Origin of the sequence: Micromonospora sp. DT68, assembly GCF_049847245.1 — a bacterium.
Classification (GTDB): domain Bacteria; phylum Actinomycetota; class Actinomycetes; order Mycobacteriales; family Micromonosporaceae; genus Micromonospora; species Micromonospora profundi.
Map to the genome: position 1 here is coordinate 506,785 of NZ_JBNCNZ010000001.1, position 57,671 is coordinate 564,455.

The window sequence follows — 57,671 nt, forward strand, 5'->3', positions numbered from 1 at the left end:
CGGCCTCGCCGGGTTGGCGTACAACGGCAGCGTCACGAAGGAGCTGCGGACCGTCGACGAGCTGCTGACCCGGCCCGACCTCAAGGGCAAGGTGACGGCGCTCAGCGAGATGCGCGACACCATGGGCCTGCTGCTCGGCGCGGGCGGCCACGATCCGTCGAACTTCACGAGCGCCCAGTTCGACGACGCGCTCAACAAGCTCAAGAAGGCAGTCGACTCCGGACAGATCCGCAAGTTCACCGGCAACGACTACGCACCCGACCTGGCCAAGGGCGACATCGCTGCGTGCATCGGCTGGTCCGGCGACGTCATCCAGCTCGCCGGTGACAACCCGAAGGTGCAGTTCGTCGCCCCCGACTCCGGCGCGATGCTGTTCAGCGACAACATGATGGTTCCCAACAAGGCCACCCACAAGGGCAACGCCGAGGCCCTGATCAACTACTACTACGAGCCGGCCGTCGCCGCGAAGCTCGCCGCGTACGTCAACTACATCTGCCCGGTCAAGGGCGCCCAGGCCGAGATGGAGAAGATCGACCCCGAGCTCGCCGCCAACCCGCTGATCTTCCCCGACGAGGCGCTGCTGTCGAAGTCCAAGGTGTTCATGACCCTGGACGAGAAGCAGGAGAAAGAGTACGAAGGCAAGTTCCAGCAGGTCATCGGGGCGTGACGGGAATGGCGCGCGAGACACCGGCGGGCGACCTGCGCCTTGCCAACCTCACCAAGCGCTTCGGCATCTTCACCGCCGTCGACGATCTCAGCCTCAGCATCGAACAGGGGTCGTTCTTCGCGCTGCTCGGCGCGTCCGGCTGCGGCAAGACCACCACCCTGCGGATGATCGCCGGGCTGGAGGAGCCGACGAGCGGTCAGGTGCTGCTCGGCGACCGCGACATCGCCCGGCTGCGGCCGTACAAACGGCCAGTCAACACGGTGTTCCAGAGCTACGCGCTCTTTCCACACCTGAGCATCTTCGAGAACGTGGCCTTCGGGCTGCGTCGGCGCGGGATCCGCTCGGTAAACGACGAGGTCCTGCGGATGCTGTCACTGGTGCAGCTCGACGGCTTCGGCGATCGCCGCCCGGCCCAGCTCTCCGGCGGCCAGCAGCAGCGGGTCGCGCTGGCCCGTGCGCTGATCAACCAGCCGCAGGTGCTGCTGCTCGACGAGCCGCTGGGCGCACTCGACCTGAAGCTGCGCCGGCAGATGCAGATCGAGCTGAAGCGGATCCAGACCGAGGTGGGCATCACCTTCGTGCACGTGACGCACGACCAGGAGGAGGCCATGACGATGGCCGACACCGTAGCGGTGATGAACGCCGGCCGTATCGAACAGCTCGGCGCCCCGGCCGACATCTACGAGTTCCCGGCCACCGCGTTCGTGGCGAACTTCCTCGGCCAGTCCAACCTGCTCGCCGCCGAGGCCGCCGGGACCAGCGGCGAAGAGGTCGCGGTGACGGCGCACGGCGCGCGTTTCTCGGTGCCCGCCGGCCGGGTCCGGGCCGACCGAGGTCCGGTCCACCTTGGGGTACGCCCGGAGAAGCTCCACCTGGTCGGCTCCGCCGACCAGGTGCCCGCCGGCCATCAGCACGTCACAGGGGTCGTCACCGATGCCTCCTACGTGGGGGTCAGCACGCAGTACCTGCTGCGCACCGGCTGGGGCACCGAACTGTCGGTCTTCGCGGCGAACAGCGGAACCTCGGCTCAGGTGGCGGTCGGCAGCGAAGCGGTGGCGTACTGGGATCCGCGGCACGCTTTCCTGCTGCCCCGCGACGCCGCCGACACCGACCGGACCACGCCGGTTCTCGACGAGCCGGTCGGCGCGTCGTCATGACCCTTCTGGCGCCCACCAGATCGGGGAAGGCTCCGGCCCCACCACCGGCGCCTCGGCCCGGGCGGTACCGGCTGCTGCCGTACCTGTTGCTGCTGCCCGGTGCGGCCTGGCTGCTGGTGTTCTTCGGTGTGCCGCTGCTGCAACTCGCCGCCGCGAGCCTGTACGACCCCAACGGTTCGCTTTCCACCGGCTACGCGATGACGTGGGCGTTCGGCAACTACCCGGACGTGGTGCAGGCGTACTGGCCGCAGTTTTTGCGCTCGTTCGGCTACGCCTTCGTGGCCCTGGTGCTGGCGCTGCTGCTGGGCTACCCGCTGGCGTACGCCATCGCGCAGAAGGCCGGCCGGTGGAAGAACCTGCTGCTGGTGTGTGTGGTCGCGCCGATGTTCACAAGCTTCCTGGTCCGCACACTGGCCTGGAAGACGATCCTGTCGGACAACGGTGCGCTTGTCGGCCTGCTGCGGGACGTACACCTGCTCGGCCCGGACGGTCGACTGCTTGCCACCCCGTTCGCCGTGGTGCTCGGGCTGACGTACAACTTCCTGCCGTTTCTGGTGCTGCCGCTGTACGCGAGCCTGGAGCGGCTGGACCACCGGCTGCTGGAGGCGGCGAGTGACCTGTACGCGAGCCCGGTGCAGGCGTTCCGCCGGGTGACGCTGCCGCTGTCCATGCCCGGCCTCGTCGCCGGCACGTTGCTGTTCTTCATTCCGGCCAGCGGCGACTACATCAATGCCGAACTGCTCGGTACCCCCAACGAGTACATGATCGGCAACGTCATCGACTCGGCGTTCCTGGTGCGGCTGGACTACCCGCAGGGCGCCGCGCTGTCGTTCCTGCTGATGGCGGCGATCCTCGCTGTGGTCTTCGGGTATCTGCGCAGGGCCGGCACGGACGAGGTGTTGTGATGAGCGCGAGGAGTGCAGCGCAGCGGAGCCCCGCAGTCGCGAATCCAAGGAGGCTGTGATGAGCGCGAGGAGTGCAGCGCAGCGGAGCCCCGCAGTCGCGAATCCAAGGAGGCTGTGATGAGCGCGAGGAGTGCAGCGCAGCGGAGCCCCGCAGTCGCGAATGGAAGGCGGCTCTGGTGAGGGTGTCGCGCTGGCTTGCTGACCGCTGGGTGATGATCGTCGCGCTGCTGGTGCTCGGCTATCTGGCGCTGCCGATCCTCGTGGTGGCGGGGCTGTCGTTCAACCGTCCGTCGAGTCGCCTGTCGTACGACTTCAACGAGTTCACGCTGGACAACTGGCGGCAGCCGTGCGCCACCTCCGACATGTGCGACGCGGTGGTCCGCAGCGTGCAGATCGGCTTCATCTCCACAGTGGCCGCCACAGTGCTCGGCACCCTGATGGCGTTCGCGCTGGTCCGGCACCGATTCCGGGGTCGGTCCGGCGTCAACGTGCTGATCTTCCTGCCGATGGCCACCCCGGAACTGGTGATGGGCACGTCGCTGCTGGCGCTGTTCGTGTCGGCGGGCGTACCCCTGGGCTTCTGGACCGTCGTCATCGCGCACGTCATGTTCTGCGTGTCGTTCGTCGTGGTGACGGTGAAGGCGCGGCTTGCCGGGATGGACCGGCGGCTGGAGGAAGCCGCCATGGACCTGTACGCGAGCGAGTGGCAGACGTTCCGACGGATCACCCTGCCGCTGGTGCTGCCGGGCATCGTCGCCGCCGCGTTGCTGGCCTTCTCGTTGAGCTTCGACGACTTCATCATCACGAACTTCAACGCCGGCACCACAGTCACGTTCCCGATGTACGTCTGGGGTGCCGCCCAGCGGGGCATCCCACCGCAGGTGAACGTCATCGGCACCGCGATGTTCGTGATCGCCCTGCTGCTGGTCGGGCTCAGCTCGCTGCGGGGGCGACGGGCCCGCCGCGCCAACCTGCTGGCCCGTACGGCACCTCAACCGCGCCGGTCGTCATGAGCCCGGCGGTGGGTCGTCCGACAGGTCTTCGGTCATGACCCTTCCGCAGGTCGACAGGGCGCTCGCCGACGCGGCACCCGTGCCGTACTGGCTGGACCGTCCCGACCGCCCCGACCCGCTGCCGCCACTCGTCGGCCCGCAGACCGCCGACCTGCTCGTGATCGGCGGCGGGTACGGCGGGCTCTGGGCAGCACTGCTGGCCAAGCAGGCGAACCCCGACCGCGATGTCCTGCTTGTCGACGCCGGCACCTGCGGCTGGGCCGCGTCCGGGCGCAACGGCGGGTTCTGCGCGGCGTCGCTCACCCACGGGCTCGCCAACGGCGTCGAGCGTTTCCCCGACGAGGTCGGCGAGCTGGAACGCCTCGGCCGGGAAAACCTGGACGCCATCGCCGCCACAGTCGCCGACCACGACATCGACTGCGACTTCGAACGTACCGGCGAGCTTGCCGTCGCCGTCGAGCCGTACCAACTCGACGGGCTGGCCGCCGACGCGGAGCTGGCCCGCCGGTACGGCCACCGGGTACGGCTGCTCGACCGGGACGAGGTGCGCGCCGAGGTCGACTCACCGACGTACCTGGGTGGGATGTTCGACGCCGACCGGGTGGCAATGGTGGACCCGGCGAAGCTGGCGTGGGGTCTGCGCCGCGCCTGCCTCGACCTCGGCGTGCGGGTGCACGAGCACACCCGGGTCACCGGGCTGCGCGCCGACGGCGCTGCGCTGCGTGCCGCCACCCTCGGCGCAGACGCCGGCGATCCCGCCGCCGGTGGGCGGCCCGGATCGGTGCGGGCGCGGCGGGTCGTCCTGGCCACCAACGCGTTTCCGCCGCTGCTGCGCCGGCTGCGCGCGTACGTGGTGCCGGTCTACGACCACGTGTTGATGACCGAGCCACTCACTCCAGCCCAGCGGGACGCGATCGGCTGGCGCAACAGGCAGGGGCTGGCGGACACCGGCAACCAGTTCCACTACTACCGGATGACCACCGACGGGCGGATTCTCTTCGGCGGCTACGACGCGGTCTACCACTACGGCAACCGGGTCGCCCCCGAGCTGGAGCAGCGCCCGGCCACCTTCACCACCCTCGCCGAGCATTTCTTCACCACGTTCCCGCAGCTCGCCGACGTGCACTTCAGCCACCGCTGGGGCGGCGTCATCGACACCTGCACCCGGTTCTGCCCGTTCTACGGCACCGCCTTCGACGGCCGACTGGCGTACGCGGCCGGCTACACAGGGCTCGGTGTCGGCGCCACACGCTTCTCCGCCCGGGTGCTGCTCGACCTGCTCGACGGCGGGAACACCCCGCTGATCCGGCTCGACCTGGTACGCCGCAAGCCGTTGCCGTTCCCACCGGAACCCATCCGGGCGATCGGCATCAACCTCACCCGCCGGTCGATGGCCCGCGCCGACGCACGCGAGGGCCGGCGCGACCTGTGGCTGCGTACCCTCGATCGTCTTGGTTTGGGGTTCGATTCCTGATGCGTATCCTGCTCATCGGTGCCGGTGGCGTCGGGTCCGCAGCCGTCGCCATCGCCGCCCGCCGCAGCTTCTTCGAGACGATTGTGGTCGCCGACTACGACCGGGACCGGGCCAGCCGCGCGATCAGCGGGCACGGTGACCGCTTCGTCGCCGCCCGGTTGGACGCCTCCTCGGCAGACGCGGTCGCGGCGCTCTGCCGGGAGCACCGGATCACCCACGTGCTCAACGCTGTCGACCCGCGCTTCGTCATGCCGATCTTCGACGGCGCGTTCGCGGCCGGGGCCGACTACCTGGACATGGCGATGTCGTTGTCGCACCCGCACCCCGCCCTTCCGTACTCCGAGACCGGGGTAAAGCTCGGCGACGAACAGTTCGCCGTCGCGGACCGGTGGGTCGACGCCGGCCGGATGGCGCTGTGCGGCATCGGCGTCGAACCGGGCCTGTCCGACGTTTTCGCCCGCTATGCCGCCGACGAACTGTTCAGTGAGATCGACGAGATCGGCGTCCGCGACGGCGCGAACCTGACCGTCGACGGCTACGACTTCGCGCCCTCCTTCTCCATCTGGACCACCATCGAGGAGTGCCTCAACCCGCCAGTGATCTGGGAGAAGGGCCGGGGCTGGTACACCACGGAGCCGTTCAGCGAGCCGGAGGTGTTCCACTTCCCCGAGGGCATCGGACCGGTCGAGTGCGTAAACGTGGAACACGAAGAGGTGCTGCTCATCCCGCGCTGGGTCGACGCCCGGAAGGTCACCTTCAAGTACGGCCTCGGCGACGAGTTCATCGAGGTGCTCAAGACGCTGCACAAGCTCGGCCTGGACGCGACCACGCCCGTGCGGGTACGCGGCGTCGACGTGTCCCCGCGCGACGTGGTGGCCGCCAGCCTGCCCGACCCGGCAACGCTAGGCGACCGGATGCGCGGCAAGACCTGCGCCGGCACCTGGGTGCGCGGCCTCGGCCGCGACGGGCAGCCCCGCGAGGTCTACCTCTACCACGTGGTCGACAACGAGTGGTCGATGCGGGAGTACGGCCACCAGGCAGTGGTGTGGCAGACGGCGGTCAACCCGGTCGTGGCACTGGAACTGCTGGCCGACGGCGTCTGGTCCGGCGTCGGGGTGCTGGGCCCGGAGGCGCTACCCCCAGTGCCGTTCCTCGACCTGCTGACCGCGTACGGCTCGCCGTGGGGGTTGGAGGAGCGGAATCATGAATGGGCCGAACGCCACCCGTCCGCCGCGATCACCCGTCGTCCGGTTCAGGGCTGAACCCGCACAAGCCCACCCTGAACCCCGCTGACCGCCGCAGTGACGCCAACCCGACACGTCATCGGCGGCTCCCGGGCGACCTCGGCGTATCCGCCGTAGGTTCGCTTGATGCGTGACGATTTATGCCTTTGCTGCATGTACGGGTTGCCCGTTCGGCTTTCAGTCTTGGCCGTGGGGCGGCCCGGAATGCCGTGTTCGGCGCTGACCGTCACCGATGCGTGGCACTGGTGGTAGCCGATGAACGTCCGGTGTGGATCAGGCGGCACACATGACGAGCACGACGGTGGATATTGCACAAAGTATTTGCGACGACACTCATCGCCGTGACGATGCATCCACCGCCGTTTCCTGGCCCGCCGCACGCACCGTCGTCCGGGCCCCGACCGAACTGGTTCCGCCGGGCCAGTCCCGCGAGTCGAGTCGCCGTGATCCTCGGCTCGATCGCACTGTCGTTCCTACTGCTCTGCTGCGCCGGCAGCGCGATCGTCGGCGCGATGGTCGGCGAGCCGACGCCCGGCCGCACCAATACCGCGGCCGACGAAGCGCAGCAGCCCATCCTGGCGGCGCCGGCCGAGCCGACCGAGGCCCCCGCGCAGGCGGTGCCGCCGATTGCCGCACCCTCCATCGCACCCTCCGCCGCGGCCGAACCGTCGGCCCCGCCGTCCCCGTCCAGTGCTGCGCCCGCGCCGGTGGTGCAGGTCTCGACCGTGACGGAGCGGGCCACGATCCGACACGGCGAGCGGACCGTAAAGGATTCGTCCCTGGCCGAGGGCAAGCGGGTCGTACGGACCAAGGGCGCCAACGGCATCCGGACCCTGACCTACGAGGTGACCACCACCGACGGGGTGCAGACGGGCAAGAAGCTGGTCAAGTCCACGGTCACGAAGCAGCCGGTTACCCAGGTCGTCGCCATCGGTACCAAGAAGGCGCAGTCATCCAAGTGCGACCCGAACTACACCCCCTGCGTACCCATTGCCAGCGATGTCGACTGCGCAGGAGGCAGCGGCAACGGTCCTGCCTACGTCAGCGGAGTCGTCAAGGTCATCGGCATCGACATCTACGACCTGGACCGCGACAACGACGGCTACGGCTGCGACTAATCCCCAACCAACACCAGCCCAGCCCTGCCCCCGCCTCGCCCCGCCCCGCTTGCGTCGATCATGGAGTTGTGGTGGGCGGTCAGCACCGATTTGCGGCCTCTGTCCGGCACCACAACTCCATGATCGACGGGAACGGGGCTCGGGGCCATAGCACGGATGGCGTTTGATTGGGGGTTGTGCACAGGGGCGGTGGTTATCCACAAGGTGCCGAGTTGGGGGCGCCGGATCCCCAGGTTTGGCTGCAGATTCTCAGGCATGACGGAGGGCCTTTTTCGATACTCGGAGCTGCTCGCTGCGGGCCTCAGTCGGGAACAGGTGCGGAGGCTGGCAGAGCAGTCCAGGCTGCGCCGGTTGTCGCGGAGCGTCTACGCGCCCTCGGCGTACTCGCCGAAGCACCTGCCCGCGATCTTTCGGCGGCTGCCTGACAGTGCGGTCGTCGGCTTCCATACCGGCGCGCAGTTGCACGGCTTCGGCGACGCCCGCAGCGCCGACGTCCACATAATCGTGCCGGCCGGGGAGAGCGTTCCGCACATCCGGGGGGTCGTTGCCCACGAGGCGGTTCTGCCCGTGCGCGACCCGGTGCTACTGGGCGGAGTGCCTTGTGCTCCCGCCGCCCGGTGTGCGGTCGACCTGGCCCGATCAATGCGTCGGATGGACGCGATGCCGCTACTGGACCTGTGCCTTCGCGTCGGCGCCTGCCGACCTGAGGAACTTCGGATCGAAGTCGATCGGCACGAACGCCTGCGCGGCGTATGCCAGGCGCGCGAGCTCGTGCCACGTGCCGACCCTCGCGCGGAGTGTCGACAGGAAAGCCAGCTCAGGCTGGTGTTGATCGATGGAGGACTCCCGCCGCCGGAGCCGCAGCTCTGGGTCCCCGACGGCAACGGGATACCGCTGTACCGCCTTGACCTTGGCTACCGGCAACGCAGGGTCGGAGTCGAGTACGACGGCTCGTCCCACCTGGACCGTGACCGGCTCCGGCGTGATCGGTCCCGGATGAACTGGCTCGCCGCCAACGGTTGGCAAATGCGCCACTTCACCGACCTGGACCTCTACCGCCGCCCAGCACACATCATCGCCACCCTCGCTCCTCTCCTCCTCCACCCGTAACCCAACCCGCCCCCGCCCTCCCGACCCCCGACCCGACCCCGCCCTCCCGACCCCCGACCTCCGGGCTCCTGGCCTGACCAGCCGCCGCCCGTCGATCATGGAGTTGTGGTGCCTCACAAAAGGTGCAACTAGTCATCCAGCGCCCACCACAACTCCATGATCGACGCGGCAGGGCGGGGCGGACGGGGCCCGGAAAAGCGGGGGCGGGGGCGGGGCGGGGGCGAGGTGAGGTGAGGGGCGGGAGGGAGGGGTGGGGTGGGGTGGGTTAGGGGGCTAGGTGGGAGCGGATTAGGAAGCGGACGCCGTCTGGGGCTTCCAGGGAGAAGCCGCTGCCTCGGCCTGGGACCACGTCGACGGTGAGCCTCGTGTGTTTCCACAGTTCCCACTGGGACTTCGAGATCCAGAACTCGACTGGCTCGGGCACCTCGTCGACCGTGAGCGAGGCGAGTAGTACGTCGGACGAGCCGGTACGGAACTCGCCCGCCGGGTAGCACATCGGGGCGCTGCCGTCACAGCAGCCGCCGGACTGGTGGAACATCAGCGGCCCGTGCCGCCCCCGCAGTGACCGGATCAGCTCGGCCGCCGCAGGGGTCAGAGCGACTGGAGACGCCGCACCCGGCACCGCGGCACCAGGTGACCCTGGCACCGCGGCATCCGGTGACCGAGGCGCCGCGGCACCAGGTGACCCTGGCACCGCGCCGCCGACGGATGTGTCGCTCATCAGAAGAAGCCGAGCTTCTTGGTGGAGTAGCTGATCAGCAGGTTCTTGGTCTGCTGGTAGTGCTCCAGCATCATCTTGTGGTTCTCCCGCCCGATGCCGGACTGCTTGTACCCGCCGAACGCGGCGTGCGCCGGGTACGCGTGGTAGCAGTTCGTCCACACTCGACCGGCCTGGATGGCACGCCCGGCCCGGTACGCGGTGTTCATGTCCCGGCTCCACACGCCCGCGCCGAGCCCGTACAGGGTGTCGTTGGCAATTTTCACGGCGTCGTCGAGGTCGGCGAACGAGGTCACCGACACGACCGGCCCGAAGATCTCCTCCTGGAAGATGCGCATCGAGTTGTCGCCCTCGAAGATGGTGGGCTGCACGTAGTAGCCGCCGGACAGTTCGCCGCCGAGGTCGGCGCGCGCTCCTCCGGTCAGCACCTTGGCGCCTTCCTGCCGGCCGATGTCCAGGTAGGACAGGATTTTCTCCAACTGGTCGTTGGAGGCCTGCGCCCCGATCATCGTGTCGGTGTCCAGCGGGTGTCCGGCGACGATCGCCTTCGTGCGCGCCACTGCCGCGTCCAGGAAATCGCTGTAGTGGCCCTGCTGGATCAGCGCCCGGGACGGGCAGGTGCAGACCTCGCCCTGGTTGAGGGCGAACATGGTGAAGCCTTCGAGCGCCTTGTCCAGGAAGTCGTCGGAGGCGGCGCTGACGTCGTCGAAGAAGATGTTCGGGCTCTTGCCGCCCAGCTCAAGGGTGACGGGTTTGATGTTCTCACTGGCGTACTGCATGATCAGCCGCCCGGTGGTGGTCTCGCCGGTGAACGCGACCTTCGCGACCCGGGGCGAGGATGCCAGCGGCTTGCCGGCCTCCACGCCGAAGCCGTTGACGATGTTGAGCACGCCCGGCGGCAGCAGGTCCGCCACCAGCGACAGCCAGTAGTGGATGGACGCGGGCGTCTGCTCGGCCGGCTTGAGCACCACGGCGTTGCCGGCGGCGAGCGCGGGCGCCAGCTTCCAGGTTGCCATGAGGATCGGGAAGTTCCACGGGATGATCTGCCCGACCACGCCGAGCGGCTCGTGGAAGTGGTAGGCCACTGTGTCGTCGTCGAGTTCGCCGAGCGAGCCCTCCTGCGCACGGATCGCCCCGGCGAAGTAGCGGAAGTGGTCGATGGCGAGAGGGATGTCGGCGGCGAGGGTCTCCCGGACCGGCTTGCCGTTCTCCCAGCTCTCGGCGATGGCGAGCGATTCCAGGTTGTCCTGCATGCGGTCGGCGATCCGGTTGAGGATCAGCGCCCGCTCGGCCACCGAGGTCCGCCCCCACGCGTCGGCGGCGCCGTGCGCGGCGTCCAGGGCCTTCTCCACGTCGGGGGCGGTGCCCCGGGCGACCTCGGTGAAGGTCTGCCCGGTGACCGGGGTGGGGTTCTCGAAGTAGTCACCACCGTGCGGCTTGACGTACTCGCCGCCGATGAAGTGGTCGTAACGGGTCTGCCAGTGGGTGGGCGCGTCGTAGCGCGTCATGGTTACCTCCGCCGTCGTTGTGCGGGTGTGCCGACGGCGACGGTAGTTTCAGGAACGTTGCAGCCACGTTGCGCGCGGAAGGTCGTACTCACCGGAGAGCTGGTCGATGCGGGCCAGCGCGAGGGGCCGGCGCGGCGCGGCCACCGGCAACGCCCGCGCCAGGGCCTGCCACGCGGCCAGGTCGTCGACGCCGGCCGGCGTCGCGGTCCAGGCCGCGAGCAGCGCCGGGTCCGCGGCGGCCAGCACCGCCGCGCGGAGCTGGCCGTCGATCAGCCGGCGCAGTCGCGTCACTCCCGGCGCGTCCGAGCTGGGCAGCAGAGGCCCGGAGTACGCGTCGAGGGCTCCCACCGGATCGCCCAGGTCCAGCAATCGGGTGATGGTGGTGAAGTCGGCGTGGATGGTGCCGCGCAACCGGTACGGGCGGGAGTCGAGCAACTCGGCGCCGAGCACCCGGCGCAACCGGGACAGCTCGGCGCGCACTGTGACCGGGTGGAGCCGGTCGTCGCCGTACAGGTCGAGGCCGAGCTGTTCGCCGGTACGCCCCTCCGGGTGGTGCAGCAGCAGCACCAGTAGTTCGCTGTGTCGGCGGCCGAGCCGGATCACCCGGCCGTCGATTCGTAGCTCCGCCTCGTCGCGGCCGAGCGCGGTCACCGTGGCGACACCAGGCTGCGCCGGTCGGTCGACGGCGAGTTGCGCCTCGGCGGCTCGGGCGGTGGCACGGACCAGCGCCAGGCTGTGCGGGTTGGCCAGGTGGTCCCCGCCGGTGATGTCGATCGCGCCGAGCAGCCGTCCGGTGGTGGGGTCGTGGATCGGCGCGGCGGCGCAGGTCCAGCGCTGCACGGGGCGGCTGAAATGTTCGGTGGCGAAGATCTGCACGCTGTGGTCGACGGCCAGCGCGGTGCCGGGCGCGTTGGTGCCGGCGTGCGTCTCGTCCCAGCGGGCGCCGGGCACGAAGTTCATGCGCTCGGCATGCCGGAGCACACCCGGATGCCCCTCGACCCAGAGCAGCCGCCCGTACGCGTCGCAGACCGCCATCAGGTGCGCGCCGTCCTGGGCGGTGCCGCCGAGCAGGTCACGGAACAGCGGCAGCACCCGGGCCAACGGGTGGGCGGCCCGGTATGCGGCCAGGACGTCGTCGGCCAGGTCGACAGGCGGGGTGGCCTCGGGGTCGAGCCGTGCCGAGCGTTCCCAGGACCGGCGGACCACGTCCCGCACCCGATGCGGTGCGGCGCCGGTGAGGAATGCTTCGTGGGCGGCGCCGACCTGCGCGATCCGTTCCACCGGATCGACGCCGAATTCCAGGGCGAGCCACGGGTCAGCCATCGGCGACCTCCTCGGCCCCATCGTGACGCAGCTCACGTCTGATCGCCAACTGCCGAAAGCGTCCGGGACGCACGACGCACACCGCGTTTGACGGGGAGGAAGGCGGCAGCTCCTGGTAGCGGCGGTTTGTCGGCCGGATGACGGCGTGGAGGATGGCTCCGGCGGGTGCTTACAGAACCCTTAACCCGGGCCTGCGACGGTATGCGGGCAATGCGAACCACGGGGGAGCGGAATCGTGCGGGTGTTGGTGGCGGACGACGAGAGGTTGTTGGCGGACACCGTGGCCGAGGGGCTACGGCGGTTCTCGATGGCCGTCGACGTCTGTTACGACGGTGACGGTGCGCTGGAGCGGATCGGCGTGAACAGGTACGACGTGGCGGTGCTGGACCGGGACATGCCCGGCCACACCGGCGACGAGGTGTGCCGCAGTATCGCCGGCTCCGCCGTCGGCACCCGGGTGCTGCTGCTCACCGCGGCGGCTGGCATCCGGGACCGGGTGGAGGGTCTCGGCCTCGGCGCGGACGACTACCTCACCAAGCCGTTCGCCTTCGCCGAACTGGTCGCCCGGGTGCAGGCCCTCGGGCGGCGGTCCACCCCGGCGCTTCCGCCGGTGCTCGCCCGGGATGGCGTGGTGCTGGATGTGGCCCGGCACCACGCCACCCGGGACGGCCGCCCGTTGGCGCTCAGCCCGAAGGAGTTCGCCGTGCTGCATGTGCTGCTGCGTGCCGGCGGGCAGGTGGTGAGCGCGGAGGACCTGTTGGAGCAGGCTTGGGACGAGTTCGCCGACCCGTTCACGAACGCCGTACGGGTAACCGTCATGACGCTGCGCAAGAAGCTCGGTGACCCGCCGGTCATCCACACGGTGCCAAAGGCCGGTTATCGCCTCGGCGGGCCGGCGTGAGCTGGACTCCCCGCCGCCGGGTCCTGCTTGTGGGTCTGCTGGCGCTGCTCGCCGGGCCGGTGCTGCCGGCGGTCGGCAACCGGCTTACCGGACTGCTGTGGAATCGCGGCCTACAACTCTGCGGTCTGCCGTTGCCCGGTGTGTCGGAGTCCTGCGCGCAGGCGGGAAGGAGCGCGTTCGTGCTTCCCGTGCTGTCGGTGGTGGTCGTGACCGTGGCGGCCCTGCTGGCGCTCTGGTTCGGGGCGTCGTGGTGCCTGCGCCCGGTGCGTAACCTCGCCGAGCCGATCCGGCACCTCGGCCCGCAGAACCTGGGCCACCGCATCCGCCCTCGGGGCAACGACGAGCTGGCCCAGCTGGCGCGGGCCATCGACGAGATGATGGAACGCGTCTCCGCCGGGTACGAGGGGCAGCGGCGGTTCGCCGCGAACGCCTCCCACGAGCTGCGTACGCCGCTCGCCGTGCAGCGGACTCTTATCGAGGTGGGCATGGCCCGGTCGCTCACCCCCGAGCAGTTGGAGTTGCTCACCGGCCAACTGCTGGAGACCAACGAACGTAACGAGCGGCTGATCGAGGGCCTGCTGGCGCTCAGCGAAAGCGACCAGGGGCTGCGGGCGCGCATCCCGCAGCGGCTCGACCACCTCGTCGACGGGGTCCTCGCCGGCTACCAGGACCGGGCCCGGGAGGCAGGCGTGACAATCGAGAGTCACCTCGCGCCGAGGGTCGTCGTCGGTGAGCGGGTGCTTCTCGAACGCCTTGTCACAAACCTTGTGGAGAACGGGATCAAGTACAACCGGCGCGGCGGCTCGCTGACCGTCACAGTCGGTTCCGCGCCCGCGCTGACAGTCGTCAACACCGGTCAGCCCGTACCGGCTGAGGCTGTCGCGGGCCTCTTCGAACCGTTCCGTCGTCTCGCCCGGGACCGTACCTCGCACGGCGGTGGCGCTGGCCTCGGCCTGGCAATCGTCCGCTCGATCACCCAGGCGCACGACGGCACCATCGCCGCCCGACCCGCCGAGTACGGCGGGCTGCGGGTGGACGTCCACCTACCCGCAGCGACCTGACACCACCCACACCGTTCCGGGAGCCGAGCCCCTCGGCACCCCACCTCCGGCGTGCCCGAAAAACGACCGACGCGGTCCGGGCCGTGACAAAGGAGTTCGATGTCATCCACAGCTGGCCCCGTCCGGGCCGATGTCGAGGACGCCGCCCGCTGGCTCAGCGGCCGGGTGATCCGTACCCCGGTGCTGCGCTCCCCGGCGATCGACCTGCTGGCCGGTGGCCGGGTCCTGCTCAAGGCGGAGAACCTGCAAACCGGTGGCTCGTACAAGATGCGCGGTGCGCTGCGGGCCGTCGGCAGGCTCGCCGCCGCCGGCCACACCGGGGTGATCGCCCAGAGCACCGGCAACCACGCGATTGCTGTGGCGCTGGCGGCCCGCCAGCACGGCCTCGCGGCGACAGTGGTGCTGCCTGTCGACGCCGCGGCGACGAAGGTCGACCGGGCCGGTGCCGCGGGGGCGCGGGTCGTGTTCGCGGGCACCGGCGTCGACGAGCGGGCGGCGATGGCGTACGCGCTCCGCGACCAGACCGGCCACCCGGTCGTCGACGCGTACGACCACGCGGACGTGATCGCCGGGCAGGGCAGCGCCAGCCTTGAGCTGATCGAACAGGCCGAACGCGCCGGCACCCCGCTCGACGCGATAGTGGTGCCGGTCGGTGGCGGCGGCGGGGTGGCGGGTGCCTGCCTGGCCGCCGCCGGCACCGGCATCACTGTGTACGGCGTCGAGCCGGTCGGCTGTGACTCGCTGGCGCGCAGCCTGTCCGCGGGCGAGCGGATTCCGGTCGCGCCGGCGCCCACCATCGCCGACGGGCTGCGGCCGTCCTGCGTGGGTGAGCTGCCGTTCGCGATCCTGCGGAGCGCGCTGCACGGCGTCGTCCGTGTCGACGACGAGCAGATCGCCTCGGCGTTCCGGCTGCTGCTGATGGAGCTGAAGGTGCTCGTCGAGCCGTCCGGGGCGGCCGGCCTGGCCGGCGCGCTCCGGCTGCGGGAAGAGCGGGCCGGCGGTGCGCTCGGGGAGCGGACGGTAGGCGTGGTGCTGACCGGCGGAAACGTTGAGGCGGAGCTGGCAGCCCGGTTGACGGCGCCCCGGCTCGCGGAGTTGACGACTGTGGAAGGAGCGGCGGCATGAGTGCCCCGATTCGGATCGGAATCCTGTTCGGTGGGCCGTCGGCGGAGCACGAGGTCTCCTGCTCCTCGGCGCTTGGTGTGGTCCGGGCGCTGGCCGGTGGTGGGTACCGCACGGTCGCCATCGGCATCACCCGCAGCGGTGGATTCCGCCTGCTGCCCGACGCGCAGCTTGCCGAGTTGCGGGACCGGCCTGCCGCCGATCGGGCCATCGACGACCGGTTGACAGTGACCGGGCCGGCTGTCGAGCTGCGGTCCGGCCCCCGCCCGGGGACCGTGCAGGTGTGCGCCGGCAATGCCCCCGGGGCGGTGCACGCGGAACTCGACGTGGTCTTCCCCGTGCTGCACGGCCCGTTCGGCGAGGACGGCGTGGTGCAGGGGCTGCTGGAGCAACTGGACGTGCCGTACGTCGGGTGCGGCATCCTCGCTTCCGCCGTGGGCATGAACAAGGTGGCGATGAAGCGGGCTCTGCGGGCCGAGGAAATCCCTGTCACCCCGTACGTCGCCTTCGACGCGTACACCTGGCGGGAGACCGCGGACCCGGAGAAGCTTGTGCTCGGGCTGCGCCGACCCCTGTTCGTCAAGCCCGCCAGCATGGGCTCGTCGATCGGCATCTCCCGGGTCGGCGAGGGCGACGACCTGGCCGCCGCCGTGGAGGAGGCGCTGCGGCACGACAAGCACGTCATCGTCGAGCAGGGTGTCGCCGGCCGGGAGTTGGAGTGCGCGGTGCTCGGCGGCTGGCGGCCGGAGGCGTCGGCGGTGGGCGAGGTACGCGTCGCCGGCGGCTGGTTCGACTACCAGCAGAAGTACTTCGGCGACAGCGATCCGATGATCGTTCCGGCGGTGCTGCCCGACGAGGTGACCGAGCGGGTCCGCGAGTTGTCGCTGCGCGCGTTCGCGGCGATCGGCGGGTGGGGGCTTGCCCGGGTGGACTTCCTCTACGACGAGACGACCGGCGAGCTGTACGTCAACGAACTCAACACCATGCCCGGCTTCACCGCGCACTCCATGTACCCGAAGGTGTGGGCGGCGACCGGCGTCGGCTATCGCGAGGTCGTGGAGCGTCTGGTGGCGTTGGCGCGTACCCGACATGCGGAACGCGTCGCGACCAGCGGGAGCGTTCGATGATCCTGCTCTCCGACCCCCGGGTGGCGGCGGTGCCCAGCGCCGACGACGGCGATCCCCTGGTGGACCTGCGCGAGTTTCCCGAGCTGCGGCTGGACGGGCGTGCGGCCGACCGCGACGGGGCGTACGCCCGCCTGCGCGCGGGTGTCGCGGACCGGTTGCTGGCCGCGCAGCGCGCGCTGCCCGCAGGGGTACGCCTGCTCGTCATCGAGGGATACCGGCCGTACCGGGCGCAGTTGTCCATCTTCACCGGCTACCGCGACGAGCTGCGCCGACGGCACCCGGACTGGCCTGCGCAACGGCTGCACCGGGAGACGAGCAAGTTCGTCTCGCCGGTCGAGGTCGCCCCGCACACCACGGGCGGCGCTGTGGACCTGACCCTCTGCACCGTCGACGGCGTGGAGTTGGATCTCGGCACTGCCGTGGACGCCACCCCGGAGGACAGCGCCGACGCCTGCTTCACCGACGCACCCACAATCGGGGCCACCGCTCGCCGGCACCGGCAGCTCCTGGCGGACGCACTCGGTGGTGCCGGGCTGGTGAACTATCCGACCGAGTGGTGGCACTGGTCGTACGGGGACCGTTACTGGGCGCTGATGACCGGGGCCCCGCACACCCGGTACGGGCCGGTTGACCTTGCCGTCGCGGCGACGGCTGAACGGTAGGGCCCTCCCGTCCGTACCAGGCGGTGAAAGAACACCACCGAGGACGGGAGTGACGGCGATGAGGGTGCAGCGCAGGCACGTGCTGGCGGCGACCGTGGCGGTGCTCGCCGCGGCGGGTGTGGCGGTGGGAACCGGGTTCGGGTTCGCCGGCACGGCCCCGGCACGGCAGTCCGCCTGCTCCGGGTCGGTCACGTTCTCGGCGGAGGCCGGCGCGCCGGCGGCGACAAGTGACAGGTTCCCGGTGGGTACCCGGCTGCGGGTGACCAATCTCGACAACAACCGGACGGCCACCGTGACGGTGAGCGGTCCGTCGGGCAGTTGTGTGCTGCTCAACGCCGCCGCCATGGACCTCGTCCGCGAGCCGGGCAAGAACGTGATCCGCCGCAACGTCGTGGAACGGCTCGACGGCGCAGCCCCGCCCGCCGCAGCCCCGCCCGCCGCCGCGCCGCCCGCCGACACGGTACGCCCCGGAGCGGCGTCTCCCGCCGCGTCCGGACCGGCACCCGGCTCGGTGTGCTCGGGTGCGATCACCTTCTTCGAGGAGGCTGCCGCGCCGGCGGCGACAAGCGATCGGTTCCCGGTGGGTACGCGGCTGCGGGTGACGAACCTGGACAACAACCGTGCGACCACTGTGACGGTGACCGGCCCGTCGGGCAGTTGCGTGCTGCTCAACAGCGCCGCGATGGAGCAGATCCGCGAGTCGGGCAAGAACCTGGTGCGCCGGAATACGGTCACGGTGCTCCGCTGACGCGTTAGGAAGGGCCCCTTCTTATGCACCAGGCGTTAAGAAGGGGCCCTTCCTTCGGGTCAGGCGAAGGCGGCTTCGAGGATGTCGGCGCCCCGGGTGAGGTGGTCGTCGGAGATCACCAGTGGGGGCAGGAAGCGCAGCACGTTGCCGTACGTGCCGCAGGTCAGGGTGAGCAGGCCGGCGGCGTGGCAGGCGGCCGAGATCGCCGCCGTGGCGACCGGGTCGGGGGTGAGTGAGCCCGGCTGCACCAGCTCGACGGCGAGCATCGCGCCGCGCCCGCGTACCTCGGCGATGCGGGGATCCCGCTCGGCGATGGCCCGTAGCCGGGGGACCAGCACCGACTCGATCCGGCGGGCCGCGCCGGCCAGGTCCAGCTCGTGCAGGGTCTCGATGGTGGCAAGCGCGGCGGCGCAGGCGATCGGGTTGCCGCCGTACGTGCCGCCGAGCCCACCGACGTGCACCGCGTCCATCAGCTCCGCCCGACCGGTCACCGCGGCCAGCGGCAGGCCGCCGGCGATGCCCTTGGCCAGTGTGATCAGGTCGGGCTCGACGCCCTCGTGCTCGCAGGCGAACCAGTCGCCGGTACGGCAGAAGCCGGTCTGGATCTCGTCGGCGACGAACACCACTCCGGCCGCCGTCGCCCAGGCCCGTAGCGCCGGCAGGAAACCGGGCGCGGGCACCACGAATCCGCCCTCGCCCTGGATGGGCTCGATCAGCAGCGCGGCGACGTTCTCGGCCCCGACCTGCTTCTCGACCATCTCGATCGCCCGCGCCGCCGCCTCGGCCCCGGGAAGCCCGCCGTCGCGCAGCGGGTACGACATCGGCACCCGGTAGATCTCACCGGCGAACGGCCCGAAGCGGTGCTTGTAGGGCATGTTCTTCGCTGTCAACGCCATCGTGAGGTTGGTCCGGCCGTGGTACGCGTGGTCGAACACCACCACCGCTGGCCGCCCGGTGGCATGCCGGGCGATCTTGACGGCGTTCTCGACAGCCTCGGCACCGGAGTTGAACAGCGCCGAGCGTTTCTCGAACCCACCCGGCGTCAACGCGTTGAGCTGCTCGCACACCGCCACGTACGACTCGTACGGCGCGACCATGAAGCAGGTGTGGGTGAACCGCTCGACCTGCGCACGGACCGCCTCGACGACCTTCGGTGCGGCGTTGCCGACGCTCGTCACAGCGATGCCTGCGGCGAAGTCGATCCACTCCCGCCCGTCGACGTCGGTGATCGTCCCTCCGGCAGCCCTGTCCACATATGACGTGATGACGCTTCCGACGCCTCGCGCGACCGCAGCGCCACGCCGCTTGTGCAGGTCCTCCGAACCCGGCACGGCGCCGACCTTCGGTCGCGGCTGCGGGGCTCGCAAACCCGGCTCACTCCTCGCGCTCACGGTTCAGCCCTCGATGTTGTGCATGACGTGCTTGATCCGGGTGTAGTCCTCCAGGCTGTAGACCGAGAGGTCCTTTCCGTGCCCGGAGTGCTTGAAGCCGCCGTGCGGCATCTCCGAGACGAACGGGATGTGCGTGTTCACCCAGACGCAGCCGAAGTCCAGCCGTCGGGTCATCCGCATCGCCCGGCCGTGGTCGCGGGTCCACACCGACGCCGACAGGCCGTAGTCGACGCCGTTGGCCCAGCGCACCGCCTCGTCCTCGTCGGAGAAGCGCTGCACGGTGATGACCGGCCCGAACACCTCGTCCTGGATGATCTCGTCGGCCTGGCGCAACCCCGAGACGACTGTCGGCGCGTAGAAGTAGCCGCGCTCGCCCTGCTGGGACCCGCCGGTCTGGATCGCCGCGTGGTCCGGCAACCGGTCGACGAAGCCGCTGACCCGGGCGAGCTGGTTGGCGTTGTTCAGCGGGCCGTAGAGCACGTCGGCGTCGTCCGGGGCGCCGGTCCTGGTGTTGCGGGCCTGCTCGGTGAGCGCCGCCACGAAGTCGTCGTGGATGCCCGGCCCGGCCAGCACCCGGGTCGCGGCCGTGCAGTCCTGCCCGGCGTTGAAGTAGCCGCCCATCGCGATGGCCTCGGCCGCCGCCGCCACATCAGCGTCGTCGAAGATCACCACCGGGGCCTTGCCGCCCAGCTCCAGGTGGGTCCGCTTCAGGTCGGGCGCCGCCGCGGCGGCGACCTCCATGCCCGCGCGGGTCGAGCCGGTGATCGACACCAGCTGCGGGGTCGGGTGCGACACGAGAGTACGACCGGTGTCCCGGTCGCCGCAGACCACGTTGAACACCCCCGGCGGAAAGAACTCGGCGGCGATCTCGGCGAGCAGCAGCGTCGACACAGGCGTGGTGTCCGACGGCTTGAGGACCACCGTGTTGCCGGCGGCGAGCGCCGGGGCGATCTTCCAGACCGCCATCATCAGCGGGTAGTTCCAGGGCGTGACCTGGGCGCACACGCCGATCGGCTCGCGCCGCACGTACGAGGTGTGCCCCGCCATGTACTCGCCGGCGGACCGACCCTCCAGCAGCCGGGCCGCCCCGGCGAAGAAACGGAACTGGTCCACCGCGGGCGGCAATTCCTCGTCGGCGGTGAGCTGGCGCGGCTTGCCGGTGTTGCGGACCTCGGCGTTGACAAGTTCGGCCGCGCGGGCCTCCACGGCGTCGGCGAGCTTGAGCATCGCCCGCTGCCGCTCGGCCGGGGTGACCTCCCGCCAGCTTTCGAAGGCGGTGGCGGCGGCGGTCATCGCCGCGTCCACGTCGGCGGCACCGGAGACGGGTGCCTGGGCGAACACCTCACCGGTGCACGGGTCGATCAGGTCGGCGTACCCGCCATCGGCCGGTTCGACGTAGGAGCCGTTGACGAAGTTGCGCAGCTGCTGCTGGTCACTCATGGCGGGACTCTCCGAGGGGGCCGGGTGCGGTCTACGGCGGTTATCGCAATCTGCCTGCCATCTTCGCTACTGAATCCGCGGCAGACAAGGCCTGTTGCGACTGTTTCCGTCGACCACGGGTCACCTCGTGCGGCTGGCCGCCTCGCGCGTCAGTCGGCCTGCCAGGTGCCGTCGTCGCGGACCCGGGCGGGCGCACGGCCGAGCAGCAGTGTGGTGAACGCGGCGTCGATGGTGTCGCCGAGAAACCACTCGCCGGCCTGGTCCAGAGCGAAGACCCGGCCGCGCTCGTCGACCGCCAGGATGCTGTCCTGCTGCTCGGTGCCGAGCGGAAACAGGCGTACGCCGAGCACCCGACCGAAATCGGCGAGGGTGTCGGCGGTGTGCGCCATCGTGTGCGGACGGATGTCGAAGCGGGAGATCCACACCTGCTCGCCCCGGCCGCGTCGAGCACCGACCAGGCTGGGAAATGTGGTGATCGCCTCCACGGCGGCGGGAAAGACCTCGTGTCCCGGCACGGCGGTGATGTCCCGGACAGCGGCGGCGGCCATGATCTGGTCCCCGATGTGCGGGCCCCACCCGGCGGCGACGAGCGCGTTGGCGACCTCCGGCGGGAAGCGCCCCGGATCAGGGTCCGGTGCCGCCGGCGCCTGCCAGGCTTCGATGTAACCCCGTGCCGAATCCGGCAACACGTTCGCGCGTACCAGGAAGGCGAGGCACGAATCGCAGGGCCGGTCGGCGGGGCCACCCGCCGGGTCGCCCGGTTCACGGATCCGGAAGACCTCGAACCGCGCGCCGTCCAGCAGCGCCGCCGCCTCGCCACGACCCATCGGTGCGATGCCCTCGGCGGCTCGTCGGTGGTCGTACTCGTGCAGGACGTCGGAGACCACTATCAGCTCGGCATGTGCCTCGACGCCACGGACCAGCTCGCCGGGAGGCTGCGCGTCCAGGTACGAGCGGACCAGCGGGTGATGGTTCAGCGGTACGTCGCCCTTGACGCCCTGCGCCGTCCAGATGCGACCGTCGATGGTCAGATGCGCCACGGTGTTCGGGGTGGGGACCCGGTGGATCTCGCGGGGCAGCAGGCTCGACGGGTCAACAGTGCGCGGAGCGGCGGGGCCCGTGGGTTGGCTGCGGCGGTACATCTCCGCCACCACATCGCTCGGCACCCGGGGCCAGGTGGTGACCGTGCCGGTCTGCTTGTCGATGACTGTCGCAGGCAGGTCGCCGGGGATCGCCCGCACCTCGGTGGGCACGACTGACGTGATGACGTAGCCGAGGTCGAACTCGTCGACCATGGCCGTGCACTCGTGGCCGAGCCGCTGCGAGTCGCGGCGGGCCCAGGTGGCCGCGAGCTGCTCGGCCTGTTGTCGGTCGATCACGCATCGAAACTACCGGACCACACGGATCGATGGCAGCCGGTATCGTCTCGCTCTACCGACGGTGACGGGAGGGGCGGCGGTGAGCGAACGCGTGGACCGGGACGCCAATCGCGAGCTACGAGCCCGATTCGATGACGTGTACGGGCAGTACCAGCAGCTCCGCTCCAATCTGGACCATCTGGCTGCCCGGCTCGCCGAGCTGCGGGTGACCCGGCGGTCCAGCGACGGGATGGTGACCGCGACGGTCGGCGCGCGGGGCGAGTTGGTCTCGCTCGACCTGGCCCCGGCCATCTACCGCGACCGGGACGCCACAGCGCTGAGCCGAAAGATCACCGAGACGGTCAGTGCCGCCGCGTCCGCCGCCGCTGCCGCCACCCGTGACGTCGTCGCCGAGACCGTACCTGCCGGCTCCGGCTCGGTGGACTTCCTGCGTACCGGGGATTTCGGCGCATTGCTCGGCCGCGCCGACGCGGTGTTCGGCCGCGGTGAGGGGTCGGCATGACCGACGGGCAACTGTGGCTCGACCCGGCCCGCGCGCGACGAGGCGGGGCCGACCTGGCCTCGTCCGGCGCGGCGGTGACCGCCCGCCGGGCGGCGGAGGGCGGCGAGATCGAAACCGCCAGCGGCGACCGCCCATGGGGCCGCGACGACATCGGAGCCGCGTTCGAGCGGAACTACCGGGGGATCGAGCAGACCGTGCTGCGGGCCTGGGCGGGCGTCGGGCACCGGCTCACCGAGCTGGGCTCCGACGTGGTCCGCGCGGTCGACGCGAGCATGCGGACCGACCGCGCCAGCGCTACCCGGCTCGACCGGGCCGCCGACAAGCGCTGACTGTGGGTCGATCCGGATGAGCGTGCTGCCGAGCCCGATCCCGCACCCGCTCGACTACGCGCCCTGGGACGTTCCCGGCTGGATCTACGAGACCCTCGACTGGGTGATCGGCGTGCAGTGGCCGGAGGGCGACGAGCGGGCCGTCTGGGACGTCGCCGACAGGTGGTACGCGGTCGCGTCCGTCCTCGCCGGCCCGCGCACCGACGCCGCCGAGGCAGCCGCCGAGGTCCGCAGCGGGTACGGCGGTGTCGGTGCCGTCGATGCCGCTTTCCAGGCAGCCTGGCGAGGGCTCGCCGAGGGCGACAACGCGCCACTGCCCGTGCTGCTCGCGGTAAGCACCGACCTGGGCCGCCTCGTCGAGGAGTGCGGCTGCGACATCGAGGGCGCCAAACTCGAGGTCTGGATCGAACTGGGCATCCTCGTCGTCGAACTGCTCACAGTGGCCGTGGTGGCGGTGCTCACCGCCGGTGCCGCGTCCCCAGCCGCCGGAGCGGCTGTCACCGCCACCCGACTGCTGATCCAACAGATCTGCAAACGACTGTTGGGCCAGCTGGCCAGCAAATCCCTCAAACACGGGCTCAAGGAGGCCGGCGAGCGCGCGGCCAAGGAGGTCGCCAAGGGCGGCGTACGCGGGTTCGCCAAGCGCGCCACCCGGGAAGGGCTGGAGGAGGCGGCCGAGGAGGCCGGGATCAGCCTCGCCACCCAGGCGTACCAGAACTCGACAGGCCGGGCGCACGGCATCGACCTGGCCGACCTGAGCACATCGGCAGTCGGCGGTCTCGCCGGTGGCGTGGTGGCGCCAGTGGCCGGATTGGGTCGGCACGCGAACGGCCGCGTGGCGCGGGTCGGCGAGCACCTGGGTCGGGAGATGACCGGCGAGATGTTCGCCGAGACCGCCGCGAGCATCGCCACCGGGCAGGGCCCGATTTCGGCAGAGGACGCGGTACGGGCCGCCGCGTCCGGAGTCACCGGCTCGGTGACCGGGCAGGTCGACCACGCGTTGCAGGCGCGAGTCCAGGCACAGTCCGATGCCTTGGCCGGCGCGTCCTTCACCGGCCCCTCCCTGCCGCCCGACTTCCCGGTCACCGCTGCGGCGGGCGTTTCCGTGCAGGCGGGGGTGGGCGTTGCGGGCCCACCGGCGTCGGCGGCGCTCGATTATGCGACGCCGCTGCTTGCCGAGCCGTCGACGTACTCGACCGCCGACGGCGCCGACCTGCCGCAGCCCAGCTCGTCGGACCCCAGCCGGCCGTCAGCGTCCACAACGGGCGTTCCCTCTGTGGTGGAGGACGGGTCAGCGGTGCTGCCGTCCGAGGCGGTCGTGCCTGCCCAGGGCGGTCCGGCCGCTCCCGAGCGTCCGATCGCGGCCGACCCCACGCTCTCCTCGGCCGGCTCGGCCGCTCCGGTTGGCTCGGCCGGTCTGGTCGATTCAGCCGGTCCGGCTGGTTCGGCCGGTTTGGTTGGCTCGGATCCGCAGCTTTCGTCGGTGGCCGTGGACGCCACGCTTCAGGGCAGCCCGACCGGCCAGTCGCACACCGCTACCCAGGGAGCGCTCGCCTCGGGCGGCAACGCCCCGACCGTATTGCCCTCGTCGGCCGGCGCGCCCGCCGCGACGGGCACCCTGGGGCCGCCGTTCACCCAAGCTGCCGTCACCTCGCCGGCTCCTGCCGCGCCGGTTGTCCCCCCGTCGGTTGCCGCCCCGCAGCCCTTCGGCCCGGTGGTGTCGCCGTCCCCGGTCACCGGCCCGGCGGTCGGGGCGCCGAACGGTGCCTTCGCCCACGGCGTGGTTGCGGCGGGACGCAGCACGGTCACTGGCCCGGCGGCCCAGCCCGCCCCGGCAAATGCCCCGTGGGTCCTCGCGCCGGCCGCCCATCCGGCCCGTGGCCGGGCGTCGGTCCGCGCCGACGTGGCGGCGTTCGGCGATCCGCCGGTGCCCGCGCGGGAGAGCCACGACTGGTACGCCGCCCGATGGACAGCCGAGGCGGAAGCCGCCGAACGACGGCGCTACCAGAGGTACTACGAGTCACAGCGGGCCGCGTTCGAGAACACCCGTCGACAGGCCGAGGCCGGCCGACTTCGCCTCCGGGCCGCGGAACACGACCGCAGGGCCATCGAGTACGCCACCTACGCCCGACAGTTGCACCAGACCGGTCATCGGCAGTGGTCCGACGGCTGGCAGCGGGCCGCCAACGACGAGGCCCGCGCGTACGCCGAATGTCGTGACCTGGCCGAGGCGGTGCTGGCCGGCGCGCGGGCGCCCGAGGTCGTGGACCTCACCGACGGCGCGTTCCACCAGGCCAACAAGGATCTCGGCTCGCTCACCCTCGGCGCGGTGGAGACCACTGGCAGGTCCGCGCTCACCGGCGATGACGTGCCCCCGCCGATCGACGACTCCCGGCCGTACGGGCAGCCCGGAGGGCTACGTCCTCCACTGGCCCTGCACCAGGTCGACGTCGAACGGCAGATGCCCCGTGAGCGGGATGGCACCGTCATCCGTACCGCCGACCCCCGCCGGGGCGGCTGGTTCCGTCTGCTGAACGACGGCGGCCCCCGCGCCGACGCCACACGGGGCATCAACTGCCTGGACTGCACCCTTTCGCTGTTCGAGACGTGGGTGCACGGGCGGCCCCGGGTGTCGGCGCCACGGACCTTCGACGGCTACCTCGGCGGCGACATCCGACGCCCGATCCGCGGGGAGGCTGGCGGTCCTGGCCGGGTCGAAGACGTGACCGGTGGACGCTTCCAGCAGGTTCTCGCCCCGCCGCCCGGCCAGCGCTTGAACCCCGGGCAGGCGCGACAGGTCGCCGATCGGGCGTACGTCAATCTGCGTGACCAACTGCTGCTGGGCGGCCACGGTAGCTACGCGTTCCTGGTGACCGAATGGGCCAGCGGTGGCTCGCACGCCTGGGTGGCGCTCAACCAGAACGGCACGATCCTCTACCTCGACCCGCAGACCGGTGCCGTCCGGGACCGGCCGCTCTACCCAGACGTGATCGGCATCGACGCGCTCGTGCTGAGTGGGGACGGCCAGCCGATGCCGCTCGGCGGCCTGCCCCGGGGCCGGTTCAGCGAACGCCCCGACCTGCCGAACCACCCACCGGCGTACGACAACGGCAGCCACGGCGACCCCTACATCAACCGCATGTACCTGCTCCTGGACGGCCCCGGCTCAGGCCCGTTCCCGCAGGACGCCGTTGCCAGTTTTGGACGTGCCGGGGACGATCCTTCGACCGGCGGCCCGGCCCGGGCCATCGCCGCGGCGGGCAGCCTCGAAGACATCTTCGCGGCCGGAGTGAGTCCGCTCGAGTTCGCCACGGAGATCGACCCACCCACGCTGCGCCGGCTGGTACCGGAACTGGACGAGGCATCTGCCCGGGATGTGGTGCGACTGTTCGCCGACGACCGGGTCCGCGACATGCTCGACCAGGCGCGGAGAGAGCCGCCCGCGAACGAGCCGGATCTGGCCGAACACCTGGCCCGACAGCTGGTACGGCAACCGGACCTGGCGCGGATCATCCTGTCCACACCCGAACTCGCGAGCTCGCTGACCGCCCGCCCACTGACGCTCTATCACCTGGCCGGTCACCAGCAGGCCATCGACGTGCTCGCCGACGTGCTCGACGATGTCGCCCGGCAGGAGGCGGCAGGGCAGACCGCGTCCCGCCGCAAAGTGCCACAACCAGCGCCGACACCCCTCACGGACGAACAGTTGAGGATCAGCGCCAGCGTCGAGGTGCGTCGGGGACCGGTCGCGCAGGCAGCATTCGACGACGACCGACGCGGTGATGCGGCCTATCGGAGGCGCTACCTCGACGATCTTTATTCCGCGGCAGCCGAGGCGCAGGTCGATCTGAATCAGCTGGCGGTGTCCCTCGCCCATGTCGACGGCCGTCGCGTGGCGGAGCCGGGCTGGCGTTCGCAGCCCAAGGACCGGCGCAGGGCCGAAGACAAGGTGCACAGGCATCAGGGCGATGTGTCGAAGTTGCTCGACCTGGCGGCGGCGAAGGTCGAGTTCCGGTGTCTCGACGATCTCTACGCCGCGCTCGGCCGGATCCGCGACCACCCTGACGTCGAGATCGTCAGGTACAAGGACCGGTTCCTGTCTCCCGAGGACAGCGGCTACCGGGATGTGCAACTCGTACTCCGTACGCGGAACGGGCACCTCGCCGAGTTTCGCCTGCACCTGGCTGCGCTCGACGAGATTGCGGCCTGGGAGCATGCGCTCTATGAGGTCCGCCGTGATGTGGATGCCGTGGCCCGAGCCGAGGGTCGGGCTATGACGAGCCGTGAGGCAGCGATCGCAGACGGGATTCTCTGCCGTGAGCAACGGCTGTTCTGGGACGCTTTGCAATCGACCTACGAAGGAAACAATTGATGACCCAGATGCCAGGCTTGGTGCTCCCGTCCTACTACCTCTATCACCAGTCGCCGGTGAAGATCGTGGAGACGCCCGACGGTGGTGCCAGGGTGTGGCGGGTATCCATCGACACCGGTGGCTGGCAGGAGAAGAACGACCTCTTCACCGAGATAATTTTCGATATCGGAGGGGATGTCTTCCGCTGTAACGCGGAGGATTTCGTGCAGGAGGTCGAGGCTTTTCGAGCCCACTACCTCAAGGGGGAAGGCCCCATCTTCGCGCTCTACGAGACGGTGCGTTCGATCGAGAGCCTGGCAGACGCTGAGTCGCGTCGCGAGACGCCACGTGAGCAGGCGTTGATCCGGGGAATCCGGCAGCGGACGTTCGTGATGTTCGAGGAGCAGCTCCGCGCGGCCGGTGATCCCGGTGCGGACCCCTCCATAGCAGCTGCGGCGTAGCCCTCACACAGTGCCGAGGGCGAGCCGCAGAAATCCGCTGGCCCGGCTGGCCCGCCTGCTTGATCGACTCGGTTTCCTTGAAACCGGGGTATCCGAAGCCGCCGGACACCCCGATTTCCTGGAACCCGAGTGGATCAAGCCGCGCGCCGCGGACTCTGCGCGAGCCGCGAGCCGCGAGGCGCGAGGCGCGAGCCGCGAGGCGGGAGCCGTGCGCGCGCCCGCGCCGCGCTCTGCGCCCGGGCGCGTCGGTCAGCCTCGCGCCCGGGCCCACTCGGCGGCGTCGATGTCCGCAGGGTCGGAGCAGTGCCAAACCGGCAGCGTGGCACGTTGATGCTGCTGGTCGGTAAACCGTAACGCCGCACACATCTGGGCCGCTCTATGACCGGTGGTCAGGATGGCCCGGTAGTAGCCTGGCCGCGAACCCTACCCGGGGAGGAACGGTGAGGTGATCATGTCGGTGCGTCGACGCGCGGCACGGTTCGCGACGGTCTGTGGTCTGGTGGGCGGCCTGGTGATGCTCGGCGCGACGCCGGCGCTGGCTGCCGACGACTCGGTCCGCGTGGGGGCGGCCAGCAGCTTCGCCGCCGGGGGGTCGGCGCAGGGGGTGAACGTCGCGGTGCGCAAGCGCTCCGAGGGGTGCGTTCTGCTGCGTACCGCCCTGGGTCTGCGCCTTGAGGGTCTTGAGCCAGGCCAGGTGACCGTCCAGGTCAACGCGGGCGGGAGTTGGTTCCCGGTGCCTGTCTCCGGCGGTGGCGGCAGTGTGTCGACAGCGCAGACGTCGCCGGCGAAGCCGACCCTGTGCAAGGGCAAGGGCATCACCGTGCGGTACCGGGTTGCGTTCGCCGCCGGTGCTCCGGGCGGCCGGCTTGCTGTGACCGGTGTGGGTGTCAGCGCGGCGGGCCAGGAGCTGGGTCGGGGGTCCGACACGGCGAAGGTGGCAGGCGCGCGCGTTTCCGCGTCGCCCGCCCCGTCGAAGAAGCCGTCGCCCACCCCGAGCCCCACCGAGGCGACGACGCCCGCCGATCCGGTGACGCCGGCGGCGCTGGCCGCCGAGTCGGGTACCCCGAGCACGGTGGCGGCCGCTGCCGAGTCGTCAGGTGGCGGTTCGCTCGTGATGTTCTTCGGTATCGCGATGGTGGCGGTCGGGTTGCTGCTCATCGGACTGCTGTTCCGTCGCTCGCGGCAGGACCGGGCGCCGGCCGACGAGCCGGTTCCGCTGCCGGGCAACCCCGGCGGCACCACCTACCGGTCCGGGGGCGGCGCGCCGCCCACGCCGGGTCACCCAGGCGCTGTGTACGGGCAGCAGCAGCCGTCCGGCGGCTATGGCGCGGTGCCGTCGCCGCGGCCCGCCACAGGTGGGGTCTACGGTGCCCGACCTGCCGCGCCGACGCCGGATGCGACGCCGCCGATGCCGGGTGCCGGAGGCGCTCCGGGTGTTGGGCCGCGCCCCGGCGACAGGCCTCCACCTGAGGACGGGGGCGATCACACCGTGTTCATGCCTCGGCTCCCCGGCTGAGCGGGGCTGAACCGGCCCGCTCCGATACGCTCAGGTTTCGTTGGAAACCTGCGGCCAAGGAGCGGAACTCGTGTCGGATCTGTCCCAGATCGTGAAGGCGTACGACGTCCGAGGGACGGTGCCGGACCAGTGGGACGAAAGGGTCGCCGAGGCGCTCGGTGCCGCGTTCACCCAGCTGCTCAACACCACTGACGAGCCGGGCGACGCCGTGGTCGTCGGGTACGACATGCGGGCCAGTTCGCCCGGGTTGGCCGCCGCGTTCGCCGCCGGGGTCCGGGCCGAGGGGCGCTCGGTGATCGAGATCGGGTTGGCGTCCACCGACCTGCTCTACTTCGCCTCCGGCTCCCTGGACCTGCCTGGCGCGATGTTCACGGCCAGTCACAACCCGGCGCAGTACAACGGCATCAAGATGTGCCGTTCCGGTGCCCGGCCGATCGGCCAGGACAGCGGGCTGGCGCAGATCCGGGACCGGGCGCAGGCGCTGCTGGATTCGGGCTCGTCGCGTCCGGTGGGTGAGCCGACCCGGCCGGCCGAACGGCGTGACCTGCTCCCGGACTACGCCGCGTACCTGCGCAAGCTTGTTGATCTTTCCGGGATCCGGCCGTTGAAGGTAGTGGTGGACGCCGGCAACGGGATGGGCGGCTTCACCGTTCCCACTGTGCTGGGCGACGCCGCCCTGTCGGCCCTGCCGTTGGAGATCGTGCCGCTCTACTTCGAGTTGGACGGCACCTTCCCCAACCACGAGGCGAACCCGCTGGATCCGGCGAACCTGGTCGATCTCCAGCGGGCTGTGGTCGAGCACCGGGCAGACATCGGGTTGGCCTTCGACGGCGACGCCGACAGGTGCTTCGTGGTGGACGAGCGGGGTGAGCCGGTCTCGCCGTCGGCGATCACCGCTCTTGTCGCTGCCCGCGAGTTGGCCAAGCACCCGGGGTCCACGGTGATCCACGGTCTGATCACGTCCAGCGCCGTCGCGGAGATCATCCGCGAGCACGGCGGTGAGCCGGTGGTCGCCAGGGTGGGGCACTCCTTCATCAAGGCGGAGATGGCACGGACCAACGCCGTCTTCGGTGGCGAACACTCGGCGCACTACTACTTCCGGGACTTCTGGTTCGCCGACACCGGGATGCTCGCCGCGATGCACACCTTGGCCGCGCTCGGTGAGCAGCCGTTGCCGCTGTCCGTACTGGCCGGGGAGTACGAGCGCTACATCGCCTCCGGCGAGATCAACTCGACGGTGGCCGACCAGGCCGCGGCGGTGGCCGAGGTCCGTGCCGCGTACCCGGAGGCGACGGCCGACGAGATGGACGGTCTGACGTTGCGTTTCCCCGACGGCGCCTGGTTCAACCTGCGCGCCTCCAACACCGAGCCGTTGCTGCGGCTCAATGTCGAGGCGCCCACCCGCGAGCGGATGGTCTCGCTCCGGGACGACGTGCTCGACCGCGTTCGCCGATAAGATCGCCTGCGCCGGTCGGCACCGCCGCCGGTGACCCCGCACTCGTGGAAGGAGCCAGCCATGGCCCTGGATCCGCAGTTGCTTGAGATCCTCGCCTGCCCGGACACGCACCACGCCCCGCTCACCTACGATGCCGAGGCGCAGACGTTGACCTGCACGGAGTGCGGCCGGATCTTCGAGGTCCGCGACGACGTACCGGTGCTGCTGCTCGACGAGGCACGTGGCGGTCCGGGGCAGCCCTCATGATCGACGGTACGGCCGGGGTCAGTGGGCGTCGTGACGCCGACGAGGCCCTGCTCGACAACCCGGACGCGCTCGCCGAACACGACCCGGGCGGCATGCTGCGGCACACCGCGTCGGCGGGTGCCCAGGTCCGGGAGAGCGCGGCGTTGGCGGCCGAGGCGAACCTCGCGGTGCTTGCCGACGACGGGCGGCCACGAGCCGTCGTCGTCGCCGGTATCGGCACCGCCGGACGGACCGGTGACGTGCTGGCCACGGTGGCCGGGCCACGCTGCCCGGTCCCGATCATCGGGCACCGCAGCGCAGGCGTACCCGGTTGGGTGGGCGCCGCCGACGTGGTGATCGCGGTGAGCGCGTCGGGTCGCAGCCCGGAGGCGCTGGGTGCGGCCGAGGCCGCGCACCGGCGGGGCGCGCGGCTGGTGGCGGTGGGTGCCCCGGATTCGCAGTTGCAGTCGGTGGCCGAGCGGGCCCGTGCGCCGTTCATTCCGGTGCCCCGGCGCGCTCCGGCGCGGGCGAGTCTCTGGGCGTTGACGGTGCCGGTGCTGCTCGCCGCCCGCTCACTCGGGCTGGTGAAGGTCAACGAGGCGGACCTGGCGGAGACCGCGGCCCGGCTCGACGCGGACGCGGACCGCTGCCGCTCGGCCGCGGAGTCGTTCGTCAACCCTGCGAAGTCGCTGGCGTTGGGCCTGGCGGGCTCGATCCCGATCGTCTGGGGTTCGTCTCCACTGGCTACCGTGGCGGCCCGCCGGTTCGGTGACACCCTGTCGGCGAACGCCCGCTACCCGGTGGTCACCGGGGCGCTCGGCGAGGCCGGTCGGGGACGGGTCGGCCTGCTCGACGGCGTCTTCGGCGGTCTGGCCGAGGGCGAGCGGGACATCTTCGCCGACCCGGCGGAGGACGACGACGGCGATGGCACCCGGCTGCGGCTGGTGCTGCTGCGCGACGGCGGGCTCAATGCCGAGGACGACACCGACGAGCCCCTCGCGGTCGAGGAGCGACGCGCCGACGCGGTGCAGACCCTCGCGGAGCGCCGCGGTGTGCGCTGCGACGTGGTGACGGCCGAGGGCGGATCGGCGTTGGAGCGACTAGCGTCACTGATCGCCGTACCGGATTTCGCATCGATATATCTTGCTCTGGCACACGGTCTTGACCCGATGGCCGTTCCGGCCATCACCGAGATGAAGGAGCTGTCGAACCAGTGAACGTACGTAGGGCGACTCGCGCCGCCGCGACGCGGTGCGGAGTGGTGGCGTGAGCGCGAACGGCGGGACGAAGGCGATCATCGCCGCCCTGCTGGCCAACGTCGGCATCGCCGTCACCAAGTTCGTCGCGTTCCTGTTGACCGGCTCGTCGTCGATGCTCGCCGAGTCGATCCACTCGGTCGCGGACTCGGGCAACCAGGGCCTGCTGCTGCTCGGCGGCAAGCGGGCCCGGCGGGCCGCCACCCCGGAGCACCCGTTCGGGTACGGCCGGGAGCGCTACATCTACGCGTTCATCGTGTCGATCGTGCTGTTCAGCCTCGGTGGCCTGTTCGCGCTCTACGAGGCGTACCACAAGTGGGCGGATCCGCACGGCATCACGGCGTGGCAGTGGGTGCCCGTCACCGTGCTGCTGGCGGCCATCCTCATGGAATCGTTCTCCTTCCGGACGGCCATCAAGGAGTCCAACCTCACCCGGGGTAAGCAGTCCTGGGTGCGTTTCATCAGGCGCTCCAAGGCGCCCGAGCTGCCGGTGGTGCTCCTGGAGGACTTCGGCGCGCTTGTCGGTCTGGTGTTCGCGCTCTTCGGCGTGTCGATGACGCTGATCACCGGCAACGGTCGGTGGGATGCGGCAGGCACCGCGATGATCGGCATCCTGCTTGTGGTCATCGCCGTCGTGCTCGCCATCGAGACCAAGAGTCTGCTGCTCGGTGAGGGTGCCGAACAGCAGGATGTGGTCGCCATCGAGCGGGCGATCACCGACGGCCCCGAGGTGGAGCGGATCATCCACATGAAGACGCTCTACCTCGGCCCGGAGGAGCTGATGGTGGCTGCGAAGATCGGCGTACCGACCTGGGAGAGCGCTCCCGAGCTGGCCCGCGGCATAAACGCCGTGGAGGCGCGGATCCGCGTCGCGGTGCCGATCGCCCGGGTGATCTACCTGGAGCCGGACATCTACAGCGTGGCCGCCGCCGAGGCGGGCACCGGCGCCGCCGCGGACACCGCCGTACCGCAGTCGCAGGATGCGTCGGGCGAGGCGGCCGGGCGACCCGGGGTCTGACAGGTGGAACCGCTGTACGGACCGATCCGCGACTACGCCTGGGGTTCCCGCACGGCCATCGCGACGCTTCAGGGGCGGCCGGTGCCGAGCACCGGCCCGGAGGCGGAGCTGTGGCTGGGTGCCCACCCGGGTGCTCCGGCCAGTGTGGAGCGGGCCGGCCTGCGGGCGAGCCTGTGCGACCTGGTACGTGACGAGCCGGACAGGTGGTTGGGTCAGCGGGTGTCGGCCCGGTTCGGCACCCGGCTGCCGTTCCTGCTCAAGGTGCTCGCCGCCGACGCCCCGTTGAGCCTGCAAGCCCACCCGGACGCCGAGCAGGCCCGGGTTGGCTTCGCGGCTGAGGCGGGCCGTCCCGAGGGGGAGCGCAACTACTCCGACCCGCACCACAAGCCGGAGTTGCTGGTGGCGCTCACCCCCTTCGAGGCGTTGTGCGGTTTCCGGCCCCCGGAGGAGTCCGCCGAGGCGCTCGCTGCGTTCGGCGTACCGGCGTTGGCGCCTGTGGTCGAGGCGTTGCGTGCCGGGCCGGAGGGTCTGCGCACGGCGGTGCGGACGCTGCTCGGCTGGCCGCTCGCGGAGCGCGACGGGCTGCTGCGTTCGGTGCTGGCGGCGTCGGTCGACGGGCCGGACGCCGACCTGGCCCGCCGGCTTGCGGAGGCCTATCCGAGTGACCCGGGCGTGCTCGTGGCGCTGCTGCTGCACCACCTGCGCCTGGTGCCGGGGGAGGCGATCTGGATGCCCGCCGGCAACCTGCACGCCTACCTGAACGGCTGCGGGGTGGAGATCATGGCGGCCAGCGACAACGTGCTGCGCGGTGGCCTGACCCCGAAGCGGGTGGACGTCGACGAGTTGCTGCGCGTGCTGCGGTTCGAGGTGCTCCACGACCCGGTGCGCGCGCCCGAGCCGGTGGGCCCCGGGGTGGACTGGTGGCCGGTGCCGGTGGACGACTTCGCGCTGCACCGGGTACGGGTCGGTGCCACGGTGCCGGAGGTGACGCTGCCGCTGCCCGGTCCCCGTGTGGTGCTGTGCGGTGCGGGCTCGGTCACGGTGGACGACGGGGCGGGTGCGGTGACGCTCGTGTCCGGCCAGGCGGCGATCGGCACTGCGGCCGGGGAGCCGCTGCGGGTCAGTGGCGAGGGTGAGGCGTACGTGGCGACGTCGGGGCTGCGCTGAGCTCTGCCGTTCGCCACAAGTCCGACTTTTCCGGAATGGCTTGACGCTGCCCAGCCGGAGTGTGACTCTATGGGTACGCAGCGTTATCGCGACGACGGTCCGACAACGTGCGGGGAACCAAACCGGGGGGATGCACGGGGCGGGCGGAAGTGGGCGGCAGGTCTGTCCATCACCGACCGCCCCGTGCGCTGTCCGCAGACCGTCCCCCGGGCGACCGGCGCCGGCGCGCGTAAGGTGGAGGGTCGGCGTAGACATCGTTCGACAGGAGCATTCATGACCAGCACCCTCCCGGCGTCCGCCAGCGGCGCGCCGACCGAGGCCCGGCCGAGCACGCTCGCCGATGGCGACTTCAAGGTGGCGGATCTGTCGCTCGCCGAGTTCGGGCGTAAGGAGATCCAGCTCGCCGAGCACGAGATGCCCGGCCTGATGGCGATCCGTCGGGAGTTCGCCGAGGCGCAGCCGCTCGCCGGCGCACGGATCACCGGCTCGCTGCACATGACCATCCAGACCGCCGTCCTGATCGAGACGCTTGTCGCGCTCGGCGCGCAGGTCCGCTGGGCGTCCTGCAACATCTTCTCCACCCAGGACCACGCCGCCGCGGCGATCGTCGTCGGCCCCGACGGCACCCCCGAGGCCCCCGCCGGCGTTCCGGTGTACGCCTGGAAGGGCGAGACGCTGCCGGAGTACTGGTGGTGCACCGAGCAGGTGCTCGCCTGGCCCGACGGGCAGGGCCCGAACATGATCCTCGACGACGGCGGCGACGCCACGCTGCTCGTGCACAAGGGCGCCGAGTTCGAGAAGGCCGGTGCCGTGCCGCCGGTCGAGTCCGCCGACTCCGAGGAGTACGCGGTCATCCTCGAACTGCTGCACCGTTCGCTGGGCGAGGACAACCAGCGCTGGACCCGGATCGCGTCCGGCATCAAGGGCGTCACCGAGGAGACCACCACCGGCGTGCACCGGCTCTACGAGATGCACCGCGCCGGCACTCTGCTCTTCCCGGCCATCAACGTCAACGACTCGGTCACCAAGAGCAAGTTCGACAACAAGTACGGCTGCCGGCACTCGCTCATCGACGGCATCAACCGGGCCACCGACGTGCTGATCGGCGGCAAGATGGCAGTCGTCATGGGTTACGGCGACGTGGGCAAGGGCTGCGCCGAGTCGCTGCGTGGCCAGGGCGCCCGGGTCGTGGTGACCGAGGTCGACCCGATCTGCGCACTCCAGGCGGCGATGGACGGCTACCAGGTCGCGACCCTGGACGACGTTGTCGAGCAGGCCGACATCTTCATCACCGCCACCGGCTGCTTCGACGTCATCACCAACGAGCACATGGCCCGGATGAAGCACCAGGCCATCGTCGGCAACATCGGCCACTTCGACAACGAGATCGACATGGCCGGCCTGGCCAAGCGCTCCGACGTCGAGCGGATCAACATCAAGCCGCAGGTCGACCTGTGGCGGTTCGCCGACGGGCACGCCATCATCGTGCTCTCCGAGGGACGCCTGCTCAACCTGGGCAACGCCACCGGCCACCCGAGCTTCGTCATGTCGAACTCGTTCGCCAACCAGACGATCGCCCAGATCGAGCTGTTCACCAAGACCGACGACTACCCGATCGGCGTCTACGTGCTGCCCAAGCACCTGGACGAGAAGGTGGCCCGTCTGCACCTGGGCGCGCTCGGCGCCAAGCTGAGCACGCTGACCAAGGAGCAGGCCGCGTACCTGGGTGTCTCCCAGGAGGGCCCGTTCAAGCCGGACCACTACCGCTACTGATCGACACCAGGTCCGGGTCGGCTGCCACTGGCAGCCGGCCCGGTTCGTCGTTTCCGTACCCGATCAGCCGGGCCTGGAGTTGCGGCGGGTGGGGCGGAACCAGGTCCAGACGCACCAGGCCAGCCAGCCGAGCGACACGGCGGTGGCGAGCGCCCGCTGGCGTAGCGCGCTGAGCAGCAGCACCACGGCCAGCACCGCCAGCCACGGCAGGAAAGCCTTCACGGCGGGATCCTCCCACAGTCGGCCGAAGGCAACCGTCATCCGGTTGTCCGGCGACCAGAACAGCGTCCGGATCGCGACAGCGCCGACCGGCCGGGAACAGCGGTGGCGCTGGACGGTGTTCACGGGGGATCATGGTGGCAGCCGGACCGGGATTCATCCGGGTGCCGGCCCCGAATCCCGTGGCGCCGCCGCCGCGGGATCGCGGTGTGTATGCGTCGGCGGCACCATCCGTGCCGGGTGACGCCGGTCCCACCGATCTGAACGGGGATGCAATATTAATCCCATGAGAGCCCGGGTACTGGTGGTCGACGACGACCCCGCGCTCGCCGAGATGCTCGGCATCGTGCTGCGCAGCGAGGGTTTCCTGCCATCGTTCGTGGCCGACGGAGAGCGGGCATTGGCGGCGTTTCGCGACAGTCGACCCGACATCGTCCTTCTCGACCTGATGTTGCCCGGAATGAGTGGTATCGACGTGGCGCGGTCGATCCGGGCCGAGTCGGGCGTGCCGATCGTCATGCTGACCGCCAAGAGCGACACCGTGGATGTGGTCCTCGGCCTGGAGTCCGGCGCCGACGACTACGTGGTGAAGCCGTTCAAGCCCAAGGAGCTGGTGGCCCGGATGCGGGCCCGGCTGCGTCGGGGCGAGGACGTGGCGCCGGAGATGCTTACCATCGGGCCGCCCGGCAACCAGATCACCATCGACGTGCCCGCCCACACGGTCAGCCGCAACGACGAGGAGGTGAAGCTGACTCCGCTGGAGTTCGACCTGCTTGTCGCACTCGCCCGAAAGCCGCGTCAGGTCTTCACCCGCGAGGTGCTGTTGGAACAGGTGTGGGGCTACCGGCACGCGGCCGACACCCGGCTGGTCAACGTGCACGTCCAGCGGCTGCGGGCCAAGATCGAGCCGGACCCGGAGCGGCCGGAAATCATCCTCACCGTGCGGGGCGTGGGCTACAAGGCGGGGACCGGATAGCCTGGTCACACTGTGTCGACCTCCCCGCCCCCGCAGACCACGGATTCCCCCCGGCCCCACGCTGGCCGGGTCCTGTGGCATGAGTTGAGTGGCCGGGTCGGCCGGTTGGCGGCCCGGGTGCACCAGACCTGGCGCCGCTCACTCCAGGTGCGGGTGGTGACCATCACGCTCGTCGCGTCCAGCCTGCTGGTCGGCGGTTTCGCGTACCTGATCGCTGACAAGATCACCACGATCCTGCTCGACAACGCCCGCACCGACGTCCGGCAGCGGGTGAACAGTGGCGCCAGCTATGCCGCCAGGCAGGTCTCCCTCTATGGCCAGCCCCAGGAGGCGCAGCTCCAGGAGACGATCGACAACACCGTCAACTACCTGGCCGGCGGCGACCCACAGCAGACCAGCGGGGTGGTGGTGGCCATCACCGCCGCCGACTACCCGACAATCATCCAGACCCGCACCGCGCCGGCGGCGAACGTCCAGCCGCTGATCAGCGACGAGTTGCGGGCCGCGGTCGCCAGCGGCCAGGTGGCAAGCCAGATCCGCACCGGGCGGCTCACCGGCGAACCGACCAAATACCTTGTGTACGGCTCGCCGGTGCCGACCCGCTTCGGCCAGATCGAGCTCTACTACCTCGTGCCGCTGACCCGGCAGGACGCCACCGCTGCCGACGCGCGAGCCACAGTCGTCGGCACCGGCATCGCCCTGGTGGTCCTGCTCGGGCTGCTCGCCGCGCTCGTCACCCGGCTGGTGGTCAACCCGGTCCGGGTCGCCGCGCGTACCGCCCAGCGGCTCTCCGCAGGCCTGCTCGACCAGCGGATGGTGGTCAACGGCGAGGACGACCTCGCCCTGCTCGCCGCCTCGTTCAACCAGATGGCGACAAACCTGCAACGGCAGATCCTGCGCCTGGAGGAGATGTCGCGATTGCAGCGCCGGTTCACCTCCGACGTGTCGCACGAGCTGCGTACCCCGTTGACCACGGTCCGGATGGCCGCCGACCTGATTTTCGCCGAGCGCGACGAGTTCGACCCGGCGGTGGCCCGCAGCGCCGAGCTGCTCCAGGCCGAGCTGGACCGCTTCGAGGAGCTGCTCACCGACCTGCTGGAGATCAGCCGGTTCGACGCGGGTTTCGCCATGCTGGACGCCGAACCCACCGACCTGGTGCCTGTGGTGCACCGGGTGGTCGATCGGCTGGCCGGTCTGGCCGAGCGGGTGGGCGTACCCATCGAGCTGGATCTGCCGGGCACCCCGGTGATCGCCGAGGTCGACCCGCGCCGCGTCGAGCGGGTGTTGCGCAACCTGGTCGGCAATGCCGTCGAGCACGGTGAGGCCCGGCCGGTGCTGATCACCCTGGGCATCGACGACACCGCAGTGGCGATCACCGTACGTGATCATGGGGTGGGGCTGAAGCTGGGCGAGGAGAAGCTGGTGTTCAACCGGTTCTGGCGGGCGGACCCGTCCCGGGCCCGGCAGACCGGAGGCACCGGGCTGGGCCTGTCGATCAGCCTGGAGGACGCCCGCCTGCACGGCGGTTGGCTGGAGGCGTGGGGCGCGCCCGGGCAGGGCGCCCAGTTCCGGCTCACGCTGCCGGCCCGTGCCGGTGACCGGCTGACGACTTCACCGCTGCGCCTGGTGCCCGCCGACGCGGCATTGCCGTTCGGTGGTCCTCGCGACGGCGGTCCGCTGGCCATCGAGGCCGGCACGGGCGGAGTGCTGACTGTCGGCCCGGTGCCTGCTGGGGACGAGCAGCCGGCTGAGGTGCGGTCGTGAGGGTCCGGCCGCTGCTCGGCGCGTTCAGCGCGGCGCTGATGCTCAGCGCCGGGTGCGGCATCCCGACGGAGTCCGACGTGCGGGTGGACGGCAAGGCTGGCACCGCGACCGAGGCCGGGTCGGTGAACGGTCGGCGCAGCGAGCCGCCCTCGCGTACGGCGAGCGGCAGCGACAACGAGGCGTTCGTGCGTAACTTCCTGTCCGCTGCCGCGGGCGAGCCGGACCGGGCCTACGAACGTGTCACGCAGTTTCTCGCCCCCGAGCACAAGTCCCGCCTCCAGGTGAAGAAGGGCAGCGAGGTCGCGCTGACAGTGGTCCGGCTGGGGGAGTCGGTCTTCACCCTCAACAGCGACTCGACCACCACCGTCAAGATCGCCGTGCAGCAGATCGGCGTACTCCGGACCAACGGCACCCTGGCGCCGCCGGTGGCGACCGAGACGGAGTACGAGTTCCGGCTGCGCAGCGCGGCGCTCGGCGGCACCGACAGTGACGAGCGCGCCGGCCTGTACGTCCTGGATCCGCCGAACGTCCTGCTGCTCAGCGACGTGGCGCTCCAGCAGTACTACCAGGACGAGTCGATCTACTTCTGGAGTTCCGACCGCACCCGGCTGGTGCCCGACCAGCGCTACCTGCCACTGGCGGTGCCCGACGAGCGCCGGGTCAACGAGGTGGTGAAGTGGCTGGTCGGCGGCCCGTCGGAATGGCTGCGCCAGGGCGTCGTCGGGCTGCCCGACGGCACCGAATTGATCAACAATGCCACCGGCGCGAACGGCCGCTGGGAGGTCAACCTGGACATGTCCGGTGACGACCAGAACCGGGTCGACCAACTGATCACCCAGCTCGCCTGGTCGCTTGGCGACCTGCCGGGCGAGTTGGAGTTGAAGATCCGTAACAACTCCCAGCCCGTGCAGAACCTGAGCGACCGCCGGATCGCCCAGCCGCTCTACCCGGTGACGGAGGGCCCGCAGCGGTTCGGCGTCTACGAGGGCGCCATCCGTCCGCTCGACTTCGTCGGCGAACTCAGCGGCCAGGTCCCGTTGGCGGGCGGGGTCAATCGCAACGTCGTCTCCGCAGGCCTCGCCCGGGCCGCCAACAACCGGATCCTCGCCGCGATGGTGGTGACAGGCGGCAAGGACCGGCAGCGGCTCGCGGTGGGCGCCGGCGCCGTGCCGGTGGAGATCGTCAACCGCAGCGCCACGGAGTACGCCTCGATCAGCCGCCCGGTCTGGCTGCGCACTGTCGACTCCCGCTCCGCGCAGGGCCTTGTGGTGGCCGACGGCCGCCTCTACCGCTTCGACGAGGCCGCCCGAATGTTCGAGGTGCCGCTCAACCTGCCCTCGGCCGGGGTGACCGCCGTGGCCGCCGCGCTGGACGGGCAGCGGATCGCGTTGATCGCCGAGGGTCGGCTCTATGTGGCGGCGGTCAACCTGGACGGTGCGGGCAGCAGCGTGTCCATCGGTCCGCCTCGGGCGCTGGTGACCTCGCTGAGCGGCCTGACGGCGGTGGACTGGATCGGGGAGGATCGGCTGGTGGTGGCCGGGTCGGCGGGCCAGCCGGCGATCTACGAGATCAGCGTGGACGGCGCCGTGCAGACCCCGCTGCGTACCGACGTTGGCGCCAAGGTCACCCACCTGGCGGCGTACCCCACGAACCGCAGTGTGCGCGTGCCCAGCGGGGCGTACATGTACGAGGCGAACAAGGTGGCCTACCGCAGCAGCCCGTTCGAGCGGATCGAGCCCGACCGTGTGCGCGACATCGTCGCGCCGCCGGCCGGCGTACGCCCGAGCAACCCGTCCGCCCCGTTCTTCCTCTACTGACGCCGTGCGCGGGCTCTGGGCGGACCTCGCCGACCTGGTCCTGCCCGCCGACTGCGCGGGTTGCCGGGAGCGCCACCCGGGAATGCGGCACGGGGTCTGCCCCGCCTGCGTGACGGCTCTGGCCGCCCTGCGCCCCCGGTCGGTGCGGCCGACTCCCGCCCCGCCCGGCCTGCCGCCCTGCGCAGCCCTCGGCCCGTACGCCGGCCCGCTGCGCGAGGCTTTGCTGGCGTACAAGGAACACGGCCGGCACGGGCTGGCCCGCCCGCTCGGCGCGCTACTCGCCGAGGTGGTCGCGGCTGCGGTCGGCGAGGTCCGGCCGATTGCGCTGGTGCCGGTTCCGGACACCGCGGCGGCGGCCCGGGCCCGCTTTGGCGACCACCTGGACCGGTTGGCCCGGCACTGCGCGGCGCGGCTGAGTCACTGTGGCTGGCCGGTACGGGTGCACCGGCCGCTGCGCGCGATGCCCCGGCCCGACTCGGTGACGCTTGACAGCGCGGGCCGGGCGGCGGCGGCCGAGGCGGCGTTCCGTCCCCGGGCCGGGGTGGCGCGCGGCGGCATGCCTGGCGACGTACCCGTCGTGGTGTTGCTCGACGACATCGTCACCACAGGTGTCACCCTCGCCGCGGCGGCCCGGGTGTTGGCGACGGCCGGGTGGGCGCCCACTGTCGCCGCGGTGCTCGCCGCGACCGAGAAAAGACACCATTTGTAACCGACAGTGTTTCCGTTTCACCTGTTGGTGTATGGGCTGCGGAAATTCCTTGGTGGTGTTGGCAACATGGGGTGACTGCCGGGCAAACAAGAGTTAGCGTTTCGTTGTCGGGGGTAGGAAGGTCGGTCCATCCCGCCCCCGGCGGTGAGAGGAGGCGTAGCCGTATTGACCGGTCGACGCCAGCGGGTCTCCCCACGGCGTGCGACCGGGAAACCGGATCGAAGACGGCCGAAATCAAGGGAGGTCGCATGGACATCGTGGTCAAGGGCCGCAACGTCGAAGTGCCGGACCATTACCGGGTGCACGTAGCCGAGAAACTCGCAAAGGTCGAACGCTACGACCATAAACTTATTCGCATCGATGTCGAGCTGTTCCACGAGCGCAATCCGCGCCAGGCCGACCACTGCCAGCGGGTGGAGATCACCTGCGTTTCGCGAGGCCCGGTGATCCGGGCCGAGGCCTGCACGAACGACTTCTACAGCGCGCTCGACGCCGCCATCGCGAAGCTCGACACCCGCCTGCGCCGCGCGGCCGACCGCCGCCGCGTACACCGGGGTCGGCACGCGCCGATCTCTGTCGCCGCCGCCACCGCAGGCCTGCCGGTCGCGGACCTGGTGGCCGCCCCGCTGAGCGCGCCGGGTGACGGTGCCCGTGCCGGCACCGCCGTCGTCGAGCGGGTCGAGGAGGAGCACGACGACCAGCAGCCGTGGCACATCGCCCGGGAGAAGGTGCACCCGGCGGAGCCGATGACTATCGACGACGCGCTGTTCGAGATGGAACTTGTCGGCCACGACTTCTACCTGTTCCAGGACAAGGAATCCGGCCGCCCCAGCGTCGTCTACCGACGGCACGCCTACGACTACGGCATCATCTCCCTCGCCACCGACCAGTAACCAGCAATGATCATGGAGTTGTGGTGGGCGTGTTTCCCCACCACAACTCCATGATCAGTCAGCGCAGCTCGTCCGGCAGCAGCGCGCAGGTCAGGTCGTCCAGACGGGTGCCGGCCAGTCCGGGCAGACGACCCCGTTGCAGTGCCTCGCGCTGGAACCCGACCCGCTCCAACACCCGGTGCGAGGCGGTGTTCTCCGGCACCGTGCCGGCGGTCAGCCGCGCCATGCCGGCCCGCCCGAACGCCCAACCGGCGAGCAGCCGCACCGCCCGCGTGGCGTACCCCCGGCCACGCCAGCCCGGCAGCAGCGCGTAGCCGATCGACCCCTCACCGCTGCCCACGTCCGAATACGACAGCCCGCAACTGCCCGCCGGCTCCCCGGTGGCCACGTCGGTGATCAGCAGCCGGGCGATGTCGCCGGTCAGCCAGGCGCTCTCCGCCGTCGCGCAGCGCCGCTCGATCGACTCCCGCGCCGGCGGCACCGGCGGCGCCTGGTTCGCCACCACCTCCGGCCGGCTGTGCAGCCGGTACATCAGCTCCGCGTCGTCCGGCCCGAGCCGGCGCAGCGCCACCACCTGATCGGTGAGCACACCGTCGGGCAGGTCGGGCAGCAGGCGGGCAGTCGGGCCGGGCGGGTCCTCGGCGAGGCGTACCCATGCCAGCAGGTCGTGCCGACCGCCGTCCCGGGACCGGCCGGCGGACCGACGCAGGCCCTCGTACCGGTAGCCGGCGGCCAGCGCGACCCGCTGGCTGGGCGCATTCTCCGGCTCGGTCAGCAGTTCCAGCCGGATCGCTCCGGCGGCGAACGCGTGCTCGCTCAACGCGCGGGTGGCGGCAGTGGCCACCCCGCGCCCGCGCGCCGACGGCCGTACCCAGTAGCCGATCTCGACCTGGCCACGGTCGGGCACCGGATAGTTCAGGCCGACCCCGCCGAGCAGCCGGTCGGTGGCCGGGTCCGCGATGGCGTACGCGGTGCCGCCACCGGTCCAGGCCGCGGGCGCGCCCGCCTCGATCCACCAACGGGCGTCGACCTCGGTGTACGGCGCCGGCAGGCTCGTGACGAACCGCTGGCTGAGCGGGTCCGCGCAGCCGTCGACCACGTCCGCGATGTCGTCGGCCCGGAACTGCCGCAGCCGCAGCCCGTACGCCTCGACGACCTTCTCTCCTGTCACGCCAGGTCCTCGGCGAGCAGCGCGCCCACCCAGGCGTCGACCCGTTCACCCCGGTGCGACACTCCGCCACGGGCGATCCCCTCGAACCCGAAGCCCGCCTTCTCGGCGGCCCGGCGGGAGGCGTTGTTGCCCACGTTCGCCTTCCACTCGATCCGCGCCAGGCCCAGCGTGGTGAACCCCCAGGCGCTGAGCGCGAGCAGCGCGGCCGGCAGGTAACCCCGGCCACGGGCCGCCGGGGCGGTCATGAAGCCCACGTCGGCGAGCAGCGGATCAGCGGGGGAGAGGCGAAGGTCGAGCGAGCCGACGTACCTGTCGTCGGGGTCGGCGATGACGAAACAGGCGGCGTCCCCCCGAGCCCAGGCGGCCTGGCCGAAACCTTGATAGCCCTGTGCGTCGGCGCGCTGGTACGGGTCCGGGACCGTGGTCCAGCGAATGGTCTCCGGGTCCCGGCAGGTGAGCACCACGGCGTCCAGGTCCTGCTCCTCCATCGGCCGCAGCCGCAGCTCACCGGCCCCGGCCGTGGCGAAGAGGGTCGGCTGCGGGCGGCCGAACACGGCGGCCCGGCGGGCGACAAGGGTGCCGGGGCCGGCCGGTCCGGTGGACCCCGGCTCGGGCACCTCGCCGGGCAGCAGCGTGCCGATCCAGCCCTCCGGGCCGCCGCCGTCCGATGCCGACCCGGCCAGCCGCAGCCGGCCGTCGATCCGGAATCCGGCGCGGAGCGCGACAAGCCGGGAGGCGTGGTTGCCCACCTCGGCCTGCCAGATCAGCCGGCGCAGGCCGAGCGTCCCGAACGACCAGCGGGCCAGCGCCCGGGTGGCACGGACCATCACGTTCCGCCCGCGCGCCCAGGGTGCCGTCCAGTAGCCGACCTCGCCGGTGCCGTTGCCGTCGATGGAGATCAGCCCGCAGGAGCCGAGCAGTTCCCCGCTGGTCGGGTCGCAGACCGCGAACGGCGCCCCGGTGCCCTCCGCCCAGGCCCGTCCGCTGAGTTCCGTGACGAAGCTGCGCGCGTGCTCCCGCCGGTACGGCCGCGGCACAGTGGTCCAGCGCTGGATGTCGCGGTCCTGGCATGCGCGGTGCACCGCGTCGGCGTCCGCCTCCTGCCAGGGCCGCAGCAGCAACCCGTCCTCGATGATCTTCCGATCGCTCACTCGTGCATCGTGCCGGAACGTTCGCCGACGGCGTAACCGGATATCGTCCTGGCCGCACCTCGTGCGCGAGTTATGTCGGGTTCGGCGGGATGGACCGCCGCCACCAGTGACCATTGCGCCCGGGGAGCGCCTACGATGGTTCGAGACCGTCTAGGGGAGCGTTGATCCGTGTCGATTCTGGAAAAGGTCCTTCGCGCAGGCGAGGGCCGTATGGTGCGCCGGCTCAAGGCCATCGCCGCCGCCGTCAACTCGATCGAGGACGACTACGTCAACCTCACCGACGAGGAACTGGCCGGCATGACCGAACAGTTCCGGGAACGGCTGGCCGACGGCGAGACCCTCGACGACCTCCTGCCGGAGGCGTTCGCGGTGGCCCGCGAGGCGTCTGCCCGCGTGCTCGGCCAGCGACCGTACGACGTCCAGGTCATGGGCGGCGCGGCGCTGCACTTCGGCAACATCGCCGAGATGAAGACCGGTGAGGGCAAGACGCTGACCTCGGTCATGGCCGTCTACCTCAACGCGCTCTCCGGCGACGGCGTGCACGTGGTCACCGTCAACGACTACCTCGCCCAGCGCGACGCCGCCTGGATGGGTCGGGTGCACGAGTTCCTCGGCCTGACCGTCGGCGTGGTGCTTCCCAACCGTCCGGCCAGCGAGCACCGGGCCGCGTACGAGTGCGACATCACGTACGGCACCAACAACGAGTTCGGCTTCGACTACCTGCGCGACAACATGGCCTGGTCGCACGACGAGCTGGTCCAGCGCGGGCACAACTTCGCGGTGGTCGACGAGGTCGACTCGATCCTCATCGACGAGGCGCGTACCCCGCTGATCATCTCCGGCCCCGCCGAGCACTCGGCCCGCTGGTACGGCGAGTTCGCCGGAGTGGTGGCCCGGCTCCAGCCCGGCACCGACGGCGAGGGCGACTACGAGGTCGACTACTCCAAGCGCACCATCGCGGTGACCGAGCGCGGTGTCGCCAAGGTGGAGGACCGCCTCGGCATCGACAACCTGTACGAGTCGGTGAACACCCCGCTGGTCGGCTACCTCAACAACGCCATCAAGGCCAAGGAGCTCTACAAGCGCGACAAGGACTACATCGTCAACGACGGTGAGGTCCTGATCGTCGACGAGTTCACAGGTCGCATCCTGCACGGCCGTCGCTACAACGAGGGCATGCACCAGGCGATCGAGGCCAAGGAGGGGGTGGAGATCAAGCAGGAGAACCAGACCCTGGCCACCATCACCCTCCAGAACTACTTCCGCCTCTACAACAAGCTGTCCGGCATGACCGGTACGGCGCAGACCGAGGCCGGCGAGTTCAACAAGGTCTACAAGGTCGGCGTCGTGAGCATCCCGACCCACCGCCCGATGGTCCGTGAGGACCGGCCGGACGTCATCTACAAGACCGAAAAGGCCAAGTTCAACGCCGTCATCGAGGACATCGCCGAGCGGCACCAGATGGGCCAGCCCGTGCTCGTCGGCACCGTCTCGGTGGAAAACTCCGAGATCCTCTCCCAGTTGCTGCGCCGCCGGGGCATCCCGCACAACGTGCTCAACGCCAAGTTCCACGCCCGCGAGGCCGAGATCGTCGCCCAGGCCGGGCGTAAGGGCGCTGTCACAGTCGCCACAAACATGGCCGGTCGTGGCACCGACATCCTGCTCGGCGGCAACCCCGAGTTCCTCGCGGCCAACGAGCTGCGTCAGCGTGGCCTCGACCCGCTGGAGAACGAGGAGGAGTACGCCAAGGCGATGGAGGAGGTCCTTCCCACGTGGAAGCAGGCCTGCGACGCCGAGGCGGAGGAGGTCGCCGCCGCCGGTGGCCTCTACGTGCTGGGCACCGAGCGGCACGAGTCCCGACGGATCGACAACCAGCTGCGTGGTCGCGCCGGCCGGCAGGGTGACCCGGGCGAGTCCCGCTTCTACCTGTCGCTCCAGGACGAGCTGATGCGACGCTTCCGGGCCGGCGCTGTCGAGGCGGTGATGGAGCGCTTCAACATCCCCGAGGACGTGCCCATCGAGTCCAAGATGGTCACCCGCCAGATCAAGAGCGCCCAGGCCCAGATCGAGGGCCAGAACGCCGAGATCCGCAAGAACGTTCTCAAGTACGACGAGGTGCTCAACAAGCAGCGCCAGGTCGTCTACGCCGAGCGGCTGCGGGTGCTCAACGGCGAAGACCTGTCCGAGCAGGTCCGCAGCATGATCGACGAAACCGTCGAGGCGTACGTGCGCGGTGCCACCTCCGAGGGCTACGGCGAGGATTGGGACCTCGAGCAGCTCTGGTCCAGCCTCAAGCAGCTCTACCCCGTCGGCGTGACCATCGAGGAGATGGAGGAGGAGGCCGGCGGTTCCCGCTCCGGCATGGACGCCGACTTCCTGATCGCCCGACTCAAGGACGACGCGCACGCCGCGTACGACCGCCGCGAGGAGCAGCTCGGCGCCGAGGGGACGCGTCAGCTCGAGCGGATGGTCCTGCTCCAGGTGATCGACCGAAAGTGGCGCGAGCACCTGTACGAGATGGACTACCTGCAGGAGGGCATCAGCCTTCGGGCGTACGCCCAGCGTGACCCGGTGGTGGAATACCAGCGCGAGGGCTTCGACATGTTCGCCACCATGATGGATGGCATCAAGGAGGAGACCGTCGGCTTCCTCTACAACATGGAAGTCCAGGTCGCCGAGCCCGAGACCACCGAGGAGACCGAAGAGGTCAAGCTGCTCGACAAGCCGGTGGAGATCCGGGCCAAGGGCCTCGACCGGGCGCCACGGCGACAGGGCCTGCAATACTCCGCCCCGACCATCGACGGCGACGCCAGCCCCGGTGCGGTCGCCGTCGAGCAGGAAAGCCAGCAGGCGCCTGCCCTCGGCGTGGGCCGCCCGGCGCAGGGTGCCCCGGCGGCACCGGGCCGTACCGCCCCGTCCGCCCCACAGCGGCCGGGCTCCGGGCTGCGTGGGCCTGCGGTCCCGTCAGCCGGCGCCCGCCGGTCCGCCGCGAACCAGGCCGAGGCGAGCAACGGCCCGTCCCGCAACGCGCCGTGCCCCTGCGGCTCGGGCCGCAAGTACAAGCGCTGCCACGGCGCCCCCAACGGCGGCAACTGACCGAAAGCAAGCCCGACGGGCCCCAGCCACCAAGGCCGGGGCCCGTCGGCGTGCGTGCGCTGGTCGCGTGCGTGGGCGGATCGGCGTGCGTGCGCTGGTCGCGTGCGTGGGCGGATCGGCGGGCGTGGGCTGGTCGGCGTGTGCCCAGGCCGAGCCTCGCGCTGCGCCCGCCTCGCGCTGCGCCCGCCTCGCGCTGCGCCCTACGTCCGCGCCCTGCGTCCGCGCCGCGCCTCGCCCTCCGCGCCCGCGCTGCGCCTCCGCTCCCGCCCTGTGCCCAAGATCATCACGGCTTCCTTGAAATCGGGGTGTCCGCCTTTGGGTGATACCCCGATTTCAAGGAAGCCGAGTGGATCACACGCCCCAGTTCGGTGTCAGGGCCGGGCTGCCCTGTCGCCGCGAGGCATTTGACCCGGAAGGAGTATTTCGCTCTTTGTTGGTCGGGTGGGTTGTGCCGCAGCCCCTCATTGGTGGGCGGCATCGCAGGGGTGCGGCCTTCGCCCGAGGCGGGCCCTCGCCAGTGCGCGCACCTTGTTGGGTGCGGCCTTCGTGGGTGGCGTCGTAGGGTGCGGCCTTCGGCCGGGGCTGGCCCTCGCCAGTACACGCCTCTTCCGGGGGCGCGTACTCGTACCGGTGGGCGCGTCCGTGTCGGTGTCCACCTCTGTCTGGTGTGGCCCTTGCGGCCGCGCACCTGCGAGGCGCTGTCAGAGGACGTGGAGGGCAGTGCAGAGCCAGCGGCCCCGGCGGTGTTCCAGCCGCAGGGCGATAGCCCAGCTCTGACCACCCACGCCGGTGAGGACGGCGGCCCCCTCGACGGCGCCTTCCCGGGGCTCGCAGACGCGTACGCGGAGCAGGCGCACTGCCGCCCGTGCTGCCCGGCGGCGGTTCGACCCGGCCCGGTTGGTGGCGCGGGCCAGTTCGGTGAGCAGGTCACTTGCCTGACTGGGGTCGAGCAGTGGGCGTAGCTGTGCCGGCGACCGGTAGCCGTTGACCACCTCCAGGCAGGTGCCGACGAAGCGGTGCGCGGCCCGGGTCGCCTCGGGGGCTGTTGCGGGTGGCAGCGGGGCACCCGGATGGGTGTCGGGTCGGGTGGGCACCCGGCGCAGGGCCGTGCGACGCTCCGCCGGCCGGACCGGGTCCGGCCGGTTCGCGGCGAACAGATCGAGGGCGAGTTGGCCGTGGGTGGGCCAGTAGGCCTCGTCCGGGTACGGCGGGTCGATCGGCGGGACGGGACGCAGCCGCACTGGTGGTCGGGAGGAACCGGGTCGCCGCTCGGTCATGGCTGCTCCCTTGATCTTGCGTTTGCCTACGTTTGCCTCCGACAAGCTCGATTCTGAGCGATTGAACGGCCCCGGTCAATGGCGCGTTGAAGCAAAATGGCTACTCCGGGTCGCGGTCGACGAGGGGGTTGCCGCGTACCCAGTCGGCGGTTTCGGCGTACTTCTGGGCGATGTACTCCTCCAGCCGGGCGCGCTCGACCCGCCACTGCCCGCGTCCGCCGATCTTGATTGCCGGCAGTTCCCCGCTGCGAACCATGTGGTAGACCTGCGAGTCCGACACGTTCAGCTCGGCGGCCACGTCGGACAGCAGCAGGAACCTCGGCTCCACAATCACTCCCGGTCTTGATGTCGTTTGCCTCAGTTTGCCATCGACAGGCTCTGCCGCCCAGCACTGACCGGCCAATGAGGTGTGCCATCCTCCGGCGGACACACCGTCGGGAAACTTCCACCGACCGCGGGCGAGGTGTATGACGATCACGGCGTGCGGCATGATCTGCGCCCGTGCCGGCAGCCGCCGGTGGAGGATCGAGCAGGGAGACGACCGGTGACCGACGAGCTTGTCCGGGTGTACGTGCCGGCGACCGTACCGATGCTGGCCCGCCTGCGCGAGCAGGGGCTGACCACCGACCGGGCGCACGCCGTGACTCCGGCGCTGCGCGAGTGGTACGCGGAGGGCGACGAGGAGGAACTGGAGTACGTCGCGTTCACCAGGGCCGCCCAGGACGCGCTGCACCTGCTCCGGGCCGACCCGGCCGCGCCACGCCGCCGGGTGGTCGTCTCGGTCGACCTGCCCCCGGCAGTGATCGGACGGGGTGACGGTGAGCTGGGTTCCAGCACTGTGACGCTGGCTGACACCGTGCCGGTGGGCGCTGTCGCGGCGCTCCACGTGGACGGCGCGGACGCCGTCGCGGAGGTCGCCGCGGCGGCCGACGTGGTGGCCGAGGCCGACGCTGGCGACCCGGACGCGCAGTTCACCGTCGACGGGGCCGAGGACCACGAGCTGGAGTGGTACGACGTGACGGAGTTGGATCTGCTGCTCCGCGCCACGGACTGAACCAGGCATCCGGCGCCTGAGGCGGGCCGGGCGCGCGCCGTGTCCGGCGGGCCGAGCGAGCCGGCCGGAAGCAGCCAGTGGGCCGCTTGGGCCGGGACCGTATTGGTCGGTCAGCGGGCCGGATCGACCCTCGCCGGGTCGGCGTCGGCACTGTCCGCGTCGACCTCGTCCGGATCGGTCGGCTCAGCCCGGTCGGTCTGGTCCGTCCCGGCGGCGGGAGTGGCCGCAGGAGTGGCGGCAGGACCGGTGGGGGCATCCGGCTCGTCGTCGGGGGTCGGACCGAGCGTGCGGCCGAACGCGATGAGCGCGGTAAGCGCCCCGACGAACAGCACCCAGATGCCGTTGTCCACCCGCGAGGTGCCCAGCGAGGTCTGAGCCACGGCGTCCGCCTCGCTGAGCGCGCTTGCCAGGTCCAGAAGTGACCTGCCGCCGATCCGGATGATCGCCTCGGCGAGCAGCAGGAGCAGCCCCGGCCCGGCGCCGGCGAGCAGGTACGCGGGCCAGCGCAGCGCTGCCGTGCCCGGGTCGCGGCGCAGGGCACGCCGTCGCGCCCAGGTGAGGTAGCCGAAGGCGAGCAGCCCGGCGAGCAGCCCGGCCAGGAGCGATTCGGTGCGCGACACCCACTTGGCGGCGTCCACCAGTGACTGCTGGGTGTCACCCGCGCCGAAGAGGTTGAACAGAGGGTCCCGGGCGCGGCTGAACGCGACCACGAAGATCAGCGTGCCCAGTGCGGCGGTCACCACCGCTCCGACCGCCGGGGCCGTACGCGCGCCGGCGACCGCGCCACCGATGATCGCGGCGGCTGCGGTGGTGCCGGCGATCACGTTTGTGGTCGAGGTGTCGAAGTAGGTGAGGTTGATGGCCAGCGCGGCGGACAGCCCGACCACCATTCCGGCGCCGATCGCGCCGACGAACCGCAGGGTGATCGAGTCGCCGTACCGCCGGGACAGCAGGTTGCCGAAGGCCAGGGCCGTGGCGGCCCCGGCCACCAGCGCGGCCGAGATCACGCCGGGCAGGGCGAACGCGGAGAGGCTGATCGCGGTGATGCCCGCCGCGGACGAGGTGATGGCCTCCCGCGTCGACCAGAGCATCGCGGCGAGCCAGCCGAGCGCCACCAGCGCGAGCACCGCCGCACCCGGCGCGGGCGCCAGACGGCCGTCGGGGGTGGCGTCGACCGCCGGCTGGTCCGACTCCGCGGTTGGGGCGCGGCCGGGCTGCTTGGTCATCGTCTCCCCTTCGAGGCGGCAGGTCACCGCCATTCAGGGTACGCGGGCCCAGCGCAGTGCCCGTCGACCCCGGGACGGGCCCAGCGGGTACGACGGGCCCGGCCGCTCCGGAGCTCCGTCTGGCGAGACCGTGTACGGCTCATTTGTCGAGCCAGGTCGGTAAGGAGGGAAGGGGTGTACCGGTCCTTGACGCCGGGCGGTGGTGACGGTGAGGTGACCAGGTCCGCATGAAAGAATCGGCGGGAGGTCCCTCCGCTGCCCGGCCACCCCGTGCGGCGCCCGGTGTCCGGCCGTCCGGTCGTCGCCCGTGGGTCCGGTTTTCGCCACCGCTGTCGAGTTCGCCAACAGGAGCCTTGATGGACGCCGTGTTCTCCGTACCCGAGCCACGCAACGAGCCGGTTCGCAACTACGAGCCGGGCAGCGGAGACCGGGAGCGGCTCCAGCGGAGGCTTACCGAGCTGGCCGCCGAGAAGATCGACCTGCCGATGACCATCGGTGGCGAGCAGCGGATGGCCGGCGGCGATCCGATCAACGTGGTGCAGCCGCACAAGCACGCCCACGTGCTTGGCGTCACCGCGCACGCCACCCACGACGACGCCCGTACCGCGATCAAGGCTGCCAAGGACGCGGCCCCGATGTGGCGGGCGCTGCCGTTCGAGGAGCGGGCCGCGATCTTCCTGCGCGCCGCCGAACTGCTCGCCGGCCCGTGGCGCGACACGCTCAACGCCGCCACGATGCTCGGTCAGTCGAAGACCGCGATCCAGGCGGAGATCGACGCGGCCTGCGAGTTCATCGACTTCCTCCGGTTCAACGTGCACTTCGCCCGCCGCCTGCTCGAGGAGCAGCCGGCCTCCTCGCCCGGGGTCTGGAACCGCTTCGACCACCGCCCGCTGGAGGGCTTCGTCTACGCGGTCACCCCGTTCAACTTCACGGCGATCGCCGGCAACCTGCCGTCGGCGCCGGCCCTGCTGGGCAACACGGTCATCTGGAAGCCGGGCCCGACCCAGCAGTTCGCCGCGCACTTCACAATGCGACTGTTCGAGGCCGCCGGTCTGCCGCCCGGCGTGATCAACATGGTGACCGGGCGGGGCGAGGAGGTCTCCGACGTCGTACTCGCCGACCCGGACCTGGCCGGCATCCACTTCACCGGCTCGACGAAGGTCTTCCAGCAGCTCTGGCGGACCGTCGGCGACAACATCGCCCGGTACCGGGGCTACCCCCGGCTCGTCGGCGAGACCGGCGGCAAGGACTTCGTGGTCGCGCACACAAGCGCCGACGTGGACGCCCTGCACACCGCGCTGATCCGTGGCGCCTACGAGTACCAGGGCCAGAAGTGCTCGGCGGCCTCCCGGGCGTACGTGCCGCGCTCGCTCTGGGAGGGTGGGCTGCGGGAGCGCCTGGCCGCCACCACCGACTCGCTGACGTACGGCGACGTGGCCGACTTCGGTAACTTCGGCGGCGCGGTGATCGACGACAAGGCGTTCGCCCGGCACACCGCCGCGTTGGAGTTGATCGGCGGTGACGACTCCTGTCGGGTGCTGGCCGGCGGCACCGCCGACGACTCGGTCGGCTACTTCGTCCGGCCGACGCTCTTCGAGTGCTCCGACGCCGCCCACGAGACCTTCACCACCGAGTACTTCGGGCCGATCCTCGGCGTGCACGTGTTCGACGACGCGCGCTTCGACGAGGTGGTCGCGCAGGCCGAGTCGATCGCCCCGTACGCGCTGACTGGGTCGGTCTTCGCCACCGACCGCCGGGTGATCGACGCGGTCGCCGAGCGGATGCGGTACGCGGCCGGCAACTTCTACATCAACGACAAGCCGACCGGCGCGGTCGTCGGGCAGCAGCCGTTCGGTGGTGCCAGGGCCAGCGGCACCAACGACAAGGCAGGCTCCTGGCTCAACCTGGTCCGCTGGCTGTCACCGCGGACGATCAAGGAGACGTTCGTGCCGCCGACCGACCACACGTACCCCCACATGGGCTGACCTGCGGTGGCCCGCCGGCGGCGTGCGCAGCGCCGTCGGCGGGCGACCGAGCGGGCCCAATCCATCGATAGTCCTCAACGGACAGTCTGCCGCCGACAGTGCACATAGGAAGACGTTCGAGTGGCAAACCGTCAAAACCTGGACGCAGACAGCGCAAAGTGGCAGCGTAACGGGCATGGCGGAATCCGGAGTCAACCCCACGGCGGCGGCCCTGCTCGGGCTGCTCCACGAGGGTCCCATGACAGGCGGCCAGCTGATGGCCGCCGCAGAGCGCCGGCTGGCGCCGTACTGGTCGATGACCCGCAGTCAGGTCTACCGGGAGTTGCCGGTGCTTGCCGAGCGGGGTTACGTGCGGCTCGGCAAGCCGGGCCCGCGGATGAGTCAGCCGTACGCGCTCACGGCAAGCGGAAAACGGACATTCTCCCGTTGGCTGGCGGAGAACCCGGGGCGGGACACCATCCGCAACCCGGTCGCGCTCCGGATGGCCTTCGGCAACCTGCACTCCGCCAGCCAGCTCAAGGGCCTGTACGCCTCGGCCAACGAATACCACACCGAGGCCCTGGCGCAGGTGCGTGAGCAGGTCAAGAACGCCAAACGGGACGGCGAGACGTACGACGCCAGCGCGCTGGAGTTCGCTGTCGCCTACCACAAGGCGGCGCTGTCCTGGCTGAAGTCCGCCCCCGCCGGATGATGATCGGCAGGTTCTCGCATACGGAACGAGCTGCTCCGGCTGCGGCACAGTACGCTTGTCTGTCGTGACCGCTGCCGATTACGCCGAACAGCTCAAGGAACTCGACGCGACCCTGCGCAACATCGAGGCCGTCCTCAACCTGGACCGGCTGCACGAGGAGAAGGCCCGCCTGGAGCAGGAGGCGTCCGCCCCTGACCTGTGGGACGACCAGGCCAAGGCGCAGCAGGTGACCTCGCAGCTGTCGTACGTCAACGGCGAGATCAGCAAGCTGGGCAGCCTGCGTTCCCAGCTCGACGACGCCCGCGTGCTGCTGGAGCTGGCCGAGGCCGAGTCCGACCCGGGCGTGCTGACCGAGGTCGAGGTGGAGATCACCGGGCTCACCAAGGCCATCCAGGAGATGGAGGTCCGCACCCTGCTCTCCGGCGAGTACGACTCGCGGGAGGCGCTTGTCGCCATCCGGGCCGGCGCCGGCGGCGTGGACGCGGCGGACTTCGCCGAGATGCTGCTGCGGATGTACCTGCGCTGGGCGGAGCGGCACGGCTACCCGACCGAGGTCTACGAAACCTCGTACGCCGAGGAGGCGGGCCTGAAGTCGGCCACCTTCGCGGTCAAGGTGCCCTACGCCTACGGCACCCTCAGCGTCGAGTCCGGCACCCACCGGCTGGTCCGGATCAGCCCGTTCGACAACCAGGGCCGCCGGCAGACCAGCTTCGCGGGCGTCGAGGTCCTGCCCGTGACCGAGCAGACCGACCACATCGACATCCCCGAGAACGAGGTACGCGTCGACGTCTACCGCTCCTCCGGGCCCGGTGGGCAGAGCGTCAACACCACCGACTCGGCGGTCCGGCTGACCCACATCCCGACCGGCATCGTGGTGACCTGCCAGAACGAGAAGTCCCAGCTACAGAACAAGGCATCCGCGCTGCGGGTGCTCCAGGCCCGCCTGTTGGAGCGCAAGCGCCAGGAGGAGCAGGCCAAGCTGGAGGGTCTCAAGGAGAACGCCGCCGGTTCGTGGGGCGACCAGATGCGCTCGTACGTCCTGCACCCGTATCAGATGGTGAAGGATCTCCGAACCGAGCAGGAGACCGGCAATCCGAGCGCGGTCTTCGACGGCGAGCTCGACGGTTTCATCGAAGCCGGTATCCGCTGGCGCAAGCAGCGGCAGTTGACCGGCGACGGTGCGTGACGGCGTGCGGGCGGAGCGCGTCATCGATCTCCAGGTAGAGGCCTGAATCGACGACGCGCGCCGCTTCGGCGGGACGTGGGGCTTGGCTAAGTTGTTACACCGCGTAGACTCACCACCCGTGATTCAGCTTGAGCAAGTGACGAAGACGTACCCGAAGGCGTCCCGGCCTTCGCTCGACAACGTGTCCGTCTCGATCGAGAAGGGCGAGTTCGTCTTCTTCATCGGTCCATCCGGCTCCGGCAAGTCCACGATCATCAAAATGCTGCTGCACGAGGTCACCCCCAACAAGGGGCGCGTCATCGTCAACAGCAAGGACGTCACCTCGATGCGTTCCTGGAAGCGACCCCACTTCCGGCGCTCGATCGGCTGCGTCTTCCAGGACTTCCGGCTTCTGCCGAACCGCACCGCGTACGAGAACGTGGCGTTCGCCCTTGAGGTGATCGGCAAGACCAAGGCGGTCGCCCGCCGGGTCGTGCCGGAGGTGCTGGAGCTGGTCGGTCTCGGTGGCAAGGAGCACCGCTACCCGCACGAGCTCTCCGGTGGTGAGCAGCAGCGTGTCGCCGTCGCCCGGGCGTTCGTGAACCGCCCGCTGATCCTCCTGGCGGACGAGCCGACGGGAAACCTGGACCCGGACACCTCGATCGAGATCATGCGCCTGCTGGACCGGATCAACCGCACCGGCACGACCGTCGTGATGGTCACCCACGACTCCAACATCGTGAACCAGATGCGCCGCCGCGTCATCGAGATCGAGAGCGGCCGCATCGTGCGTGACCAGGCCCGCGGCGTCTACGGGTGAGCCCCCGCTCCACCCCTGCGCAGCCTGACGACGAACACTTCATGCCGGAGACCCGGAGGAAATCCCGATGCGCGTGAAATACGTCCTGTCCGAGGTACTGGTCGGACTGTGGCGCAACGTGACCATGACCATCGCGATGATCATCACGATGGCGGTCTCGCTGACCATGCTCGGCGCCAGCGGTCTCATGTACCGCCAGGTTGACGACATGAAGGACCTCTACTACAAGAACATCGAGGTTTCGATCTTCTTGAACCAGGAGGTGAGCGAGCAGCAGCGCACCGACCTGAACGCCCAGCTCGACGGCGACCCCCTGGTCAAGAACGTCATCTACGTCAACAAGGACGAGGCGTACAAGAAGTTCCAGGAGATGTACCAGGACGCTCCGGACCTGGTGAACGCCGTCAAGCCGGACCAGCTGCCCGAGTCGTTCCGCCTCAAGCTGAACAACCCGGAGCAGTACAAGGACATCTACGACAAGTACAAGGACACCGAGGGCGTCGACGAGATCGTCGACCAGAGTCGACTGCTCGACAAGATCTTCGACGTCCTCACCGCGATCCAGAACATCGCCCTTGCCGCCGCGATCGTGATGGCTATCGCCGCGCTGCTCCTGGTGGCCAACACCATCCAGGTCGCCGCGTACAGCAAGCGGCGTGAGGTGGCGGTCATGAAGCTGGTCGGCGCGTCCAACTGGTTCATCCAGGCGCCGTTCGTGCTGGAGGCCGTCGTTGCCGGCCTGATCGGTTCACTGCTCGGTCTGGTGGCCCTTGTCGCGGCGAAGTATCTGCTCTTCGACGGGTCTCTCAGAGCGTTGCAGGGTCTGCTCTCGCCGATCAGTTGGGGCGACATCCTGTTCGTGTTCCCGCTGATGGCCGGCGTCGGTGGCCTGGTCAGTGCCGCCACCGCCTGGATCACCCTGCGCTTCTACCTGCGGGTCTAGCTACCGCACGGGTCCTCCCGTCGTCTCCCGAAGGGCCCTCCCGCGCCGGAAATAAACGGCGCGGGAGGGCCCTTGTCATTCAGGTAGCATGATCGGTTGTCCGGGTGGGGTAGCTCGCCACGGACCTTGGAGGAGAGGGGGTGGCACCGATGCCACGGGAAAAGGGGCGCAAGGTGGTCGCCTCCAACAAGAAGGCGCGTCACGACTACTCGATCCTCGACACGTACGAGGCGGGCATGGCGCTCACCGGCACGGAGGTCAAGTCGCTGCGGGCCGGTCGGGCGTCGCTTGTCGACGCGTTCGCGCAGGAGCGCAACGGCGAGTTGTACCTGCACGCGATGCACATCCCGGAGTACACCCAGGGCACCTGGACCAACCACGAGCCCCGGCGTACCCGCAAGCTGCTGCTCAACCGGGGCGAGATCGACAAGCTGCTCGGCAAGACCCGCGAGGGTGGGCTGACAATCGTCCCGTTGCAGGTCTACTTCTCCGACGGGTGGGCCAAGGTGGAGATCGCCCTGGCCAAGGGCAAGAAGTCGTACGACAAGCGGCAGGACCTCGCCAAGCGCGACGCGGACCGGGAGATCGCCCG

50 protein-coding genes (2 of these 50 only partly in view) are annotated in these 57,671 nt (G+C 70.5%); 38 read left to right on the forward strand and 12 right to left on the reverse strand.

What is annotated here, in order from left to right:
- The 8 genes from ACPXB1_RS02455 to ACPXB1_RS02490 form a co-directional block, all read left to right on the forward strand.
- On the forward strand, positions 1-667 hold the 3' portion of the coding sequence (locus tag ACPXB1_RS02455) for an ABC transporter substrate-binding protein (protein WP_425734726.1). It extends 518 nt beyond the left edge of the window; 667 of the gene's 1,185 nt are visible here — the last part of the coding sequence; its start codon lies off the left edge, out of view; its stop codon occupies positions 665-667.
- A 5-nt stretch (positions 668-672) separates the two neighbouring features.
- Positions 673-1,824, forward strand: a complete 1,152-nt coding sequence (locus ACPXB1_RS02460; RefSeq protein ID WP_425734771.1) for an ABC transporter ATP-binding protein — start codon at positions 673-675, stop codon at positions 1,822-1,824.
- On the forward strand, positions 1,821-2,729 hold the full coding sequence (locus ACPXB1_RS02465; RefSeq protein ID WP_425734727.1) for an ABC transporter permease: 909 nt from the start codon (positions 1,821-1,823) through the stop codon (positions 2,727-2,729). Before ACPXB1_RS02460 ends, ACPXB1_RS02465 begins: the two co-directional genes overlap by 4 nt.
- Positions 2,730-2,905: 176 nt before the next feature.
- Positions 2,906-3,742, forward strand: coding sequence for an ABC transporter permease (locus ACPXB1_RS02470; protein WP_355597304.1), 837 nt, complete (start codon positions 2,906-2,908; stop codon positions 3,740-3,742).
- Positions 3,743-3,776: 34 nt separating this feature from the next.
- Positions 3,777-5,216 carry an NAD(P)/FAD-dependent oxidoreductase gene (locus ACPXB1_RS02475; RefSeq protein WP_425734728.1) on the forward strand — a complete coding sequence of 480 codons (1,440 nt, stop codon included), beginning with the start codon at positions 3,777-3,779 and terminating at the stop codon, positions 5,214-5,216.
- Positions 5,216-6,478 (forward strand): saccharopine dehydrogenase C-terminal domain-containing protein, encoded by a 1,263-nt coding sequence (locus ACPXB1_RS02480; RefSeq protein ID WP_425734729.1) that lies wholly within the window; start codon positions 5,216-5,218, stop codon positions 6,476-6,478. The genes ACPXB1_RS02475 and ACPXB1_RS02480 overlap by 1 nt, the downstream gene beginning before the upstream one ends.
- Positions 6,479-6,972: 494 nt before the next feature.
- Positions 6,973-7,578, forward strand: coding sequence for a G5 domain-containing protein (locus ACPXB1_RS02485; RefSeq protein WP_355597310.1), 606 nt, complete (start codon positions 6,973-6,975; stop codon positions 7,576-7,578).
- Between the two features lie 255 nt (positions 7,579-7,833).
- The gene (locus tag ACPXB1_RS02490; RefSeq protein ID WP_355631688.1) at positions 7,834-8,688 is read left to right on the forward strand and encodes a type IV toxin-antitoxin system AbiEi family antitoxin domain-containing protein; all 855 of its coding nucleotides are present in this window, start codon (positions 7,834-7,836) and stop codon (positions 8,686-8,688) included.
- Between the two features lie 265 nt (positions 8,689-8,953).
- Here ACPXB1_RS02490 and ACPXB1_RS02495 read toward each other — a convergent pair whose 3' ends face one another.
- The 3 genes from ACPXB1_RS02495 to ACPXB1_RS02505 all read right to left on the reverse strand — a co-directional run bounded on the left by ACPXB1_RS02495 (position 8,954) and on the right by ACPXB1_RS02505 (position 12,237).
- The gene (locus ACPXB1_RS02495; protein WP_425734772.1) at positions 8,954-9,310 is read right to left on the reverse strand and encodes a DUF779 domain-containing protein; all 357 of its coding nucleotides are present in this window, start codon (positions 9,308-9,310) and stop codon (positions 8,954-8,956) included.
- Between the two features lie 98 nt (positions 9,311-9,408).
- On the reverse strand, positions 9,409-10,914 hold the full coding sequence (gene adh / locus ACPXB1_RS02500) for an aldehyde dehydrogenase (protein ID WP_355629155.1): 1,506 nt from the start codon (positions 10,912-10,914) through the stop codon (positions 9,409-9,411).
- Positions 10,915-10,962: 48 nt separating this feature from the next.
- Positions 10,963-12,237 (reverse strand): GAF domain-containing protein, encoded by a 1,275-nt coding sequence (locus ACPXB1_RS02505; RefSeq protein WP_425734730.1) that lies wholly within the window; start codon positions 12,235-12,237, stop codon positions 10,963-10,965.
- Positions 12,238-12,472: 235 nt separating this feature from the next.
- On the opposite strand from ACPXB1_RS02505, the gene ACPXB1_RS02510 reads away from it, so the two are divergent.
- From ACPXB1_RS02510 to ACPXB1_RS02535, 6 genes are all read left to right on the forward strand, one after another.
- The gene (locus ACPXB1_RS02510; protein WP_355597318.1) at positions 12,473-13,138 is read left to right on the forward strand and encodes a response regulator transcription factor; all 666 of its coding nucleotides are present in this window, start codon (positions 12,473-12,475) and stop codon (positions 13,136-13,138) included.
- On the forward strand, positions 13,135-14,199 hold the full coding sequence (locus ACPXB1_RS02515; protein ID WP_425734731.1) for a sensor histidine kinase: 1,065 nt from the start codon (positions 13,135-13,137) through the stop codon (positions 14,197-14,199). Before ACPXB1_RS02510 ends, ACPXB1_RS02515 begins: the two co-directional genes overlap by 4 nt.
- Before the next feature lie 99 nt (positions 14,200-14,298).
- A complete protein-coding gene (locus ACPXB1_RS02520) occupies positions 14,299-15,324 on the forward strand; it encodes a threonine ammonia-lyase (protein ID WP_355597322.1) in 1,026 nt (341 codons plus the stop codon).
- Positions 15,321-16,448 carry a D-alanine--D-alanine ligase family protein gene (locus tag ACPXB1_RS02525; RefSeq protein WP_425734732.1) on the forward strand — a complete coding sequence of 376 codons (1,128 nt, stop codon included), beginning with the start codon at positions 15,321-15,323 and terminating at the stop codon, positions 16,446-16,448. The genes ACPXB1_RS02520 and ACPXB1_RS02525 overlap by 4 nt, the downstream gene beginning before the upstream one ends.
- Positions 16,445-17,110 carry a M15 family metallopeptidase gene (locus tag ACPXB1_RS02530; RefSeq protein WP_425734733.1) on the forward strand — a complete coding sequence of 222 codons (666 nt, stop codon included), beginning with the start codon at positions 16,445-16,447 and terminating at the stop codon, positions 17,108-17,110. Before ACPXB1_RS02525 ends, ACPXB1_RS02530 begins: the two co-directional genes overlap by 4 nt.
- 58 nt (positions 17,111-17,168) lie before the next feature.
- On the forward strand, positions 17,169-17,858 hold the full coding sequence (locus ACPXB1_RS02535; RefSeq protein ID WP_425734734.1) for a hypothetical protein: 690 nt from the start codon (positions 17,169-17,171) through the stop codon (positions 17,856-17,858).
- A gap of 59 nt (positions 17,859-17,917) precedes the next feature.
- Here ACPXB1_RS02535 and gabT read toward each other — a convergent pair whose 3' ends face one another.
- The 3 genes from gabT to ACPXB1_RS02550 all read right to left on the reverse strand — a co-directional run bounded on the left by gabT (position 17,918) and on the right by ACPXB1_RS02550 (position 22,068).
- Positions 17,918-19,225: a 4-aminobutyrate--2-oxoglutarate transaminase gene (gabT, locus tag ACPXB1_RS02540; protein ID WP_425734735.1), complete on the reverse strand. Its 1,308-nt coding sequence runs from the start codon at positions 19,223-19,225 to the stop codon at positions 17,918-17,920.
- A 27-nt stretch (positions 19,226-19,252) separates the two neighbouring features.
- A complete protein-coding gene (locus ACPXB1_RS02545; RefSeq protein WP_355597331.1) occupies positions 19,253-20,689 on the reverse strand; it encodes a gamma-aminobutyraldehyde dehydrogenase in 1,437 nt (478 codons plus the stop codon).
- Between the two features lie 149 nt (positions 20,690-20,838).
- Positions 20,839-22,068 (reverse strand): SUKH-3 domain-containing protein, encoded by a 1,230-nt coding sequence (locus ACPXB1_RS02550; protein ID WP_355597333.1) that lies wholly within the window; start codon positions 22,066-22,068, stop codon positions 20,839-20,841.
- A gap of 79 nt (positions 22,069-22,147) precedes the next feature.
- Between ACPXB1_RS02550 and ACPXB1_RS02555 the strand changes: the two genes are divergently transcribed.
- The 11 genes from ACPXB1_RS02555 to ahcY all read left to right on the forward strand — a co-directional run bounded on the left by ACPXB1_RS02555 (position 22,148) and on the right by ahcY (position 36,122).
- The gene (locus ACPXB1_RS02555; RefSeq protein WP_355597335.1) at positions 22,148-22,570 is read left to right on the forward strand and encodes a YbaB/EbfC family nucleoid-associated protein; all 423 of its coding nucleotides are present in this window, start codon (positions 22,148-22,150) and stop codon (positions 22,568-22,570) included.
- Positions 22,567-22,899 carry a hypothetical protein gene (locus ACPXB1_RS02560; protein ID WP_355597337.1) on the forward strand — a complete coding sequence of 111 codons (333 nt, stop codon included), beginning with the start codon at positions 22,567-22,569 and terminating at the stop codon, positions 22,897-22,899. The genes ACPXB1_RS02555 and ACPXB1_RS02560 overlap by 4 nt, the downstream gene beginning before the upstream one ends.
- 16 nt (positions 22,900-22,915) lie before the next feature.
- Positions 22,916-27,271 (forward strand): toxin glutamine deamidase domain-containing protein, encoded by a 4,356-nt coding sequence (locus ACPXB1_RS02565; protein ID WP_425734736.1) that lies wholly within the window; start codon positions 22,916-22,918, stop codon positions 27,269-27,271.
- Entirely contained in the window at positions 27,271-27,711 is a 441-nt protein-coding gene (locus tag ACPXB1_RS02570; protein WP_425734737.1) for a hypothetical protein, read from the forward strand. The genes ACPXB1_RS02565 and ACPXB1_RS02570 overlap by 1 nt, the downstream gene beginning before the upstream one ends.
- A 451-nt stretch (positions 27,712-28,162) precedes the next feature.
- Positions 28,163-29,227 carry a hypothetical protein gene (locus tag ACPXB1_RS02575; protein WP_425734773.1) on the forward strand — a complete coding sequence of 355 codons (1,065 nt, stop codon included), beginning with the start codon at positions 28,163-28,165 and terminating at the stop codon, positions 29,225-29,227.
- A gap of 70 nt (positions 29,228-29,297) precedes the next feature.
- The gene (locus ACPXB1_RS02580; RefSeq protein WP_355597345.1) at positions 29,298-30,683 is read left to right on the forward strand and encodes a phosphomannomutase/phosphoglucomutase; all 1,386 of its coding nucleotides are present in this window, start codon (positions 29,298-29,300) and stop codon (positions 30,681-30,683) included.
- Positions 30,684-30,743: 60 nt separating this feature from the next.
- The gene (locus ACPXB1_RS02585) at positions 30,744-30,929 is read left to right on the forward strand and encodes a Trm112 family protein (RefSeq protein ID WP_030490836.1); all 186 of its coding nucleotides are present in this window, start codon (positions 30,744-30,746) and stop codon (positions 30,927-30,929) included.
- On the forward strand, positions 30,926-32,125 hold the full coding sequence (locus ACPXB1_RS02590; RefSeq protein WP_355597347.1) for an SIS domain-containing protein: 1,200 nt from the start codon (positions 30,926-30,928) through the stop codon (positions 32,123-32,125). Before ACPXB1_RS02585 ends, ACPXB1_RS02590 begins: the two co-directional genes overlap by 4 nt.
- Positions 32,126-32,174: 49 nt before the next feature.
- Positions 32,175-33,182 (forward strand): cation diffusion facilitator family transporter, encoded by a 1,008-nt coding sequence (locus ACPXB1_RS02595; protein ID WP_355597349.1) that lies wholly within the window; start codon positions 32,175-32,177, stop codon positions 33,180-33,182.
- Positions 33,183-33,185: 3 nt separating this feature from the next.
- Positions 33,186-34,349 (forward strand): mannose-6-phosphate isomerase, class I, encoded by a 1,164-nt coding sequence (gene manA / locus ACPXB1_RS02600; RefSeq protein WP_355597351.1) that lies wholly within the window; start codon positions 33,186-33,188, stop codon positions 34,347-34,349.
- Positions 34,350-34,622: 273 nt separating this feature from the next.
- Positions 34,623-36,122, forward strand: coding sequence for an adenosylhomocysteinase (gene ahcY, locus ACPXB1_RS02605; RefSeq protein WP_355597353.1), 1,500 nt, complete (start codon positions 34,623-34,625; stop codon positions 36,120-36,122).
- Positions 36,123-36,185: 63 nt separating this feature from the next.
- Here ahcY and ACPXB1_RS02610 read toward each other — a convergent pair whose 3' ends face one another.
- The gene (locus ACPXB1_RS02610) at positions 36,186-36,467 is read right to left on the reverse strand and encodes a hypothetical protein (RefSeq protein ID WP_355629166.1); all 282 of its coding nucleotides are present in this window, start codon (positions 36,465-36,467) and stop codon (positions 36,186-36,188) included.
- 160 nt (positions 36,468-36,627) lie between these two features.
- Between ACPXB1_RS02610 and mtrA the strand changes: the two genes are divergently transcribed.
- The 5 genes from mtrA (at position 36,628) to hpf (ending at position 42,500) form a co-directional block, all read left to right on the forward strand.
- Positions 36,628-37,317 (forward strand): MtrAB system response regulator MtrA, encoded by a 690-nt coding sequence (gene mtrA, locus ACPXB1_RS02615; RefSeq protein ID WP_007455837.1) that lies wholly within the window; start codon positions 36,628-36,630, stop codon positions 37,315-37,317.
- Positions 37,318-37,329: 12 nt separating this feature from the next.
- The gene (mtrB, locus tag ACPXB1_RS02620) at positions 37,330-39,081 is read left to right on the forward strand and encodes an MtrAB system histidine kinase MtrB (protein WP_425734738.1); all 1,752 of its coding nucleotides are present in this window, start codon (positions 37,330-37,332) and stop codon (positions 39,079-39,081) included.
- A 38-nt stretch (positions 39,082-39,119) separates the two neighbouring features.
- Positions 39,120-40,898 carry an LpqB family beta-propeller domain-containing protein gene (locus ACPXB1_RS02625; RefSeq protein WP_355597375.1) on the forward strand — a complete coding sequence of 593 codons (1,779 nt, stop codon included), beginning with the start codon at positions 39,120-39,122 and terminating at the stop codon, positions 40,896-40,898.
- Positions 40,899-40,902: 4 nt separating this feature from the next.
- Positions 40,903-41,607 carry a ComF family protein gene (locus ACPXB1_RS02630; protein WP_355597359.1) on the forward strand — a complete coding sequence of 235 codons (705 nt, stop codon included), beginning with the start codon at positions 40,903-40,905 and terminating at the stop codon, positions 41,605-41,607.
- Between the two features lie 248 nt (positions 41,608-41,855).
- Positions 41,856-42,500, forward strand: coding sequence for a ribosome hibernation-promoting factor, HPF/YfiA family (gene hpf / locus ACPXB1_RS02635; RefSeq protein WP_355597361.1), 645 nt, complete (start codon positions 41,856-41,858; stop codon positions 42,498-42,500).
- A 58-nt stretch (positions 42,501-42,558) separates the two neighbouring features.
- Here hpf and ACPXB1_RS02640 read toward each other — a convergent pair whose 3' ends face one another.
- Together ACPXB1_RS02640 and ACPXB1_RS02645 are read right to left on the reverse strand one after the other, a co-directional pair.
- Positions 42,559-43,671 (reverse strand): GNAT family N-acetyltransferase, encoded by a 1,113-nt coding sequence (locus tag ACPXB1_RS02640; RefSeq protein WP_355597363.1) that lies wholly within the window; start codon positions 43,669-43,671, stop codon positions 42,559-42,561.
- Positions 43,668-44,822 carry a GNAT family N-acetyltransferase gene (locus tag ACPXB1_RS02645; protein ID WP_355597365.1) on the reverse strand — a complete coding sequence of 385 codons (1,155 nt, stop codon included), beginning with the start codon at positions 44,820-44,822 and terminating at the stop codon, positions 43,668-43,670. The genes ACPXB1_RS02640 and ACPXB1_RS02645 overlap by 4 nt, the downstream gene beginning before the upstream one ends.
- A gap of 168 nt (positions 44,823-44,990) precedes the next feature.
- On the opposite strand from ACPXB1_RS02645, the gene secA reads away from it, so the two are divergent.
- A complete protein-coding gene (gene secA / locus ACPXB1_RS02650) occupies positions 44,991-47,918 on the forward strand; it encodes a preprotein translocase subunit SecA (RefSeq protein ID WP_355597367.1) in 2,928 nt (975 codons plus the stop codon).
- Between the two features lie 701 nt (positions 47,919-48,619).
- Here secA and ACPXB1_RS02655 read toward each other — a convergent pair.
- Positions 48,620-49,195: an Rv3235 family protein gene (locus ACPXB1_RS02655; RefSeq protein WP_355629168.1), complete on the reverse strand. Its 576-nt coding sequence runs from the start codon at positions 49,193-49,195 to the stop codon at positions 48,620-48,622.
- 100 nt (positions 49,196-49,295) lie between these two features.
- Positions 49,296-49,526 (reverse strand): helix-turn-helix transcriptional regulator, encoded by a 231-nt coding sequence (locus ACPXB1_RS02660; RefSeq protein WP_355592477.1) that lies wholly within the window; start codon positions 49,524-49,526, stop codon positions 49,296-49,298.
- A 213-nt stretch (positions 49,527-49,739) separates the two neighbouring features.
- On the opposite strand from ACPXB1_RS02660, the gene ACPXB1_RS02665 reads away from it, so the two are divergent.
- The gene (locus tag ACPXB1_RS02665; RefSeq protein WP_355592457.1) at positions 49,740-50,249 is read left to right on the forward strand and encodes a DUF6912 family protein; all 510 of its coding nucleotides are present in this window, start codon (positions 49,740-49,742) and stop codon (positions 50,247-50,249) included.
- A gap of 110 nt (positions 50,250-50,359) precedes the next feature.
- Here ACPXB1_RS02665 and ACPXB1_RS02670 read toward each other — a convergent pair whose 3' ends face one another.
- On the reverse strand, positions 50,360-51,475 hold the full coding sequence (locus tag ACPXB1_RS02670; protein WP_355592455.1) for a hypothetical protein: 1,116 nt from the start codon (positions 51,473-51,475) through the stop codon (positions 50,360-50,362).
- 356 nt (positions 51,476-51,831) lie between these two features.
- On the opposite strand from ACPXB1_RS02670, the gene pruA reads away from it, so the two are divergent.
- The 6 genes from pruA to smpB form a co-directional block, all read left to right on the forward strand.
- Positions 51,832-53,460: an L-glutamate gamma-semialdehyde dehydrogenase gene (gene pruA, locus ACPXB1_RS02675; protein ID WP_355592453.1), complete on the forward strand. Its 1,629-nt coding sequence runs from the start codon at positions 51,832-51,834 to the stop codon at positions 53,458-53,460.
- A gap of 175 nt (positions 53,461-53,635) precedes the next feature.
- Positions 53,636-54,151, forward strand: a complete 516-nt coding sequence (locus ACPXB1_RS02680) for a PadR family transcriptional regulator (protein ID WP_355592451.1) — start codon at positions 53,636-53,638, stop codon at positions 54,149-54,151.
- A gap of 64 nt (positions 54,152-54,215) precedes the next feature.
- Entirely contained in the window at positions 54,216-55,337 is a 1,122-nt protein-coding gene (prfB, locus tag ACPXB1_RS02685; RefSeq protein WP_053657278.1) for a peptide chain release factor 2, read from the forward strand.
- 118 nt (positions 55,338-55,455) lie between these two features.
- Positions 55,456-56,136: a cell division ATP-binding protein FtsE gene (ftsE, locus tag ACPXB1_RS02690; RefSeq protein WP_007455859.1), complete on the forward strand. Its 681-nt coding sequence runs from the start codon at positions 55,456-55,458 to the stop codon at positions 56,134-56,136.
- A 67-nt stretch (positions 56,137-56,203) separates the two neighbouring features.
- Positions 56,204-57,079 carry a permease-like cell division protein FtsX gene (gene ftsX, locus ACPXB1_RS02695; protein WP_355592449.1) on the forward strand — a complete coding sequence of 292 codons (876 nt, stop codon included), beginning with the start codon at positions 56,204-56,206 and terminating at the stop codon, positions 57,077-57,079.
- A gap of 149 nt (positions 57,080-57,228) precedes the next feature.
- A protein-coding gene (smpB, locus tag ACPXB1_RS02700) for an SsrA-binding protein SmpB (protein ID WP_167945801.1) crosses the window boundary here: on the forward strand, positions 57,229-57,671 show its 5' portion. It continues 37 nt past the right edge of the window; 443 of the gene's 480 nt are visible here — the first part of the coding sequence; it begins with the start codon at positions 57,229-57,231; its stop codon lies beyond the right edge, outside the window.

Bases quoted from the DNA above. Each gene is read 5' to 3' on its own strand.
- ACPXB1_RS02460 (WP_425734771.1), top strand. From the start codon at position 673: ATGGCGCGCGAGACACCGGCGGGCGACCTGCGCCTTGCCAACCTCACC.
- ACPXB1_RS02465 (WP_425734727.1), top strand. From the start codon at position 1,821: ATGACCCTTCTGGCGCCCACCAGATCGGGGAAGGCTCCGGCCCCACCA.
- ACPXB1_RS02475 (WP_425734728.1), top strand. From the start codon at position 3,777: ATGACCCTTCCGCAGGTCGACAGGGCGCTCGCCGACGCGGCACCCGTG.
- ACPXB1_RS02480 (WP_425734729.1), top strand. From the start codon at position 5,216: ATGCGTATCCTGCTCATCGGTGCCGGTGGCGTCGGGTCCGCAGCCGTC.
- ACPXB1_RS02485 (WP_355597310.1), top strand. From the start codon at position 6,973: ATGGTCGGCGAGCCGACGCCCGGCCGCACCAATACCGCGGCCGACGAA.
- ACPXB1_RS02490 (WP_355631688.1), top strand. From the start codon at position 7,834: ATGACGGAGGGCCTTTTTCGATACTCGGAGCTGCTCGCTGCGGGCCTC.
- adh (WP_355629155.1), bottom strand. From the start codon at position 10,914: ATGACGCGCTACGACGCGCCCACCCACTGGCAGACCCGTTACGACCAC.
- ACPXB1_RS02505 (WP_425734730.1), bottom strand. From the start codon at position 12,237: ATGGCTGACCCGTGGCTCGCCCTGGAATTCGGCGTCGATCCGGTGGAA.
- ACPXB1_RS02520 (WP_355597322.1), top strand. From the start codon at position 14,299: ATGTCATCCACAGCTGGCCCCGTCCGGGCCGATGTCGAGGACGCCGCC.
- ACPXB1_RS02525 (WP_425734732.1), top strand. From the start codon at position 15,321: ATGAGTGCCCCGATTCGGATCGGAATCCTGTTCGGTGGGCCGTCGGCG.
- ACPXB1_RS02530 (WP_425734733.1), top strand. From the start codon at position 16,445: ATGATCCTGCTCTCCGACCCCCGGGTGGCGGCGGTGCCCAGCGCCGAC.
- ACPXB1_RS02535 (WP_425734734.1), top strand. From the start codon at position 17,169: ATGAGGGTGCAGCGCAGGCACGTGCTGGCGGCGACCGTGGCGGTGCTC.
- ACPXB1_RS02545 (WP_355597331.1), bottom strand. From the start codon at position 20,689: ATGAGTGACCAGCAGCAGCTGCGCAACTTCGTCAACGGCTCCTACGTC.
- ACPXB1_RS02560 (WP_355597337.1), top strand. From the start codon at position 22,567: ATGACCGACGGGCAACTGTGGCTCGACCCGGCCCGCGCGCGACGAGGC.
- ACPXB1_RS02565 (WP_425734736.1), top strand. From the start codon at position 22,916: ATGAGCGTGCTGCCGAGCCCGATCCCGCACCCGCTCGACTACGCGCCC.
- ACPXB1_RS02570 (WP_425734737.1), top strand. From the start codon at position 27,271: ATGACCCAGATGCCAGGCTTGGTGCTCCCGTCCTACTACCTCTATCAC.
- ACPXB1_RS02575 (WP_425734773.1), top strand. From the start codon at position 28,163: ATGTCGGTGCGTCGACGCGCGGCACGGTTCGCGACGGTCTGTGGTCTG.
- ACPXB1_RS02585 (WP_030490836.1), top strand. From the start codon at position 30,744: ATGGCCCTGGATCCGCAGTTGCTTGAGATCCTCGCCTGCCCGGACACG.
- ACPXB1_RS02590 (WP_355597347.1), top strand. From the start codon at position 30,926: ATGATCGACGGTACGGCCGGGGTCAGTGGGCGTCGTGACGCCGACGAG.
- ahcY (WP_355597353.1), top strand. From the start codon at position 34,623: ATGACCAGCACCCTCCCGGCGTCCGCCAGCGGCGCGCCGACCGAGGCC.
- mtrA (WP_007455837.1), top strand. From the start codon at position 36,628: ATGAGAGCCCGGGTACTGGTGGTCGACGACGACCCCGCGCTCGCCGAG.
- ACPXB1_RS02625 (WP_355597375.1), top strand. From the start codon at position 39,120: ATGCTCAGCGCCGGGTGCGGCATCCCGACGGAGTCCGACGTGCGGGTG.
- hpf (WP_355597361.1), top strand. From the start codon at position 41,856: ATGGACATCGTGGTCAAGGGCCGCAACGTCGAAGTGCCGGACCATTAC.
- ACPXB1_RS02655 (WP_355629168.1), bottom strand. From the start codon at position 49,195: ATGACCGAGCGGCGACCCGGTTCCTCCCGACCACCAGTGCGGCTGCGT.
- ACPXB1_RS02670 (WP_355592455.1), bottom strand. From the start codon at position 51,475: ATGACCAAGCAGCCCGGCCGCGCCCCAACCGCGGAGTCGGACCAGCCG.
- pruA (WP_355592453.1), top strand. From the start codon at position 51,832: ATGGACGCCGTGTTCTCCGTACCCGAGCCACGCAACGAGCCGGTTCGC.
- ACPXB1_RS02680 (WP_355592451.1), top strand. From the start codon at position 53,636: ATGGCGGAATCCGGAGTCAACCCCACGGCGGCGGCCCTGCTCGGGCTG.
- ftsX (WP_355592449.1), top strand. From the start codon at position 56,204: ATGCGCGTGAAATACGTCCTGTCCGAGGTACTGGTCGGACTGTGGCGC.